Raw genomic sequence first — 49,680 nt, 5'->3', positions numbered from 1 at the left:
CTAACGCTCCTCGCACCTCAGTACCTGCGGCCTGGCGGCCGTCGTGGACCACGAAAGAAACCTCCGCTCCCTGAGGAGGCCGGAGCTTGCGGAGGGCGCCACGAAGACATCCCAGGGGTGCAAGGTGTCAAGCGGCGAGGTTGCTGCGGTGGTGCCAGGCGGTGTGTTCGTTGTAGAGGGTGCGGTGGGCCAGGCAGCCGTGGAGGATGCCGATGAGCCGGTTGGCGACCGCCCGCAAGGCTTGGGTGTGGGATTTCTTCTGATCGCGGAGACTGTCGTAGTAGGCGCGGGCGCCGGGACTGCCGGTCAGCGCGCCTTGGGCCATGCACATGGCGGCGGCGTTGAGGCGGGTGTTGCGGATATGGCGGGCCAACACGACGTGTCCTTTGCCCGAGGCGATGGTGCGTGGTGAGGTGCCGGCGTAGTTTCTGCGAGACTTGGCAGTGGCATAGCGTTCGGGGTCATCCCCGAACTCGCCGAGCATCCGGGCGCCGGTGATGTCACCGACTCCGGGCATGGACAGGTAGATCTCGGCGTCCGGATGCGCGTTAAAAGACTGGGCCATCGTGGTTTCGAGTTGGGTGATCTGGGTGTTGAGAGCGGCCAGCATTTCCACGGTCGCGGTCACGGTCGCGGCATAGGCGGCGGTGAGCGACTCGGGTGCGCTCAGGTGGCCGCTACCACGTAAAGCGTGCTGGATGTCGCGGGCACGGGTGTCGATATTGCGTTGGCGGCCACCCTTTTTCAGAGCCGACCGGATCGCCGCGACCGATAGTGCCGCTCCCTGTCGTGGGGTGGGGGCGCGCCGTAACACCGCCAGGCAGTCTTTGTGGGCGAGGTCGTCGCCGAAGGCATCGACCGCGGCCGGATAGTAGGCGCCGAGTTGGGCGCGCAGCACGTTCTGTTGTGCTGAGCGCGCCCACACCAGGTTCTGGTGGGTGCGGGCCATCACCGTGATCGCCTCGGCGGCGACGGTGTCGGCGGCGACGAGGCGATGGTTGTGCCGGTCGGTGCGTACCAGATCAGCCAGGGTTTTCGCATCGGCCTTATCGGATTTGGTGCCGCCGACATGGTGGCGGTCGCGGTACCGCGACACCGACAACGGGTTGATCGCGAACACCTGATAGCCCGCGGCGACCAGGGCGGTGACCCACATGCCGTGATCGGTTTCGATCCCGACCACCTCGGTGGGATCTTGCACATGCTGGGCGATCAGGTCGTGCATTGCGGTGGCGCCGGCAGCGTTCGCGGGTAGTCGGCGGGTGGCCAGGGTGGTGCCGTGCTCATCCATCACGCACACGTCGTGATGATCTGATGCCCAGTCGTTGCCCACAAAGATCATGACAGTCGTTCACCTCTTCGGTCGTCTGAAACGATTTCGATGTGAACCTTCGTGTGATCACCCTGACGCGGCCTAATGGATCAGTGCTCACCCACAAGGTGCAGGGGGCACGACATCCCAGAAGCGTTCTGACGGGTGATCCTCGCCCGGCCGGGCCACGGTCTTCGTGTAGAAATCCGACACCGTTTCAGGGTCCAGCAGTGGTCACCGACCGGGAAGGCTCACACGACCAGCATCCCCCAAAAGGAAGCCGATCCATCCCCATTAGGGTCCTGGCGAGACGACGTCGCCAACCCTTCGAGGCTCGTCGCTAACGCTCCTCGCACCTCAGGGGGCGGGGGGTGGATCGCTTCGCTCGCTCCTCAGTATCTGCGGCCTCGCGGCCGTCGTGGACAACGAAAGAAACCTCCGCTCCCTGAGGAGGCCGGAGCTTGCGGAGGCCGTCACGAAGGGTCCTGGCGAGACGACGTCGCCAACCCTTCGAGGCTCGTCGCTGGCGCTCCTCGCACCTCAGGGAGCAATGGTTATGTCGTTCTTTCGGATTAGGGAGCAGGGGGTGGCTCGCTTCGCTCGCACCTCGAAGACGTGGGGACGGTCAGTTCGGGATCAGGTCCGGATTGGCGTCGGCGAGCAGCTCGTCACGGTCCTCGGCGAGGACGAATCCGCCGGCGATGGCGGCGTCGGCGGCGTTCCGGTAGTGCTTCTCGTATTCGTCGCGCGTTCCGTACCGGGCCGCCAACGCGTCGGCGGGGACAGGGAAGGTCGTGCCGAACAGCAGGCAGATGCGGGAGACGGGGTCGGCGACGATTCCGCTGAGGACCTGGGTCGGTGCGTCGACGCACGGCGTCCGGACCCCGCCCCGGACGTTGCCGATGTCGTCGAGCTCGAACACGGGTTCGGCGCCGTCGATGTCCCGGAGGGCCAGCGGGTCGGCTGCCGGCGGCGGATCGTCACCGTCGGCCCAGGATCGCAGGTGCCGCAACGCAGCCCGCAGGACGAAACGCTGCTGACCCCGGTTGACGGGGTCGGGGCAGCCGAGGAACTCCTCGAAGTCGCCCACCTGGTGCAGGTCGGCGTGTGCCGTGCCCGCCATCTCCCACACGCGTAACCGGTCGGAATCCGGTTGCCGCGCAGTGTGATAACGGAAGTTGGTCAGGACGTCGGTCTCGGTCTGCACCACGAACACCGGTGCGTCGAGGTCGGTGCGGATCGTGGTGGGCTCGCGCCCGAAGACGGTCGTCACGTCGATGCCCGAACCGACCTCGCCCGCGGGCAACCCGGCGGCCGCGCGGCTGTGGATGAGGTATCCGTCGAACGGCGCCGCACCCGGGCCGATGGTGTTCACGTACGTTGTCAGGGCCATCGCCGACTGTGATTCGCCGATCGCGAGCACGGTGGAGACCGTCAGGCCCGCGAGGGGATGATCGGCCCCGGCGGTGTCCCGGGCGGCGCGTCCGATCGAGCTGAAGACGTCGTAACAGTACGCATCGCCCGGATGGTGAAGTCCGGCATACCGTTCCGGGTCCTTGGCGGCGAGACTCTGCGGTGCACCGGTCGCGACGCCGACCGAGCCCGTGCCGCCCTCCACTCCGACGAACTGGGCCGAGACCCCGATCCAGGCGTGCCCGGAACGGACCAGTTCAGCAGCCACATAGGAGTATTCGGGGGCGGCGTCGGCGCCGCTGCTGACGTTCAGCCACTCGACGACCACGCAGCCGCTGAACGTCGCGGGCTCCGCTGGGCGTCGGACGACGACCCGGGTCGTGAACTCGGCGGCGGGTGCGGGCGGGTCCCCGACGACCGCGTCGGCGATCCCCGACGCCGCGTACTCGACGTCGGTGTACCCGGCCGCGGCGAGGTCGGGGAGGGGAGAGGCGCTGAGCAACGAACACCCGTTGCCGCCCTGTAGGACACGAAACCGCATGGGTCGACTCACTTCTTCTTCCGGTGCTGCTTGATCACCTCACCGAACATGAAGTGCATCTTGGTGCCCTGCGGCCAGCCTACGTAGTAGCAGAGGAAGAGGCTGATCTCCTCGAGCTGCTCTGGGGTGAGCTCTCCGTTCCCGAGTGCGGCACCGGCCTGGATCTCGGCGACGTCGATGTTGTTGCTCGCGGCGAGCGCGCCGAGCAGGAGCAACCGGCGGTCACGGTTGGACAGACCCTCCCGGGCCCACACATTGCCGAACACCTGGTCGGCGGTGTGCGCGAAGTAGTCGCCCGGACCGTCGCTCACCTCCCAGCCGTAGACCTCCGACATCTTGGCGAGGCCGCGCCTGCGCGCCTCGTCGGGTGCGTCGTCAGAGATGTGGGAACGGGTCATGCTGGTTCTCCTTCGAGGTGGGGGACACCGAGCCCGGTGGCCAGGTTCCGCAACGCGAGCTGCCCGAGGGGCAGGTCGACGCCGAGTTCCTCACCGAGTGCGAGTGCGAGCGTCAGGTCCTTCTCGCCCAGCGTACGGACGCCGGTGAGGATTCCGTACCAGGGATCGTCGCGCTCGACGGGAGCGGTGGTGTCGCGCAACATGATCGCCCCGGCCCCGCCGGTCACGGCGTCGGAGTGCCGGACCACCTTGCCGAGCTTGGTGATGTCGATGCCGGCCGCCTCGGCCAGTCGCGCGGCCTCGGTGGTCGCGGTGAACGAGATGAAGTGGAGCAGGTTGCGAGCCAGCTTCATCCGAGTGCCCGCGCCGACCTCGGGACCCGCATGGACGAGCATGTCGGCGGTGAGCGCGAACGGTTCCTTCAGCCTCTCGTACGCGTCCCGCGGTCCGCCGACCATGATGGCGAGGCGACCCGACGCCGCACCCATCGCACCGCCGGAGATCGGTGCGTCGAGCAGTGTCACCTCGCGCGCCGCGCACAGATCCGCCAGTTCGACGGCGGTCTCCGGCGCGATCGTCGAGTGGACGGTGATGACGGTGCCCGGGCGAGCTGCCGACAGCAGGCCGTCCGGACCCGCGACCACGGTTCGGACCTGCGCGTCGTCGAGCACGCAGATGCCGATGATGTCGGCCGACGCGGCGAGATCGGCGAGCGATTCCGCAGCGGTGGCGCCCTTCTCCACGACCTTCGCGACGGCGTCGGACGACAGGTCGAACACCGTCAGCCCACCGGCCCACGCGGCCAGGCTCCTGGCCATCGGCCCACCGATGTTGCCGAGTCCGACATACCCCAGACGGATGGGGGACGACTCGCTCATGAGCGGATGACCTGGCCGCCGTCGACGTTGAAGATCTGCCCGGTGATCCACCCGGCCTCGTCCGACAGCAGGAACAGGCACATCCCGACCAGATCCTCCGGAGTGCCGAAACGCCTCAGCGGCAGCCGGTTCACGATGTCGGCGACCATCTCCTTGGGCGTCGTGCTCCGGGTCGCCTCGGTGTCGATGGGGCCCGGGGCGATCGCGTTGACGCGGATGTTCTGCCCGCCGAGCTCGGTGGCGAGCTGCTGGGTCAGGCCGTTGACGCCGACCTTGGCCAGCCCGTAGAAGCCGCTGTACAGCCATGCGGCGGTCGAGGACTGGTTGACGATGGCGCCGCCGCCGTTGGTCATGTGCGGGTAGACCGCCCGGGTCACGTTGAGTGCACCGTCGAGGTTCACGCTCATGAACTTCTTGTAATAGTCCCAGGGCACGGTGATGAGGAAGTCGAGTTTCATCCCGCCGTAGATCGCGGCGTTGTTCACCAGACCGTCGATCGACCCGTAGGCGTCGACGGTGGCGGCGGCGAGCGCCTTCGCCGAATCCTCGTCCGCGACATCGGTGCTGACGTACAGTCCGCCGATGTCGGCCGCGACCTGCTTGCCCTTCTCGTCGGCGAGGTCGGCGACCACGACGTTCGCGCCCTCCGCGGCGAGGGCGCGCGCATAGGCCTCGCCGATCCCGCCGGCGGCTCCGGTGACGATGATGGTCTTGTTCTCGAAACGCTTGGAACTCATTGTCCTGCTTTCTGTGTGGATGATGTGCTGGCCCTTCGTGGCTCGCTTCGCTCGCACCTCAGGGGGCGGTCAAATCTGCTCCCTGAGGTGCGAGGAGCGATAGCGCGAGGCTTGTGCTCCCTGAGGTGCGAGGAGCGATAGCGACGAGCCTCGAAGGGTCACGCCGGGCGGGCGACGGCCTTGGTCTCCAGGTACTCCTCGAAACCGGCGACACCCATCTCGCGGCCGATGCCCGACTGTTTGAAACCGCCGAACGGGACGTCGGCGGAATACCAGATGCCGCCGTTGACGCCCATCGTCCCGGTGCGAACTCCGTTGACGACCTTGTTGATCCGGTCCTCATCGGTCCCGTAGACCATGCCCGACAACCCGTACGGCGAGTCGTTGGCGATGCGGATCGCGTCGTCGTCGCCGTCGTGGGGGATGATCACGAGCACCGGGCCGAAGATCTCCTCCTGCGCCACCCGCGCCGAGTTGTCCAGACCCGAGATCAGGGTCGGTTCGACGAAGAAGCCGGCGGCCTTGTCGGCGGGACGGCCGCCGCCGATCTCGATGGTGCCGCCCTCACTGGTGGCGAGTTCGATGTAGGACTCGATGCGCTGGCGCTGCCGGGCCGAGATGACCGGTCCGCAGATGGTGCCGCCGTCGGTCGGGTCCCCGGCGGGCAGGCCCGCCATCGCGTCGCGGGTGGCCGTGATCGCCTCTTCGAGGCTGCCGCGCGGAACCACGAGACGCGTCGTGATCGCGCACCCCTGGCCGGCATGGGTGACGACGTTGAACGCGGCCATGGCGCAGGCGGATCCGATGTCGGCGTCGTCGAGGACGATGAAGGCCGACTTGCCGCCCAGCTCCAGGAACACCTTCTTCAGCGACTCGGAGGCGGCCGCCATCACCTTCTTGCCGGTCGCGGTGGAGCCGGTGAACGAGACCAGGTCGACGCGCGGATCGGTGCTGAGCTGGGCGCCGAGCTGATGGTCGGTCGAGGTGACGATGTTGAGGACGCCCGGCGGAAAGTCCGTCTCCTCGGCGACCACCTTGCCGACGAGCGCCGCGCACCACGGGGTGTCGGGCGCGGGCTTGAGCACCACCGTGCACCCGGCGGCGAGAGCGGGTCCGATCTTGGCGAAGTTGATCTGGTGCGGGAAGTTCCACGGGGTGATCGCGCCGACGACGCCGACCGCCTCCGAGCGCAGCTCGCGGTGGTTCTTCAGTCCCATGGGCTTCGCGGTACCGAGGTCGCGGGTCCACTCATAGCTCTCGGCGAGGTCGGCGAAGTAGCCGAGATCGGTGACGGGTCCCTCGAACTGCGGGCCGTGGGTGAGGAACGACGGGCATCCCACCTCGGCGATGGTGAGCTCGCGGAGCTCGTCGCCGTGGGCGAGCAGTGCGTCGCGCAGCTGACGCAGGCAGCGAGCGCGGAAGGCATGATCACGCGACCAGTCGGTGGTGTCGAAGGCGGTGCGCGCGGCCGCGATGGCGGCATCCATGTCGGCCGCGGTGGCGTCGGCCGCCTGCCCGATGACCTCCTCGGTCGCGGGATTGACGACGTCGAAGACGCCACCGCTCCCGGGGGTGAGCTTGCCGTCGATCAACAGATCCGACGCGGATTCGGGGCGAAGAGGCATGAGCTGGAACTCCATCTGGACAGGTGTCTGGACTCGCGTTCAAACCTAGTGTAGCGTGGCTCACATGTCCAGCCCCGTGTCCCAGGAATCCACTCGTCGCAGGCTGACCCGGCAGCAGGCGGAGACGGTCACCCGCCTCACCGATGCCGCGGTCGACGTGCTGAACGCCGAGGGTTTCGACGGTCTGACCGTGCGGTCGGTGGCCAAGATCGCCGGGGTCGCGCCGGCCACCGCCTACACCTACTTCTCGTCGAAGAGTCACCTCGTCGCGGAGGTGTTCTGGCGTCGCCTCTCGGCCGGGGTGCTGGAACCGGATCCCGGTGCGCCGCGGAGCGAGCGTGTCGCCCAGGTACTCCGCGAGGTCGCGCTGGTCGTGGCCGGCGAGGGGCAGCTGGGTGGTGCGGTCACGGTGGCCCTGCTGGGCAGCGACCCCGACGTCGAACACCTGCGCGTGCGGATCGGCGCATTCATCCGGCGTCGTCTCGCCGCCGCCCTCGAAGAGGACCCGGAGAACCCGGGCCCGCTGCTCGACGCCCTGGAGATGATCTACTCCGGCGGCCTGGTCTACGCCGGTATGGGGCACATGACCTACGAGCAGACCTCCGAACGTCTTGTCGCAGCCGCACATCTACTGATGGAGAAGTGATGACCGAAACGACGGCGGTGTCGGGGATGGAGCACGAGCTCCCCTTCGATCCGTATGCCTATGGTTTCCACGAGGATCCCTACCCGACCTATTCCCGTCTCCGCGCGGAGGCGCCGGTCTACTACCACGGCGGGATGAACTTCTGGGCGCTCGCCGGGCACGCCGACGTCCGTGCCGCATTCCGTGACACACAACGACTCTCGAACAGCTGGGGCGTGTCGATGGACCCCTCGGCGTACGGTCCCGACGCGCACAAGTCGATGTCGTTCCTCGCCATGGACGACCCCAAGCACATGCGTATCCGCAAACTGGTCTCCAAGGGCTTCACGCCTCGCCGCGTCAACGAACTGACCGGCCGGATCACCGCTCTCACCCATCAGCATTGGAGCAGATGTCTCGACAAGGGCGAGTTCGACTTCGTCCACGACTTCGCCGCCCTGCTCCCGATGGACGTCGTGTCCGAACTGCTGGGTGTGCCCGAAGCCGATCGCACCCGGCTCCGCCACCAGTCCGACCTGCTGTTGCATCGCGAGGACGGCGACCTCGACCTCCCCGAGGCGGCGGTGTACGCGTACATCGAACTGCACAAGTACTATTCGGAGCTCATCGCCGACCGCCGCAAGAACCCCGGTGAGGACCTGGTCTCGGCCCTCATCGCGGCCGAGATCGACGACGACGAGACCGGTGAGAAGACGAAGCTCACCGAGGACGAGATCGTCGGGTTCATGGTCCTGATGGTGGTGGCGGGTAACGAGACCACCACCAAACTGCTGGCCAACGCCCTGTATTGGGGCTGGCGCAATCCGGACGAGCTCGCCAAGGTCTTCGTCGACCCGGAAGTCGTCGTCCCGGACTGGACCGAGGAGACGCTGCGCTACGACAACTCGACGCAGATCGTCGTGCGGCGGGTGATCGAGGATGCCCCCTACGGCGACTTCGTGATCCCGGCGGGCGACCGCGTACTCCTGCTCGTCGGTTCGGCGAACCGCGACGTCGAGGTGTTCGGCGCCGACGCCGACCGGTACGAGATCGGCCGCGACTGCGCCCAGTCCCTGATGAGTTTCGGCCTGGGCGCCCACTTCTGCCTCGGGGCGCACCTCGCGCGCCTCGAGGCCAACATCGGGCTGACCGAGGTGATCAAGTCGATCCGGGCAGTGGAGATCGATGCCGACAAGGCGGTACGGGTCCACTCGGTGAACGTGCGCGGCTTCGCCGAGCTCCCGGTGAAGGTGACGGTGCGCTGATGGCTTTCCGTCCCCATCCTGAGCGCCGACCGGTCCTCGTCGCGGGCGCGTCGTCGGGAATCGGCGCCGCCACGGCCGAATTCCTCTCCGCCGCAGGCCATCCCGTCGCCCTCGCCGCCCGCCGGGTGGAGAAGCTACAGGAACTCGCCGACCAGATCACGGCCGCCGGCGGCGAAGCCGTCGCGGTCCCGTTGGACGTCACCGACGAGCAATCGGTGGTGGATTGCGTCGCGAAGGCCGAGGCGGCGCTGGGGCCGCTGGAGATCGTCGTCGCCGGCGCCGGTGATCTCGCAGTCGGTCTCTCCTACGAGACCGGCACCGATCATTTCGCCGATCAGATCAACATCCACCTCACCGGCGCGTACCGTATCTACCGCGCCGTGATCGGCGGCATGATCGACCGTGCGCGAGGGGATTTCGTGTTCATCGGGTCCGATGTCGCCATCCACCCCCGGCCGTGGTCGTCGGCCTACGTCGCCGCGAAGTCCGGTATCGACGGACTGGTCGCGACCATCCAGCTCGAACTCGAGGGGACCGGTGTGCGGGCCGGGGTCGTCCGTCCCGGACAGACTCTCACGGGCATGGGGATGAACCTCGATCCGAAGACGACCGAGAACATGCTCAACGACTGGATCACACACGGTCTGGCCCGCCACGGCAATTTCCTCTCGCCCGAACACATCGCGCAGGCCGTCGCGGCCATGGTGACCATGCCGCGCGGAGCGCACATGCGGTCGGTCGAGGTGGAGGCCGAAGGCGCGGTCAGCGACAAGAAACGACAGGCAGTACAGGAGAAGGGGACGGATGGATGACCGCCATCACCGAATCAGGCCTGAAACAACCGAATCGCGTCTCGGGTGGCGAGGGCGAACACGGACATCTCGACGAACTCGCCACCGACCCGATCTCGCTGTTCTGGCGCGTCCGTGAGGAATGCGGTGACGTCGGCATGTTCCAGCTCGCCGACCGCGAGGTGGTGCTCGTCTCGGGATCGGCGGCGAGCGAGGAGTTCTTCCGGGCGCCCGAAGAGGACCTGGACCAGGCGGCCGCATACCCGTTCATGACACCGGTGTTCGGTGAGGGCGTCGTGTTCGACACGAGTCCCGAGGAACGGTCGAAGGCGATCCACAACTCGGCGCTCAAGGGCGCGCACATGAAGCAGCACGCGGTGACCATCCCCAACGAGGTCGAGCGGATCATCGCCGACTGGGGGGACGAGGGGGAGATCGACCTCCTCGACTTCTTCGCCGAGCTGACCCTCTACACGTCGTCATCATGTCTCATCGGACGGAAGTTCCGGGAACGGCTCAGCGGACACATCGCCCATCTCTTCCACGACCTGGAAAAGGGCACGGACCCGATCGCCTACGTGGATTACAAGGCCGACATCGAGAGCTTCCGCAAGCGTGACGAGGCACGGGCAGAACTGGTCGAGTTCATCCAGGGCGTGATGGACGAGCGGATCGCGAACCCGACCGAGGACAGGGAAGATCGCGACCTGATGGACGTCCTCGTCCAGGTCGGCTTCGACGCCAACACCATCACCGGCATGTTCATCTCGATGATGTTCGCGGGCCACCACACGACATCGGGCACCGCGGCATGGACCCTCATCGAACTGTTGCGCAATCCCGACTACATGCGACGCGTGTACGAGGAGCTCGACGAGATCTACGGCGAGACCCCGCCCGGCGAGCGCCCGGAATACACCTTTGCGCACACCCGTCAGATGCCGCAGCTCGAGAACGCGCTCAAGGAAGCGCTGCGGCTGCACCCGCCGCTCATCATCCTCATGCGCGTGGTGCAGAACGACTTCCACGTCGAGGACTTCGAGGTGAAGGCCGGGCAGTCGATCGCCGTCTCGCCGGCGATCTCCAACCGGCTGCCCGAGGACTTCCCCGAGGCGGACACCTTCGACCCCGACCGTTACGACAAACCGCGGCAGGAGGATCTGGTCAATCGCTGGACCTGGATCCCCTTCGGCGCCGGTCGTCACCGTTGCGTCGGTGCGCAATTCGCGATCATGCAACTGAAGGCCATCTTCTCGGTGCTCTTCCAGAACTACGAGTTCGAGATGTTGCAGCCGCCCGAGAGCTACCGCAACGACCACTCGAAGATGGTGGTCCAGCTGCAGCAACCCTGCCGCGTCGCCTACCGCAAGCGTCAGGACGCGTGATGCGCGTCGAGGTGGACCTGGACCTCTGCCAGGGACATGGGATGTGTGAGCTCGAGGCGCCCGAGGTCTTCGCCGCGCACACCGATCATGTGGAGATCCTCGACGCGACCCCCGACGAATCCCAGCGCGCCGAGGTCGAGGCCGGCGTGCACTACTGCCCGACTCAGGCCCTTCGGATCATCGAGGACTGAGCTCCGACCACGTCGCCCACGCAAGACCCGAACGATCGAATGAAGGTGGAACACATGTCTTTTGACCGTGCCGAACTCGACGAGATGAAGGAGCGGTGGCTCGCCGCCAACATCGAGGCCGAAAAGGCGGGGGACTGGAAGCCCCTGGCCGACTTCTACACCGAGGATGCCACCTACGGGTGGAACTACGGCCCCAACAAGGATTTCATGGCCGTCGGCCGCGAGGAGATCCGCGAGCTCGCCCTCGGACAGGAGATGGAGGGTCTGCAGGGGTGGGAGTACCCGTACCAGGCCTGGGTCATCGATGACCAGACCGGCGACATGATCGGACTGTGGAAGCAGATCTACGAGGGCACACGCGACGACGGCAGCCACTACGCCCTCGAGGGCATCCAGGGTAGCTGGTTCAAGTACGGAGGAAACTTCCAGTTCCGCTGGCAGCGTGACTTCTTCGACTACGGCAACGTCTCGGCTCTCTTCATCGAGATGATGAAGAACAACGCGATGAGTGAGCCGATGCTCAAGCGTGTGGAGAAGTCGGCGCCGGGTAATCTGCCGGGTTGGTACGACTTCGGCAAGGCCCCGGTCGCGTTCTGGTGAACTGACATGACTTCCACAGCCCCGACCTACCAAGGTCTGAGTCAGGATCAGCTCGCCGTACTCGTACCGGAACTGCTGCTGTCGGGTCAGATGATCGACCGCAGCGGCATGGCGCATCTCATCAGCGCCTTCGGCCGGGACGTGATGGGCAAGGTCGCCATCGAGGAGTGGATGGCCGCGAGTCCGGTCTACACGCATCGCATGCGCACGGCCCTGGGTATCGACGGCGACGGTGTCGAGGACATGTTCAAGTGTCTGCAACTCGACATCGGTGCGCCACCCCAGTTCATGGACTTCCGATACCGCATCGACGACGAGTACCACGGGTCGTTCGTGCTCGATCACTGCGGCGCGCTGCTCGACGTCGAACCCCTCGGCGACGACTACGTGACCACCATGTGCCACGACATCGAGGACCCCACCTTCGATGCGACGGCGATCGCGACCAACCGGCGCGCACGAATCCGTCCGGTTCATCGCCCCCCGCGTCGACCGGTCGATCGCACGCCGCACTGTGAGTGGACGGTCACGATCGAACCGGATCGAGACGAGCTGCCGCTCCCACCGGATTCGGTCGACATGTTCGAGACGAGGGCCGGTCAACTCGTCCTGTCGGCCATCGACACCACGGAGACCGACGGCTGGGTCGACTACCGCGGCCCGCTCGTCGAGGATCTGCAGTTCGCGGAGTGGTCGGCGTCGGCTCTGGTGCGGGTCGCCGAAGAGGTTGCGCTGCAACACCAGTTGCTGTCGCTGGGCTTCCTCGTCAGCCTGCGCAGGTATGCCGAGAGCGAGGCGCAGACCACCGAGATCTTCCGCAAGCAGCTGATCGGCATCGCCGGACTCGCTGCCGACCGGATTCGCGTCGCGCTCGATCTGTCCGCCGACGCCGCAGGTCTCGCCGAGGTGCTCGCCCTGCATCCGTGTTTCGGTCCGACCCAGTACACGGGACTCACCGCAGAGGCCGACGGGGACACGGTCACCGTCCGAATCCCTCGGGAGTCCGATGCGATGACCGACGGCGGTTGGACGTCGATCCTCGATGCCGACCACGTCGAACCGTTGCAGGCGGCGGCGACCGCCGTCGATCCGTATCTCGTCGTCGCGGACGCGACCGAGGCCGACGGCGATCTCGTCGTCCGGATCACCACGGCGGACACGCCGCAGAAGGAGTACGGCGAGGTGGCCGTCGCACGCTTCAGCGGGGGTGCGAGTTTCGAATTCGTCGACCGCGGGCGGTCGATCCCGATCACGCCGGTGGGCAGCTCGGCGTGACGTCGGGCGGCGGCTGGTCACCCGGCGGCTCGGGACTGGGGGGCCGGGTCGCCGTGGTCGCGGGCGCGACCCGCGGTATCGGACTGGCCGTCTCGTATGCGCTGGCCGGACAGGGGGTCTCGGTCGTCGTCAACGGTCGCGACGGACAGGCCGTCGACGACACCGTCGCCGAGATCCGCGGCGGCGGCGGATATGCCGTGGGCGTTCGCGGGTCCGCGGGCGACGACGGGGTGGCGCAGGCGATGGTCGAGGCGGCGCTGGCGGAGTTCGGTGCCCTCGACATCGCCATCAATTGCGCCGGCATCGCCGAACCTCCCGGTTCGACGGTGTTGACGATCGCTTCCGGCGAGTTCCGCGACCAGATCGACGCCCACCTGATGAGCGCCTTCCATCTCGTCCAGGCCGCGGGGAGGGTGTTCGTCGAACAGGGGTCGGGGTCGGTCGTGCTCACGGGTTCGGCCGCCTCGCTCGGAATGTTCGGTGGCAGCGGCTATCCCGCGGCGAAGGGCGGCGTCAACGCACTTGCCCTCGCCGCGGCCGCGGACCTCCGGGATCATCACGTACGCGTCAATGTGGTGATGCCGGGCGCGAAGTCGAGGCTGTCCTCCGGTGACGACTACGTCGCCCACATCGAAGGACTCCATCGTCGCGGAATCCTCGACGACCCCACCCGCGACGCGGCGCTCGATCCCGCCCCGCCCGAATACGTCGCCCCGCTGTACGTGTTCCTGGCCAGTGACGCCGCCGAGCACATCACCGGCGAGATCTTCAGCGCTGCCGGAGGATTCATCGGCCGGTTCGAGTCGCAGCAGGCGAGTTTCATCGCATACCGCGACCACAAGGGCACCTCGCCCTACAGTCTCGACGAACTCGCCGGCATCCTGGCCGGGCCGGCGGCTCCCTGAGGAGCGCCCGGAGCTCGCGGAGGGCGCGTTCTCCCGCTCCCTGAGGAGCGTCCGGAGCTTGCGGAGGGCGCGTCACGAAGGGTCTTCGCAACCCGACTCACCAAGACCCTTCGTGACGCTCGCAAGCTCGCTCCTCAGGGAGCAGGAGGTTACGCTCGCAAGCTCGCTCCTCAGGGAGCAGGAGGTTACGCTCGCAAGCTCGCTCCTCAGGGAGCAGGAGGTTACGCTCGCAAGTTAGCTCCTCAGGGAGCAGGAGGTTACGCTCGCAAGTTAGCTCCTCAGGGAGCAGGAGGTTACGCTCGCAAGCTCGCTCCTCAGGGAGCAGGAGGTTACGCTCGCAAGCTCGCTGCTCAGGGACCAGTGGTTTTGCGGTTCCTTCGGATCAGGGGCGGCGGACGGCGCGTCGTTCGAGCCAGAAGCGGGCACCGTCGGCGACGGCCTCGGTCACCGGGCGCGGATGCCATCCGAGGTCGCGTTCGGCCTTGCCGTGGTCCATCTCGGACATGAAGTGCATCAACCGGACCGAGGGGATCGTCAACTGCACCGGCTTGCGCGTCAGCGTCGCTCGGGCGGAACCCACCGCCCCGAAGGTGTACAGCGCAGCGCGGTTGAGAACGACGCGCGGGGGCTGACGATCCGCGGTCGCGGCGGCGATGGCCACGATCTCACCGGTGTCGATGGACCGCTCGGAGACGATGTAGCGTTCGCCGACCTCGCCGCGGTCCGCCGCGAGGAGCAGCGCCTGCGCGGCGTCGTCGATGCCGACCGACTCGGCGCGACAGCCGCGGACGGTGAACGGTAACTTGCCCAGCGCCGCACCGGCAACGAATGCGCCGTGGGGAGTTGGTTGCCAGTCGCCGGGTCCGTAGGTGTTGGCGACGCACATCGCGAGGGCGGGTACCGCGTCGTCCTGCGCTCGACGCAGCACCAGGTCCTCGGCGGCCACGCGACTGCGCACATAGGCGGGAGCCCGCGCGGCCCAGTTGAACACATCGTCCTCCGCCGCCCGACGGCCGTTCACCCGCCCGATGGTCGCCGCGGTGCTGGTGAACACGAACTTCCGCAGTGGCATCCGGGCTGCGACGTCGAGCACCGAACGCAGGGCCTCGACGTTCGTCCGGTACAGCGGTGCCGGATCGCGCAACCAGGCGCGCGTGTCGACCGCGCAGTGGAACACCACGTCGCAACCGGTCATCGCCCGCGCGACGGCGTCGGCGTCGAAGAGATCGCCCGTCACGTGATCGACGCCGAGACCGGCCAGGGTCCGGAGGTCACTCGTGGGCCGGGTGAACACCCGCACCTCCTCGCCCGCGTCCACGAGCTGCCGAACGAGATGAGAACCGAGAAACCCGTTGCCCCCGATGACCAGTGACGGCACGGTTCACAGCCCTCCGGGTGCGAGATCGTCGATCGCGGCTGCGCTGCGGGACAGCATCGCATCGAACATCGCATTGCCGCGCTCGGTGGGTTGTGCAGCAGCGGAGCCGAACACGATGATCAGCGGCGCCTGGATCAGGTTGCCGACGTAGTCGTCCCAGCAGTCGTCGAGCGTGTAGTCGCCGACGCCCGCGGTGACCAGCGCCCGATGGTACGAGGCGACGATGCCGCGCTCGTGCCGGCGCCGGTCGTCGGTGGTCAGACTGGTACTCAGCAGGAAGGCGATGTCGCGCAGCGGGTTACCGGTGGTGATCGTCTGCCAGTCGATCACCGTGACCTCACCGGACGGGCCGAACAGGACGTTGTCGACCCGGAGGTCGCCGTGGATCAGGGTGGCATTGTCCAGCGGGGCGACCAGCCACTGGCCGGCCTCACGGACGAGCCAATCGACCGCTGCCGATGACGGACCGATAGGGGAGAAGCGCTCGCGATAGACCTCGGCCATCGGCGCGAGGATCGACTCCATCACTTCCCGGTCGGCGTCGGTGGGCAACGGCATCTCGGCCAGCAGGGTCGGATCGTTCCACCGGGGAGCGTGCAGACCGGCGGCCGCGACGGCGATCGATTCGGCCTGTGCGGCTGTGCAGCCGGCGATCTGGTCGCCCTGCACGGCAGCACCCATGTCCTCCAGCAGGAGTACGAACTCGGTGCCGCGGTCGGAGATGGTCGCGGCGAAGCAGGCGGGGATCGGCACCGTGAACGATGCGGCGAGATCGCGGTAGAACCGCACCTCGTTGCGGAACACCCCCGAGCCGAACTCGCGCTGGTCCGGTGACCCGGTGGCGAGCTTCGCGATCATGGTGTCGGGCAGCGTCGCTGGGCTGTCGTGCCCGAGATGGAGACGATAGGAACCGGCCATCTGACCGGTTCCCACCGGTTCGGCCTCCACCGACTCGACGTTGACGTCGTGACCGTGGGAAGTGAGGAATGCGGTCAGCCACGTCGGGGTGAGTTCGTCAATGCAGGTCGGGATTCCGACGGTGTCCGGCACGGGCACGCCCTTTCGATCGAGCTGCGTGGGTCGGGCCGATGTGACCGGGCTCACCCAGCCCGCTGATCGGACACTACCGAGGAAATGGACTGGTGTCCAGGGAACCGACGCGGCGGTGTGCAGCGGTGCGGGTCCGGCCGCGCAGGGCGACCTCGCGATCAGCAAATCCATTCCGCCACATGAAGGATGGCCGTCGGTTAGGCTGCGCGGACATACGGCGACCCGATTCGCGGTCGCCGGGACGAGGAGAGCGCGAGTGAGTACCAGACTCGACGGGAAGGTCGCCCTCGTGACGGGCGCGGCACGGGGTCAGGGGCGCAGCCACGCGGTGCGGATGGCCGAGCAGGGCGCCGACATCATCGCCATCGACATCTGCGATCAGATCACGACGGTCAATTACGCCATGAGCACGCCGGACGACCTGCAGCAGACCGCGAAGATGGTCGACGCGACGGACAGTCGGGTGATCGCGAAGATCGCCGACGTCCGAAGCCGGGACGCCCTGCAGGCCGCGATCGACGACGCGGTGGCGCAGTTCGGCAGACTCGACATCGTCGTGGCCAACGCCGGTATCAGCCCGCTCGGGCCCGAGAGTCCTTCGGTCACCTGGCTGAACACGGTGTCGGTGAACCTCGGTGGGGTGATCAACACGCTCGAGTTGTCCCTGCCGCACCTCGAAGCCGGCGCGTCGATCGTCTGCATCGGTTCGATGGCCGCGTTCATGCCGTCGTTCGAGTCCGCGCAGGCCGGGCCGGGTGCAGGCGGTTACGGCCATTCGAAACGAGCGGTGGCGCGACTCGTCAACGACCTCGCCCGGCACCTGGCGCCGAAAGGTATTCGCGTCAACGCGATTCATCCCGGCAATGTCGACACCGCGATGGTGCATCACGACGAGATCTACCGGCTGTTCCGGCCCGATCTCGAGAAACCGGTCTACGACGACGTCAAGGACGTCTTCGCGTCGTTGCACGCGATGCCGGTGGACCTGCTCGCGCCCGAGGACGTCACCGAGGCGGTCCTCTACCTGGTGTCCGATGCTGCCCGGTACGTGACCGGTCAACAGCTCCGGGTCGAGGCGGGCGCGTTGCTGAACTCGGTGCCACCCGGCGTGCCCGACTGACGGTCACTGAACCGGTGGTCCCGCAACCGAACCCGGGTTCACTGGCAGAGCCGGCAAGGCGGGTCGTATCGACCGGTACGCCGTCAGCACCGACAACAGTTCCGACGGCGCGGCGCCGTGCATGATGACCGAGTCGACTCCCAGGTCGAACTGGCGCGCTACGGCGGCCGCGCACTGTTCGGCACTGCCGACCGCGCTGTCGGCGACCCACGACGCCGGGATGACCTCGGCGAGCCGGGCGAGTTCGTCGGCGGTGGCGGTGGCGTCGATCGGCCCGCGGGCGCCGGCGAAAGCCGGACTCTCCCTGATCCGTTCGAGATCCTCCCCACGCCATCCGTTGGCCCGCATCAGGACATCCGGATATCCCTGGAGATAGGTCGCGAGCCGGCCGTACAGACGGCGCAGCCGGTCGTCTTCGTCGAGTTGGTCGGGCACGGTGGCCAGTACCGACCAGATGCGAACCGAAGCGGGGTCCCGGCCGGCCTCGTCGGCCGCCGCCCGGACGGCCTCGACCGCGGCGATGGTGGCCGCGTCGGAGAAGAAGGTGTGCAGGACGACACCGTCGGCGATGCGCCCGGCAAGACGTAAGGTGTTGGGCGACATCGTCACGAGCAGGATGGGAACCGGTGGAACCGCGTCACCGAGGTTGAGGTAGTCGTAGGTGCCGAGCGGGCCGTCGTGGCCCAGGATCATCTCGCCGCGCCAGAGGGTGCGCAATACCGAGGCGGCGTCGGTGAGCTGCGCGCTCGTGACATCGGGAACCCCGAGAACTTGCCACTGTGCGGCGAATCCACGGCCGAGGCCGAGCGCGAAGCGACCACCCGTCATGGTCGACAACGTGGCGGCCATGGACGCGGTGATGATGGGGTGACGGGTGTTGTGGTTGGTCGCGGCCGTGGCGACGCCCATGCGGCGGCTCGCCGCCGCGAGACCGCCCGCGAGCACGGCCGCGTCCTTCACGTTGAACCGCTCGGAGACGAAGGCGGCACCGAAGCCCGCGCTGTCGGCGAGCCGCGCCTCGTCGGCGAGTTCGGCGGGATCGACCGGATGACGCGAGAGGGCGTAGTAGCCGATCTCCGCAAGCGTCTGCTGTGGTGTCGATTCCGGTGTCGGTGTGGTGGCCGCGGTCGAGGTCATGCCTGTGCGGCGACGGCTTGTCGATATACGCGGGACCGGGGTTCGCGCACCCAGAGTGTGCCCGTGCCGGGGACGGCGCCCTCGGATTTCAGGGTGCGCTTGAGGATCTTGTTCGTCGCGGTGGTGGGCAGGTCGTCCTCGATCCGAACATACGTCGGCCACGCCTTCGGCGACAGGTCGGCCTGTGCGGCAAGCTGTTCGGCAAAAGATTCCGCGGTCAGCTCGACCCCGTCCTGCAGGACGACGGCGGCCATCACCGCATCGCCGACGTGTTCGTCGGGAACGGCGTACACCGCAACGCGATTGATTTCCGGAACGCGCAACAGCACCCGTTCGATCGGTCCCGCGGCGAGGTTCTCGCCGTCGACGCGCATCCAGTCACCGGTCCGGCCGGCGAGGTAGATCCAGTCGTCGGCGTCCTTGTACGCCAGGTCCCCCGACCAGTACATGCCGTGGCGGAGACGCTCGCTGGTGGCGTCGGAGTCGTTGTAGTAGCCCATGAACATGCCGCCGCCCTCGATGTTCACCAGCTCGCCGATCGCCTCGTCGGCGTTGAGAAGCGCACCATTGGCGTCGAATTCGGCTCGCGGACACTCGGTCAGCGTCGTCGAGTTGTAGACGGCGACGTTCGGGAAGCCCTTGCCGATCGAACCGTGCGGCGTGCCGGGCTCGCGCGTGATGATGATCGCCAGCTCGGTGGAACCGAAGCCGTCCCAGACGGTGCAACCGAACCGGCGGGAGAAATCGTCGATGTCGCGGTCGGTGGCCTCGTTACCGAACGCCACCCGGAGCGGATTGTCGGCGTCGTCGGGCCTCTCCTCGGTGGCCAGGATGTAGGCGAGCGGCTTGCCGACGTAGTTCATGTACGTCGCGTTGTAGCGACGGATGTCGGCCAGGAAGGTCGACGCGGAGAACTTGGCGGGCGCGATCGCGGCACCGCCGCACAGTGCGACGCAGTAACCCCCCATGAGCGCGGCGCTGTGGAACAGGGGCATCGACAGGTAGCAGACGTCGCCGGGGCCGATGTCGTATTTGTCGGCGAGCACCGGACCCGCAAACGGCATCATCATGTGCGCGAACTGGACCGGTTTGGGGTTCCCGCTGGTCCCCGAGGTGAAGATCAGCATGAACGTGTCCATCGCCCCGGGTACCGAATGCGGGGTCAACTCCGCGGCGCCGGAGAGCATCTCGGCCCACTGCGGAGTGGAGGTGTCCAGCACCGTCACATCGGTCAGCTCGAGGCCGTCGAGGAGTGGCCGGTGTTCCGCGTCGGTGAGAAGGATCTGACAGTCCGCGCGCAGGATGTCGGCAGCGAGGCCCTCACCGCGGCGAGTGTTGTTGATCCCTGCCGTCACATAACCGCCCAGCGCGCCGGCGGCCAGGGCGATCAGCATGTCCGGGGTGTTCCCGAGCAGCACGCCCACATGCAGCGGACGCTCGGTGTCGGCGATGCCGAGGATCGCCGACGCGGCCTGTTCGGCGTCGCGAATGTACTCGCGCCACGTCCATTGCCGACCCTCGTAGGTGATCGCGAGGTTGTCGTCGTCGGCGCGTGCCTGCAGGAGCTGGGTGACTGTCTCGGCCATGCGGCAAATCTAGAACGTGTTCACCGCACGTGTATACAGATTTGCAGAATTGTCTACTGCGGTTTCAGAGGGGGTCGCCGTGACCTTTGAAAGAACACTCGTGAGCGTCTGATCTCCATGCTCCCTGAGGTGCGAGCGAAGCGAGCCACGAAGGGTGTAACAACGTGTCTCGCCAGCCCTTCGAGGCTCGTCGCTTGCGCTCCTCACACCTCAGGGAGCAGGGGTTATGGGCTTCTTTCAGATCAGGGAGCAGGGTGGGTGGCTCGCGCCCTCCCGCACCTCAGCGTTGAGTGGGTTGTGGTCGGCTCGGCGTCAGCGCGTGAACGATCCGCTGCCCGGGACGACCGTGAAGGTCTGGTCGCCCTGGCCGAGGATCGTCGTGGTGAACTCGACCGATCCCGCTCCGGTCGCAACGGCGACCCCGTCGGACGGACGCCCGTCCGCACATGCGGCGAAGACCTCGTCGCCGGATGCGCCGGTCGAGGTGTTCTTCCAGGTGATCCCGACGCGCGCATCCTTCAGGTTGGTGGCGCAGGACTCGGTGGGCGTCGTGTTGAGCGTGATCAGCGTGACCCCGGGTTCGGTGGCCGAGGCGAGGATGCTCGCCACGAAACCGCCCGTGATGCCGTTGGCGCCGACGGTGACTCCGGCGTTGGGGACCTGCTCCACGCTGAGGGGTCGTTCCGCGGGTGCGGCGAAGGCGGTGCCTGCTCCTACGCCGAACGCTCCCACTGCCGCAATCGCCCCGATCGTCGCCACAGTTGTGCGTCGCATCTGTATCTCCCGTCACTTTGGACACGTACGGAGCCAGACTACGGGAGTGAGATTGGACTCTCCAATGCGAGATCGGCGGTACATCGCTGATAGAAGGGATTTCATGAGCCAGCTGCACGATCCCCTGTCCGCGTTCCACCTCGGCGACATCTCGGTGTCGGAGTCGGGGGTGCGGGCCTCGCAGCGGCTGTGCGCGCGGTTCGCCGACCATCGCGGCGTGATCGAGTTGCCGGCGCTCGCCGTGCTGTTCGATCACTGCGGTGGTATCCCGTTCCATCGCATCCACGACGACCCCGCCGCGGCGACCCTCCAGGCACGCCTGACGATGTCCACGCACGGCCGCGCAGAAGTGGGCGACCTGGTTGCCGCACGGGCCGAGGTGGTCATGCACGACGACGACTGGGGCTCGACGTCGGTCGAGATCCGCACCGGTACCGGGGACCTGTGCTGCGTCGGGACCGCGCGCAACGTCCGTGTCGGACGTGCCCCGACCGGCGCCACCCCGTCCGCCGAGATCGGCCACGCGACACCGCAATGCAGCGACGATGGCGGGTCCGTCCTGCCCGAGCCCATACCCGCCGTGCTGTCCGGGCGGGCCGTGGTCGAGGAGATCGCGTCGAAGATGCGGGAACCCGGCCCGCTCACCGACATGCTCAACGGCCGCGTCGAGGTGATCGACGGCACCACCGACCGTGAGTCCGGCATCCGCTTTCGCAGCGCCACCGGACCGTGGATGGGCAACATGTTCGGCACCATGCACGGCGGCGTCATCGCCACCATCGCCGGCCAGGCGGCATCGTTCGCCGGGCATCTGCATGCCGGTGCCGGGCAGGAGTACTCGATCGGGGACATGGCGATCGGTTTCTACCGTTCACCTGCTGTCGACGGCAGTGAAGTGGTGGTCGAGGTGACGCCGATCAAACTCGGCCGCCGCATCTCGTCCTTCGAGGCGACGATGACCTCCTACGACGACGTCCTGCTGAGCCGAGCCACGGTCGACATTCACTACCGCTGATCGCAGTTGGGTCGTCGACCGGCCGAGCAGCGTCTATCGGGCGTGGCGAGGTTGCCGCGTCCGTCGAGGTCACCTCTTGTGCTCGGGTCGCCGAGTGGCTTCGACTCGGCGCCTCGCTCCGCTCGGTGCCGGCTCAACCAGCGGGGGCGCGGGTTGCCGAGTGGCTTCGACTCGGCGCCTCGCTCCGCTCGGTGCCGGCTCAACCAGCGGTGGGGGCGCGGGTTGTCGAGTGGCTTCGACTCGGCGCCTCGACCTCGACGCGCTCCTTCGTCGCTTGCTCGGCCCGGCGGCTCCGCTCGGTGCCGGCTCAACCAGTAGCGCTACCTGCGAGAAAAACAATCAAGCGCGCTTGATTCTTCTGAGGCCGTGTGTGAGGGTGATCGCATGCCTGAGGGACAAGCAGCCGTGATCGGCGTCGTCGCCGACCTCGAAGCCGAATCCGCGCAGCTCGACACGCTCGTCGCGGGTCTCGACGATGCGGGCTGGGCCACCCCGACGCCGGCGCCGGGCTGGACGATCGCGCACCAGATCGCGCATCTGGCGTGGACCGACGAGGTGGCGGCGATCGCGGCCACCGACCCGGACCGGTTCGGCGCCTTGCTCTCCGAGGCGGCGAGCGGTGCGGCGACCTATGTCGACGACGCCGCCGAAGCGGGGGCCGCCGCGCCGGCCGACGAGATCCTGGCCGGGTGGCGGGCGGCGCGCGACCGTCTCGCCGACGCGCTGCGCGAGGTACCGGCCGGCGTCAAGATCCCGTGGTTCGGACCACCGATGTCCGCGGCGTCGATGGCGACCGCGCGCCTGATGGAGACATGGGCACACGGCCTCGATGTCGCCGACGCCCTCGGTGTTCCCGTCGTGCCGACCGATCGGATCCGCAGCGTCGTCCACATCGGTGTCCGCACACGCGACTTCGCCTACATCGTCAACGGCCGTACGCCGCCGGCCGAGCCGTTCCACTACGCGCTCACCGCGCCGTCGGGCGAGATCTGGACCTGGGGCCCGGACGACGCGTCGAACAGCGTGCGCGGGCCGGCCCTCGACTTCTGCTTCCTGGTGACCCAGCGACGCGCACTCACCGACCTCGACCTCGAGCTCATCGGACCCGACGCGGTCGAATGGTCGGGGATCGCACAGTGTTTCGCAGGTCCGCCCGGGCCGGGTCGCGAACCGCGGGCGAGCTGAGACGCCCGTCGTCGTCACCGTCCGCCGCTGACGTCCACCGCCCCCCAGACGCCGCCGAATCGTCCGATCACAGCAGCACGCAGTCGCACGCAGTCCGACAGGAGAACACGATGCCCATCGCCAGTCCGATCTGGGAGACACCCGAACGCCTCGAATTGCGTTCCACCGTGCGCCGATTCGTCGACAAGCACATCCTCCCGTTCCAGGACGACTGGGAGCGCGAGGGTGCCATCCCCCGTGAACTGCACATCGAGGCGGCCAAACTGGGTCTGTTCGGGCTCGGGGTCCCCGAGGAAGTGGGTGGCTCCGGCGGTGATCTGATCGACAGCACGATCCTCGGCGAGGAACTCCACTACGCCGGCGCGGCCGGTGGCGTCTTCGCGTCGCTGTTCACCCACGGCATCGCCCTGCCGCACCTGATCGCCGCCGGCGACCCCGACCAGATCGACCGGTGGGTGCGGCCCACGCTCGCGGGCGAGAAGATCGGAAGTCTGGCGATCACCGAACCCGGCGGCGGAAGCGACGTCGGCCACCTGACGACGAAGGCCGAGCGCGACGGGGACCACTACGTCGTCAACGGTTCCAAGACCTACATCACCTCCGCGGTCCGCGCCGACTTCGTCGTCGTCGCCGTCCGCACCGGAGGGCCGGGAGCCGCGGGCGTCTCACTGCTCGTCGTCGAAAAGGGCACACCCGGTTTCGAGGTCACCCGGAAACTGGACAAGATGGGGTGGCGCAGTTCCGACACCGCGGAACTGTCCTTCGTGGATGCGCGGGTGCCGGTCACCAACCTGGTCGGACCCGAGAACTCCGGATTCGCGCAGATAGCAACCGCTTTCGTCACCGAACGGTCCGGTCTGGCGGTGCAGGCGTACGCCAGTGCGCAACGCTGCCTCGACCTCACCCTGCAGTGGGCGCGTGACCGTGAGACCTTCGGCAAACCGATCATCGCGCGGCAGTCGGTGCAGGACACGCTGATCGAGATGGCACGCCGCATCGACGTCGCCCGCACCTACACGCGGGCCCTCGTCGAACGGAAGGTCAGCTCCACCGACGACCTCATCGCCGAGGTGTGCTTCGCCAAGAACACCGCGGTCGAGGCGGGGGAGTGGGTGGCCAACAAAGCCGTTCAGCTGCACGGCGGTCTCGGTTACATGACCGGCACCGAGGTCGAACGGCAATACCGCGACATGCGCATCATCGGGATCGGTGGCGGCACCACCGAGATCCTCAACGGACTGGCCGCCAAACGGCTCGGTTACCAGGCCTGACCGGCCGCCGAAATCGTACGCCGCCGAACCACATCGAAGACCGAGACAGGGAGCATCGACATGACCGTGGACACCAATCCGTTCGTGGAGACCACCGAGCGCGCCGAACTGCGCGCGGCGGTCGCCGGACTGGCCGCGAAGTACGGCCAGGAGTACTTCCGCGAGTGCGCACGCACCGGCCACAAGACCGACGAGTTGTGGGCCGAGGCGGGCAAGCTCGGGTTCATCGGGGTCAATCTCCCCGAACAGTATGGCGGTGGCGGTGCCGGTATGTATGAGCTCGCCATCGTGATGGAGGAGATCGCCGCGTCGGGCACCGGACTGCTGATGCTCGTCGTCTCACCGGCCATCTGCGGCAACGTCATCGCGCGTTTCGGCACCGACGAGCAGAAGCAGCGGTGGCTGCCGGGTCTCGCCGACGGGTCGATCACGATGGCGTTCGGTATCACCGAACCCGATGCCGGCTCCAATTCCCACCAGATCACCACCACGGCCCGTCGGGACGGCTCGGACTGGTTGCTCACCGGCCAGAAGGTCTACATCTCCGGTGTCGACCAGGCGCAGGCCGTGTTGATCGTCGCCCGCACCGAAGACGCGAAGACCGGCAACCTCAAGCCCGCGCTCTTCATCGTCCCCACCGACTCCGAGAACTTCTCGTACACGATGATCGACATGGAACTGCAGAACCCAGAGAAGCAGTTCCAGCTCTTCCTCGACGATGTGCGATTGCCCGCCGACGCGCTCGTCGGCTCCGAGGACGCTGCCCTGAGTCAACTGTTCGCCGGGCTCAATCCGGAACGCATCATGGCCGCGGCGTCGGCCGTCGGGATGGGCCGGTTCGCGCTCGACAAGGCGGTGTCGTACGTGAAGGAGCGCACGGTGTGGAAGACGCCGATCGGTGCGCACCAGGCGATCGCGCACCCGCTCGCCCAGGGCAAGGTCGAGCTCGAGATGGCCAAGCTGATGATGCAGAAGGCCGCGACCCTCTACGACGCCGGCGACGACTGGGGCGCCGCGGAGCCGGCCAACATGGCGAAGTACGCGGCCGCCGAGGCCTGTGTGAAGGTCGTCGACCAGGCCGTGCACTCCCTGGGCGGCAACGGTCTGACCACCGAGTACGGACTGGCGCCGATGCTGAGCCTCGCCCGGATCGCCCGCATCGCCCCGGTGAGCCGGGAGATGATCCTCAACTTCGTCGCGCAGACCAGCCTCGGGCTGCCGAAGTCCTACTGAGGTCAGCGGTGACCACGTCGTCGGCGAACACCCGCTCGCCGCAACAGGAACGCTCACGGTTGACCCGCGAGCGCCTGTTGCGGTCGACGGTCGACGCGCTGGCCGCGGACGGCTGGGCCGCCGCGACCGTGGCCGCGGTCGCCGAACGTGCCGGCGTGTCCCGCGGTGCGGCGCAACATCACTTCCCGACGCGCGAAGCCCTCATCACCGCGGCACTCGAGCAGGTCTTCGAGGACATGACCCGCGCTGCCGTCGGGGATCCGCACGCATCGCCGGAGGCGGCCGACGAAGTGACCCCGGACCGGGTCATCCGCGCCGTCCAGCGGGCCGTCGACGTCTACACCGGCACCGAATTCAAGGCAGCACTCCAGGTCTGGGCCGCCGCCGCGTCCGACCCGGCGCTGCGGCGGCTCATCCTGCCTCTCGAAGCGAAGTTCGCCCGCGCGGCCCATCAGCGGACGATGGCCGCGATGGGGGTGGCCCCGGACGACGAGACCGGTTACCGGCTGGTGCAGGCGACTCTGGACATGGCGCGCGGACTCGGCCTGGCGGACACGCTGTCCGATGACTCCGCCCGGCGTGCGCTGGTCGTCGACACCTGGTCGGCGCAGCTCGTCGCGGCGTTCGGGAGCGCGCCCGCGGACCGGCTGGGCGCGGACTAGCGGCGTTCGGGGGGGGGCGGGGTGTCCGGGCTCTGGCGCATCGGGTCGCCGGCGACGTGGGTGGCCGGTTCGCCCGAGGGAGACGGCACCTCGGGCGAACCGACCGGGTCTTCACTCCGCGTGGATGATGACCCCGCGGATGTTCTTGCCGTCCCGCAGATCCTGGTACCCGTCGTTGACCTGGTCGAGGGTGTAGGTCTGCGTGACCAGTTCGTCGAGCTTGAGCTGCCCGGCGTCGTACAGGCGCAGCAGTTTGACGATGTCGTACTGCGGATTGGCCGAGCCGAACAGACTGCCCTTGATGGTTTTCTGGTTCAGGGTCAGATCGGTTCCGGAGACCTGCACGGTCAGCTTCGTCGGATCGGCGAGACCGGTGATGACGACCGTCCCGCCCTTGCCCACGACGGCGGTCGCGTTGGCCACGACCTCCGCGTCGACCGTGCCGACGAGGATGAGGGCCTGGTCGGCACCCTGCCCCCAGGTCAGTTCGTTGACCTTCTCCGCGGCCTCGGCGGCGTCGGCGAAGGCATGTGTGGCACCGAATTTGAGCGCCGTGTCGCGCTTGAGCGCGACCGGGTCGACGACCACGACGTATTTGGCCCCGGCCGACACCGCGCCCTGGACCGCGTTGATGCCCAGGCCGCCGATGCCGTAGATCACCACGGTGTCGCCGGCACGCACGCCGCCCGCGTACACCGAGGTGCCCCAGCCCGAGGGCACGCCGCAACCGACGAGCACTGCCTTGTCGAGCGGCAACCACTCGTCGACCTTGACGACCGAGTGCTGCGAGATCGTCGCGCGTTCGGCGAAGGTGCCGAGCATGCACATGGCTCCGAAATCGTCACCGCCACCGTGGAATCGGAATGTGCCATCGGGCATCGAGCCCTCGAGGATGGTGGCGCCCATGTCGCAGAGGTTCTGCCGGCCGGTGGAGCAGTAGCGGCAGGTGCCGCAGTTCGGGATGAAGCTGCAGACCACGTGGTCGCCGGGCTTGACCTTGGTGACGCCCGGGCCGACCGCCTCGATGATCCCCGAACCCTCGTGGCCGCCCACGATCGGATAGCGGGGCGGGAGGTCGCCGTCGGTCAGGTGAAGGTCGGAGTGGCACAGGCCGGCCGCGGTGTACTTGATCAGCACCTCGCCTTCGCGGGGCTCGTCGAGGTCGAGTTCGACGATCTCGAACGGCTTTCCGGGTCCGGTGAGGACGGCTGCCTTGGTGGTGAGAGACATGAATCGTGCTCCTTGGGTGTACTCGAGGGCGGATGGGGGGTCAGAGCGAGATGTTGACGGCCTTGGTCTGGGTGTAGAGCTCGATGGCCGACGAGCCGAGTTCGCGCCCCCAGCCCGACTGCTTGTAACCGCCGAACGGCATCGCGGTGTCGAAGCCGTTGTACTGGTTCACCCAGACCGAACCGGCCTTGATCTGGCGAGCGGTCCGGTGTGCCTTGGACAGATCCGTGGTCCAGATGCCTGCTGCGAGACCATAGATGGAGTCGTTGGCCGCGGCCGCGACCCCGGTGTCGGCATCGAAGGGCATGGCGGCGACGACGGGACCGAAGATCTCCTCCTGCACGATCGAGAAACTCGGGTCGACGTCGACGAAGACGGTCGGCTCGATGAAGAATCCTTCGTCGCCCCAACGCTTTCCGCCCGTCAACGCCCGTGCGCCGTCGGCGAGGCCCGCCGACAGGTATCCCGAGACGCGATCGAACTGCTCTTGACTGACCAACGGTCCGAGTTCGGTCGACGGGTCGAGGCCGGGTCCGATCTTGGCCTGCGAAGCCGCCTCGGCGACGGCCGCGGTGAAGTCGTCGAAGATCGGCCGCTCGACGAAGAGACGTGTTCCGGCGACACAGCACTGTCCGTGGTTGAACATCCAGGCCGCGACCGACCCGGCGACCGCCTTCTCGAAGTCGGCGTCGGCGAACACGATGTTGGGGCTCTTGCCGCCGAGTTCCAGCGACACCTTCTTGAGGTTGCCCTTCGCGGCGTCGACGATCTTCTTGCCGACCTCCGTCGAGCCGGTGAACGCGATCTTGTCGACGTCGTCGTGCGCGGCGAGCGCCGCGCCGGCCTCGCCGTAACCGGTGACGATGTTGACCACGCCCGGCGGGAAGCCGGCCTCTTGGAACACCTCGCCGAGGAGCAGGGCCGTCAGCGGGGTCTGCTCGGCCGGTTTGAGGATGACGGTGTTGCCGGCCGCCAATGCCGGGGCCAGCTTGAACGCGGCCATCAGGAGCGGGAAGTTCCACGGCACGATCAGGCCGCAGACTCCGACCGGCTCGCGCAGGGTGTACGCGTGGAACTCGCCGCCGGGCACGAACGGCATCGATACATCGACCGTCGAGCCGGTGATCTTGGTGGCGAGGCCCGCGTTGTAGCGGAAGATGTCGGCCGACCAGTTGGTGTCGACCGCGGCGGCGATGGTGGCCGCCTTGCCGTTGTCGAGCGCCTCCAACTGGCCGAACTCCTCGGTGCGTTCGGTGAGGATGTCGCCGACCCGCCAGAGCAGGCGTTCGCGCTCGTTGGGCTTCATCCGGGTCCACGGGCCGTCGTCGAAGGCCTGGCGCGCGGCACGGACCGCGCGGTCGATGTCGGTCGCGTCGCCGTGGGCGACCGAGGTGAGCGGACGCGCCGTCGCGGGATCGATGGTCTCGAAGGTGCGGCCCGAGGCCGACCACACCCACTCACCGCCGATCAGCATCGGACGGTCTGCGGAGATGAAATCGCGAACGCGCTCATGCAGGACGGTGTCGGGAACGACGGCGGTCATGTGGCCTCCTGGTCGGCGTGGTGCCGGCGGTGATGTGGTCTGTGGAGTGATCTCGGTCATATTCGACCTGACTTATTTCTCTCACCGTTCCGACATGTCGCCGTGTCCAGAAACTGAACACCTGGGCTGTACAGGGTCGCGAGCGTCGCGGTTCTCCGCTGACCAGGTGAGGAGGGCAGCCGTCGGTCCGAGCGGGCGACGAAGAAGCGCGTCGAGGTCGAGGAGCCGCGTCGAAGCCAGTGGTCGGGTCTGCGGGGTCGGTCGCCAGGTGGCCTCGACGGGCACGGCGTCCTCGCTGCGCTCGGTCGACGCTGCTCGACCAGCGGGGGCTTGATCATCGCGGCGCTCGCACGGCAGACGCTGCGGGACTCGATGCCCCGCACCACGGTGCCGGAGTAGCCGGCGCGCTCAGATGTCCAGTGCGCGCATCCGCGAGTACAGCGTGGTCCGGCTGATGCCGAGATCCCTTGCGGCATGCACCTTGTTGCCGCGGGCACGGTCCAGCGCCTCGACGATCGCGGTGCGCTCGGCCTGCTCCCGGCCGGACAGGTGCGCGGCCCGGCTGGTCGTCCGATAGGCGGGTGGCAGGTCGGCGGGTTCGACGACCCGCGCGGCGCGCGCTCGGCACGTCAAGGCGGCCTGCCGGAGCACCGAGTTGAGCTCGGTGAGGTTGCCCGGCCAGTCGTCGCAGAGCAGCGCGTCCGTCGCCAGTCCGGACAACGTGAGCTCCGGGTCGATGTCGGTCAGTGCGCTGCTCGCGATCGACGCGAGCTCCGAGGTCCGATGACGCAGCGGGGCGAGATCGACCCGCGTCGCACATCGCGCGACGAGCGCGGCCACCCCCGGACTCGCCTGGTCCCGGGGTCCGCCGACGACGATCAGCGGGGACTCCGGCGAGCTCGACACCGCCACGCGTCCGAGTAGGGCGACCGCCTGCGTGTCGAGCAAGTCGACGCCGTCGATCACCAGGGTCGTGCGCATCGACCGGGCGCGTCCGACGAACGCGGGGATGTCGGGGCGACGACCGCTGATGATCTCGTCGGCGACATCGACGACCACCGGCGGCGAGTCGGCGTCGGCGGCGAGCGCAGCGGCGTGGGTGCTGCGTCCGGTGCCCGGTTCGCCGGTGATCGCGACGCTCGTGCGGGACGGGGCGGTCGGTGGCGCGGACCGCCTCGGCGGCGGCTCGCTGACCGGCCGGAAACGGAACAGGGCCGCGCCGCAGGCACCCGGTACGGGTTCGACCGCGACCTCGACCTCGGCGCCCGACACCAGCGTCAGCGGCAGCACCGTCGCGCGCAGTGCGGGGTCGGTCGCGACGATCCGCATCGCGCCGATGTCGGTGGGGGAGAGCAGTTCGGCGGCAAGGGCATTCGTGAGCTGGAGGTCGTCGCCGATGGCCGCGACGGCGAGGTCGCGACGCGGTGCGGCGCGCTGGAACGCGTCGAGGACGCATCGCTGGTGCGCTCGCGACCGGTCCAGCAGGCGGTCGGCGATGTCGGCGACGATCCCGTTGACGACCGGGATCGCCAGGGGATTGATGCGATCGGCGATCTCGGACATGCAGATGATCCCGGCCAGCCTGCGGGTCGCGGGATGGATGATCGGCTGTCCGAAGCAACTGATCGACTTGAACTGGTCCAGGTAGTGCTCGGAGCTGTTCACGACGATCCCGCCCCGGGTCTCCGCCGGGGTACCGAGGGCTGTCGTCCCGACGACGTCCTCGCCGAACGGCACGCCCGGCGAGGCGCCGATCGCGTCGAGACGGCGCTCCACGGTCGTGCCGAACGCCACCCGCGTCACCATCCGGCACTCGTGGTCGACGAGCAGCAGCGAGACATCGGTGTCGGCGAGTCGGGCGGCGGCGTCGTCGAGGACCGGGCGGGCGGCGTCCAGCAGCGGGTCGGCGGCAGCGATGTCCTGGACCTGCGTCGGCGTCCGGTCCCCGGGGCGGACCCCGGACAGCTCCGAACGACGCCACGACGACTCGATGACGGGCCGTCGGGGCGACGAATCGGAGGTGCGGTGCAACGTGTCGATACCCACCAACGTGACACACGTCACCGTGGAACGAAAGGCCGGGTCCGCGATCGGCGGTGGCCGGGCCCCGATCGCGGGGTACTACCGTGGTCGCATGCGCGTGGCGACCTGGAACGTGAACTCCGTGAAGCAGCGCATCCCGCGCCTGTTGCCCTGGCTCGACGAGCGCCGACCCGACGTGGTGTGCCTGCAGGAGACCAAACTCTCCGACGCCGCGTTCGACGAGTCGCTCGGCACCGATCTCGCCGACCGCGGATACGAGGTCGCGCACGCCGGACAGGGGCAGTGGAACGGGGTGGCGCTGTTGTCGCGGGTCGGACTCGACGACGTCCGGATCGGATTCGACGGCATGCCCGGTTACCCCGACCCGTCGACTCTCGAGGCGCGGGCGGTGTCGGCGGTGTGCGGCGGACTCCGCATCCACTCGCTGTACGTGCCCAACGGCCGGACCCCGGACTCGGAGCATTACACCTACAAACTCGAATGGCTCGCGGCGCTGGCCCGCGCCGTGGAGGACCCGGCCACGACACTCCTGTGCGGCGACATGAACATCGCGCCGGCCGACGCCGACCTGTTCGACCCCGCCGCGTATGTGGGACACACCCACGTCACCCCGGCGGAACGGGCCGCGCTGGCGACCTTCGCATCAATGGGCCTGCGCGACGTCGTCCGGGACCGGTGGCCGGGCGAGCGTGTGTTCAGCTACTGGGACTACCGCGCCGGCATGTTCCACAAAGACCTCGGGATGCGCATCGACCTGATCCTCGCCGGAGCGTCCGCTGCCGATCGCGTCGCGGCCGCCTGGATCGACCGGAAAGCACGCAAGGGCAGCAAGCCGAGTGACCACGCGCCGGTCGTCGTCGACCTCGACGAGGCTCCCGATGGCGACGTCGGACCGGTGGTCCCGCCGCCGTCGAATCCGGCGAAACCCGGTGCGACGAAGGTGAAACTGCCGCAGACGCCGGAATGATGCCCCGCCCGGCGTCCACGACGCGCCTGCGCCGTTCGGTCATCGCGGCCGCCCGGGCCTACGGGCGCCTGCTCGGCACGGTGCTCTCCGTCGCCCGCCGACTCGGGGCGGGACGACTCGGCGACGCCCCGGCGGCCACGGCAGGTGTGCTCCTCGCGGTGCACCTGGCGCCGGTGACGATCTGGCTCGGCCCGCTCGGGTTCGTCGTCGTGCTGGGCGCGGGCCTCGTCACGTCGAACGTCATCCGCCGCCGCGTGCGTCATCGCGGGTTGACCCCGGCCGAGCGAAGCGTGGCCGTGGCGGTCTTCGGGGACGCGGCGTGGCTCGATGACGTCGTCCTCACCGATCTCGCCGGTCGTGGCGGGCGCGCATTCACGGTGCCCGCGGTCGACGGACGCATCCTCTGCAACCTCGGGTCGCAGCTCGACGCGACCCTGGGGCAGGGGACCAGGGCATACCCGGTGCCGGGCCAGCTGCTCATCCACGAACTGGTCCACGCCTGGCAGATCGCCGCTGCCCGGTCGCCTGCCGGGTTCCTCGCCGAGGCGTTGGCCGACCAGGCCCGGTACGAACTGGGCGAGGACGTGTACGGCGTGCGCGATGCCGGTGAGAACCACCACATGCCGCGCCGGGGCGAGGTGGAACGGCAGGCGACGATCGTCGACCGGTGGTTCGGCGGTCAGTCCTCGCCGACGCGTCGACCGTGCGACCCCGACAGCCCGTCCGCACCCGTGATCGAGCAGCTCAGGCGACCCGTGCAGCGCGGGTGACGGAATGGTCGCACCCGGGTTCGCGCCCTCGACGCATGCGGTTTCACGGTGTAGAAGTGGGAGGGTCACGCCGAGCACGAGCGTGGCCCCTGAGCCGATCGCACACGACCCGTTCACCTGCCGGTTGCGTGCAGGATCCGTTTTTTGACCTGTGTAAACCCGATCGGTAGAGTGGATCGTCGGTGCCCGGCCCATGCTGGGCCAGTCCGCATGCCTGCCCTACGGCTCTCGAGCCGCCGAGCATCTCGGGGTACGGCCGGCAGAGGGACTGACAGGCGAATCCGCTGTCGAGTGTATGACACGCCCGACCTCGGGGTAGCGAAAATGTACTGACCAGCACATACGTGCTGGTGGGGCGAGTTGTGGAAGCCGCGAAAACAGGCCTGCGAGCCCATTTCGTGCTTGCCCGGAGCACCAACCACAACCGATGACAAAGAGGAACGAACACCTAGTGCCAACCATCAATCAGCTGGTCCGCAAGGGCCGTCACGACAAGGCTGCCAAGACCAAGACCGCGGCCCTCAAGGGAAGCCCGCAGCGTCGTGGCGTGTGCACCCGCGTCTACACCACCACCCCCAAGAAGCCGAACTCGGCGCTGCGCAAGGTCGCCCGTGTGCGCCTGACCAGCTCGGTCGAGGTCACCGCCTACATCCCCGGCGAAGGCCACAACCTGCAGGAGCACTCGATGGTGCTCGTCCGTGGCGGTCGTGTGAAGGACCTCCCGGGTGTGCGCTACAAGATCATCCGCGGCTCGCTCGACACCCAGGGTGTCAAGGACCGCAAGCAGGCTCGCAGCCGCTACGGCGCCAAGAAGGGGAACTGATAAGTCATGCCACGTAAAGGACCCGCTCCCAAGCGTCCCCTCATCAACGATCCCGTCTACGGTTCGCCGCTGGTCACCCAGCTGGTCAACAAGATCCTGCTGGACGGCAAGAAGTCGACCGCCGAGCGCATCGTCTACGGCGCCCTCGAGCAGGCTCGCGACAAGACCGGCACCGATCCGGTCGTCACCCTCAAGCGCGCTCTCGACAACGTGAAGCCCACCCTCGAGGTGAAGAGCCGCCGCGTCGGTGGTGCCACCTACCAGGTGCCGATCGAGGTCAAGCCGAACCGCGCCAACACCCTTGCGCTCCGCTGGCTCGTCAGCTTCAGCCGTCAGCGTCGTGAGAAGACCATGGTCGAGCGTCTCGCCAACGAGCTGCTGGACGCGTCCAACGGTCTCGGTGCTTCGGTGAAGCGCCGCGAGGACACCCACAAGATGGCCGAGGCCAACCGGGCGTTCGCGCACTACCGCTGGTGACACCAACCGTCCGCGGCGTCGGGGAACACGACGCCGCGGACGGTTCCACCTCAGACCCAACACCTCTAGCGAAAATGCGAGGCGATTAAGTGGCACAGGAAGTGCTCAGCGACCTGAACAAGGTTCGCAACATCGGCATCATGGCCCACATCGATGCCGGCAAGACCACCGCCACCGAGCGAATCCTCTTCTACACCGGTGTGAACTACAAGATCGGTGAAACCCACGACGGTGCCTCGACCACCGACTGGATGGAGCAGGAGAAGGAGCGGGGGATCACCATCACCTCCGCGGCGGTGACGTGTTTCTGGAACAAGAACCAGATCAACATCATCGACACCCCCGGCCACGTCGACTTCACCGTCGAGGTGGAGCGCAGCCTCCGCGTGCTCGACGGCGCGGTCGCGGTGTTCGACGGCAAGGAAGGCGTCGAGCCGCAGTCCGAGCAGGTCTGGCGTCAGGCGGAGAAGTACGACGTCCCGCGTATCTGCTTCGTCAACAAGATGGACAAGCTCGGAGCGGACTTCTTCTTCACCGTGCGCACCATCGAGGAGCGCCTCGGCGCCAAGCCGCTGGTCCTGCAGCTGCCGATCGGTGCCGAGGACAACTTCGACGGCGTCGTCGACCTCATCGAGCAGAAGGCCATCACCTGGCGCGGAACCGTCGAGATCGGCGCCGCGCCGACCATCGAGGAGATCCCCGCCGATCTGGTCGACCAGGCTGCGGAGTACCGCGAGAAGCTCCTCGAGACGGTCGCCGAGACCGACGAGGCCCTGCTCGAGAAGTACTTCGGCGGCGAAGAGCTGACCACCGAGGAGATCAAGGGCGCGATCCGCAAGCTCACGATCGCCCGTGAGTTCTACCCGGTGATCTGTGGCTCGGCGTTCAAGAACAAGGGCGTGCAGCCCATGCTCGACGCGATCATCGACTACCTGCCGTCCCCGCTGGACGTGCCGTCGGTCGAGGGTCACGCCGTGGGCGACGAGGAGGAGATCCTCTCGCGCAAGCCGTCCGCGGACGAGCCGTTCTCGGCTCTCGCGTTCAAGATCGCGGCTCACCCGTTCTTCGGCAAGCTCACCTTCGTGCGCGTGTACTCCGGCAAGATCAACGCCGGCACCCAGGTGCTCAACGCCACCAAGGGCAAGAAAGAGCGCGTCGGCAAGCTCTTCCAGATGCATGCCAACAAGGAGAATCCGGTCGAGGACGCCACCGCGGGCCACATCTACGCGATGATCGGTCTCAAGGACACCACCACCGGAGACACCCTGTGCGATTCGGCGTCGCCGATCGTGCTCGAGTCCATGAGCTTCCCGGACCCGGTCATCAACGTCTCGATCGAGCCGAAGACCAAGTCCGACCAGGAGAAGCTGGGCACCGCGATCCAGAAGCTCGCCGAAGAGGACCCGACCTTCTCGGTCCAGCTCGACGAGGAGACCGGCCAGACCGTCATCGGCGGTATGGGCGAGCTCCACCTCGACATCCTCGTCGACCGCATGAAGCGCGAGTTCAAGGTCGAGGCCAACGTCGGCAAGCCGCAGGTGGCCTACCGCGAGACCATCCGCAAGACGGTCGAGAAGCACGAGTTCACCCACAAGAAGCAGACCGGTGGATCGGGCCAGTTCGCGAAGGTCATCATCAAGCTCGAGCCCCTGGTGGACGCCGAGGACGGTGCGACCTACGAGTTCGCCAACGCCGTCACCGGTGGCCGCGTCCCGCGCGAGTACATCCCGTCGGTGGACGCCGGTGCCCAGGACGCCATGCAGTACGGTGTCCTCGCCGGATACCCGCTGGTGAACCTGAAGGTCACCCTGCTCGACGGTCAGTACCACGACGTCGACTCCTCGGAGATGGCGTTCAAGATCGCCGGCTCGCAGGCCCTGAAGGAAGCTGCGCGGATGGCCGGTCCGGTCATCCTCGAGCCCCTGATGGCCGTCGAGGTCACGACTCCCGAGGACTACATGGGTGACGTGATCGGCGACCTGAACTCCCGCCGTGGCCAGATCCAGGCCATGGAGGAGCGCAGTGGTGCGCGTGTCGTGAAGGCACAGGTGCCGCTGTCGGAGATGTTCGGCTACATCGGAGACCTCCGGTCGAAGACCCAGGGCCGGGCAAACTACTCCATGGTGTTCGATTCGTACGCGGAGGTTCCCGCGAACGTGTCGAAGGAAATCATCGCGAAGGCCACCGGCGAGTAAATCCGGTCCTAGCGACATGCGCCGACCAGTTCTGCGCACCAACGTAAGAAGAAAACCCCTGCTGGGATCCGCCCAGTAGAGCAACAAGTCCAGGAGGACAATCAAGTGGCGAAGGCGAAGTTCGAGCGGACCAAGCCGCACGTGAACATCGGCACCATCGGTCACGTCGACCACGGCAAGACCACGCTGACCGCGGCCATCACCAAGGTGCTGCACGACAAGTACCCGGACCTCAACAAGAGCTTCGCGTTCGATCAGATCGACAAGGCTCCCGAGGAAAAAGCTCGCGGTATCACGATCAACATCTCGCACGTCGAGTACGAGACCGAGAAGCGTCACTACGCCCACGTCGACGCCCCCGGTCACGCCGACTACATCAAGAACATGATCACCGGTGCTGCCCAGATGGACGGCGCTATCCTCGTGGTCGCCGCCACCGACGGCCCGATGCCGCAGACCCGCGAGCACGTGCTGCTGGCCCGCCAGGTCGGTGTGCCCTACATCCTGGTCGCGCTGAACAAGGCCGACATGGTCGACGACGACGAGATCATCGAGCTCGTCGAGATGGAGGTCCGCGAACTGCTGGCCGCCCAGGAGTTCGACGAGGAAGCCCCGGTCGTCAAGGTCTCGGCTCTCAAGGCCCTCGAGGGTGACCCCGAGTGGACCAAGTCGGTCGAAGAGCTCATGGCTGCCGTCGACGAGTCGATCCCGGACCCGGTCCGAGAGACCGAGAAGCCGTTCCTCATGCCCGTCGAGGACGTCTTCACCATCACCGGCCGCGGCACCGTGGTCACCGGTCGTGTGGAGCGCGGCGAGGTCAACGTGAACGAGGAAGTCGAGATCGTCGGCATCCGCGAGAAGAGCACCAAGACCACCGTCACCGGTATCGAGATGTTCCACAAGCTCCTCGATTCGGCACAGGCAGGCGACAACGCCGGTCTGCTGCTCCGCGGCCTCAAGCGCGAGGACGTCGAGCGCGGTCAGGTCATCGTGAAGCCGGGCACCACGACCCCGCACACCGAGTTCGAGGGCCAGGCGTACATCCTGTCCAAGGACGAGGGCGGCCGTCACACCCCGTTCTTCAACAACTACCGTCCGCAGTTCTACTTCCGTACCACGGACGTGACCGGCGTCGTGACCCTCCCCGAGGGCACCGAGATGGTCATGCCGGGCGACAACACCGAGATGAGCGTCAAGCTCATCCAGCCGGTCGCCATGGACGAGGGCCTGCGTTTCGCCATCCGCGAGGGTGGCCGCACCGTCGGTGCGGGTCGAGTCACCAAGATCACCAAGTGATTCACTGACTCACCACTGACTCTTTGAGTCGAGAAGGCGCCCGGTCACGAAAGTGGCCGGGCGCCTTTGTCGTCGGTTGGGGCGGGTCGTTCCATGGTCGTACGCAGCAGCGTTGCGCTTCCCCCCGCGGTGCCCCGCGAATAGAGTTCGCGCATGACCATGTTCGGAGAGTCGGGGACCGGGCCACGTGTTCCTGCCCATGTGTGGAGTGCCGTGGGCACTTTCGCCTTTGTCATGCTGTGCGGGATCGTCGGTCCGATCTTCCTCGTCGCCTACTTCGTGATCGACGCACCCGACACGGAGTGGATGCTGTGGACCGGGATCGGCATCACCGTGCTCGATGTTGTTCTCGGCGTTGCGATCGCGTGGTTCAACTACCGGGGTGGCGCGAAGCTGGAACGCCTCCGGGCCGCTGGGGTGTTCGGCATCGCCGACATCACCTCGATCGGTCAGACGAATGTCGAGATCAACGACCAGCCGCTGATGAAGCTCGGGCTGCGGATCCACGCCGAGGGACTCGCCCCGTTCGAGGTGTCGACGAGGAAGGTCGTGCCGCATTACCAGCAGCCGCTGCTGCACGCCCGCCGGTTGGCCGTGATGGTCGATCCCGAGTCCCAGGACTTCGAGATCGACTGGCAGGCAACCGCTTTGCTCGCCGGTTCGGTGCCGGCCAGGTTCACCTCCGAAGAGGACGGCCGGACCTACGATCTCACCGGCCAGGCGGAACCGTTGGGGGAGATCTTGCAGATCCTCGGACGTCACGGGGTGGCGGGCAGTGGCGTGATCGATCTGCGGTCCAATTCCGCGGCCCGAGCGGAGGTCATGGAGGTCGTGCGCGGCTGGGCGGGAGTCCGGGCGGATTCGGCGAGCTCGTCTCGGATGGACCCCCCGTCGTTCACCAAGGCCGGTGGCGGGTCGGACCAAGGTGCTGACCCGGGCCGTTCGCCCGCGGAACGGCTCGCCTCGCTGGACGAACTGCGCCGCACCGGCGCGGTCACCGAGGCGGAGTACGCGCGGGCGCGTCAGCGCATCGTCGACGATCTCTGACTGGTGCGTGGATCGTCTGTAGCACGGTGAATCCCCTGCCACATACGCCACTTGATTCACTGTGGTCACTCTGGTCACCAGTCGATATCGATGTCGATGCCCTAGGGTCACAGCCGTGGCATTGCTGATCGTCGTCGAATTACAGTTCGTCGGTGCAGCTTTCACTACGGCCACGTCGGCTTGCCCGCCGACGTCGAGCCCTCGCGTTCACCCTCGCGCTTCTCGCGGTGGTCGGCGTCATCACCATCGGGTCGGGTAACGCGTCCGCGTCGGCGGCATTCGGCAGGTTCCACGTGTCCGGCTGCGGCATGCCGAGCACCCCGGTCGACACCTGGACCCGATGGGGCAACACCAAAACCGTCATCGCTCTCGACGGTCTTCGCGCGACCGGTGACATCAGTGGCTGGCGTCGCGACACGCGTGTCCACCGCATCGCCGACTCCGGCGTCAACGTGATCCAGCCGGTCGGAGGTCTCGCGAGCTTCTACACCGATTGGGAAGCGGCGAGCCCGGCCAACAAGGTCGGATACCGCTATCGGTGGACGTGCCGACTCGACACCATCGTGCGCGAACTCGACGCGCGCGGACTAGCCGTCGGCCCGCTGGGCAAATACGCGATCATGGGCATCTCCATGGGCGGTAACGCGGCGATGATCTACGGGGCGTATCACCGCAAACGCATCTCGCACGTCTTCTCCATGTCCGGCTATTTGAACCTGTCCGCACCCACGATGCGGGAGGCCGTTCGGCTCGCGTTGATCGACGCCGGTGTCGGGGCGGGGGTCGGTCCGTTCAGCGCGGACGCGATGTGGGGACCGCCCTGGAGTGACCGGTGGACGCGCAACGATGCACTCGTCCAGCTGCCGCGGATGCGCGGGATGAAGATCCGCATCGGGTCGGGTTCGGCGACATGGGGTCCGCACAACGCCGACGCCGTCGCCTCGGTCAAGGGCACACCGCTGGAGGTGGTGTCGCTCGCGCAGACCCGGTCGTTCGAAGTCGCGGCCGCCCTGCAGGGCATCCCGGTCACGACGGACTTCCCGTCCGTCGGGACACACGCCTGGGGGTACTGGGAGGACATGGTGTGGCGCGCCAAGAACAGCGGATGGTTCCGCGACCGGTGAGCAGCGGTCCGGGTGAGGTGCGGACGGCCGGGTGGAGTGTGACGGCGCCCGCACGGCCGACGTTCGTAAGCTGACGGTCATGCGTGTTCTGCGTCGAAGCGGCGACCCCGACCTCGCGGTCCGGATCGCGGGGGAGGCCGACCGGGGCGTACCGGTCGTCCTCGTGCACGGGATGGCATCGGACCATTCGACCTGGCGCCGGCTCGCGACGGCACTCCGCGCCCGCGGGCGTGCGGTGATCAGCGTGGACCTCCGTGGACACGGGCGCAGCGGCCGGGCCCGTGAGATCTACCGGCTCGACGACTTCCGCGACGACCTGGCCTATGTCCTCGACACCCTCGGGATCGCGGTCGCCGACGTGGTCGGCCATTCGCTCGGTGCCCACACCGCGCTGCGATTGGCCATGCGTGAGCCGACGAGGATCCGACGCCTGGTGCTCGAAGAGGTGCCGCCGATGCCCCGCGACGAGGCCGATCTGTCCGAGGGCATCGCCATGCGCGCCACCCTGGGCGAGCAGATCCGTGGGCTGATCGCGCTCGCGCGCAACCCCTTTCCGGTCATCCGCTACGACGGCCGGATGGGTGACCAGATCGTCGCCGAATTCGACGTCTGCGCGCCGCACTGGTGGTCGGAGCTACCGGATGTGCAGGCCGCCGCCATGGTCATCTCGGGTGGCGAGAAGAGCTTCCTGCCCCCGCGCCACCTGCAGACCCTCAGCGACGCCCTGCCGAACTCGCGGTTCGTCACCATCGAGGCGGGGCACAGCGTTCACCGCGACCGCGCCGAGGAGTTCGTCACCCACGTCGACGGGTTCCTGGGGCACTGACGCCTGCCGGCGTCATCTCCGGTTCGGAACCAGCGAGCCAGCGTCAACTCTGCTTCCTGATCCGAGAGAACCGCGAAACCACTGGCCCACCACTGCTCCCTGAGGAGCGCCCGGAGCTTGCGGAGGGCGCGTCACGAAGGGTCTGCCACGCATGTCACCAAGACCCTTCGTGACGCTCGCAAGCTCGCTCCTCAGGGAGCGGGGGATGGCGCTCGTCCGGGGCGGGATGGTGCTCCTCAGGGAGCGGGGGATGGCGCTCGTCCGGGGCGGGATGGTGCTCCTCAGGGAGCGGGGGATGGAGCTCGTCCGGGGCGGGATGGTGCTCCTCACCTCAGAGAGCAAAGCGGGTCAGGCGGGCTTGTTGTGCAGCGGTCGCGGGTCGATCCCGACCTTGCGCCACGCCTCGTAGGCCCAGGGGACATAGAGGTACTTGAGCGGCAGGCGGTTGATCAGCGGGTTGGCAGCCCGCATGAGGGCGGCGAAACGCTGGAAGTTCTTCTCGCGCCGGTCGTTCCACTCGAGGCCGCACACGTCACGCATCTGCTGGGGCAGCGTTCCGACGACAACGGTGCGGATGAAGGCGTTCAACGGCAGCGACAGGATCTTCCACACGGGTGCGGGGATCTTCTTGGGGCGGGGGAGTCCCTGCCGGATGTAACCGGTCGCGTAGACGATCGTCTTGTGCGGCACGAACCGGTCGAGCATGTCGTCCCAGTACTGGACGAACTCCTCGTAGGTCTGGGGCTGCCCGCGGTCGCTGACCCCGTAGAGCTGATACCAGACCTTGCTCTCCTCGAAGATCTGGACCTTCTCGGCGTAGCTCAGGCGACGGATGAAGGTGTCGGTGATGTAGAGGACCTGGTCGACGAACGTCGCGTGCGCCCAGTAGAACAACTCCGGATTGAGTGCGTGGTACCGCGATCCGTCGCTGATGGTGCCCTTGATGTCGCGGTGGAAGTCGCGCACCGTGCGCCCCCACTTCTCCGGCTCGGTGCTGTACACGGTCCGCATGACCGGGGGGCCGGTCCGCTTGGCCCGGCCGAGGAAGTCGCTGAAGATGACCGAGTGGTCGAGCACGGCCTGGCCGAGTTGTTCGATGCAGTTCTCGGTGCCGGCCAGACGCTGGAAGCCCAGCAGTCCGCGGTTGTCGCCGTAGAACTTCCACACGAGCGAGTCGGCGCCCAGACGTGGCGAGGCGATCTCGCCCGCGGTGTCCGGAGTGTCGTCGACGATCATCGGCTCTGCCTCGCGGATACCGGTGTCGAATCCCTGGTTGACTGACATGGCGGCGAGAATATCGCACTTGGAACAAACTTGGAAGGTTGTTTCAACGACGTGGGGCGATCTGTATGCGGAGAGGAAAGACGGATGATGCGGGGCAGGCAACCGGACTGGGTCCTTCCCGACGTCGAGGACGTCCTCGCATCCGCGGTCGCGGTTCGGCTGCCGATGCGTACGAGATTCCGCGGCCTGACCACGCGCGAGACGATGGTTTTCGCGGGGCCGTCGGGCTGGGGGGAGTTCGGTCCGTTCGTCGAGTACGACGACCCGGAGGCGGCCTCGTGGCTGCGGGCCGGCATCGAGGCCGCCTGGGTCGGTCCGCCCACCGCGGTCCGCGACACCGTCCCGGTCAACGCGACCGTGCCCGCCATCCCCGCCGACGAGGTCGGCGCATTGCTGCAGCGATACCCCGGCGCGGGAACCGCGAAGGTCAAAGTCGCCGAACCGGGGCAGACCCTCGGCGACGACGTCGCCCGGGTCGCGGCGACGCGGGAGCTCATCGGCAGGGTGCGCATCGATGCGAACGGCGGCTGGACCGTCGACGAGGCCATCACCGCCCTGCGCGCCATCGGTGAGGTCGAGTACGCGGAACAACCCTGTCGCACAGTCGAAGAACTGGCGGCCGTGCGTCGGGCGGTCGAGGTGCCGATCGCCGCCGACGAATCCATCAGGAAGGTCGAGGACCCGTACCGTGTGGTCGCGGCCGACGCCGCTGACGTGGCGGTGGTCAAGGTCGCGCCGCTCGGCGGCATGCGCGCAACCCTCCAACTCGCCGAGAACCTGGGACTCGACATCGTGGTCTCGAGTGCCCTCGACAGCGCGATCGGGATGGCCGCCGGCGTGGCTGCCGCGGCCGCGCTACCGCGCCTGGAGCTCGCGTGCGGGCTGGGCACCGGTTCGTTGCTCGCCGCGGATGTCGCCGCGTCGTTCCAGATGGTCGACGGCGCGGTGGGAACGCGATGGTTCGGCCCTGACGCCTCGGTCGACGTGCGGGAACTCGCGGTCGGAGAAGAACGTCAGCACTGGTGGCGCGAGCGTCTGCGGCGGTGTCATCGCCTGCTGACGATGGACGGGGCGCCCGCGGGTCGCGGCCGAGGATAGGAACGCATTTTCCGATCTGTCTCAACGTGGTCTATCATGCGATGTGGGTCACATGCCGACCGTCCGTACCCGGGGCGGCCTCGCTGCAGGAGGGAGACGATCATGGCCTCGGTTCTGGCGACGCTGCCGGCAACCGGCGATTCGGTCGGCGTCCCGTCTTCCGACCGCAACGGAACCCTGTTGAACGTCGGCCGGGCGCGCGGTGTCCGCGGACGCCGGACCGCCGGGTTGTATTTTGACCAGATGGAGATCACGGAGATCAGACATCGCCGGCTGCACGAAAACCACTGGTCGGCACCCGAGGACTCGCTGCCCGCCACCCGCCGGCGGCGATGACCGTGGCAGGCACCGGAACCAAAGCCGACAGCAGGAACCGGACCTCGACGCGTAAGGTCCGCAACACCGCCAGCCCGGCCGACCAGGAAGCCGCGATCCTTGCGGCCGCCGGGGCGGAGTTCGCCGAGGTCGGTGTCCGCCGCGCGAACATCGACGAGGTCGCCGCGCGGGCTGGAGTGAGCCGCAGCACCTTGTACCGGCGCTTCCCGAACAAGGATGCGCTGCTCTACGCGGTGGCCAACGACGCCTACGAGACGGGCATGCAGAAACTCGAGGCCTCGGTGAAGGGGCTCGGACCCAAGGCCGCACTGGTGGAGGCGTTCGCCGTCGGCGCCGAGTGGGTCAACTCCGATCCGTTGCTGAGCCGGATCGTCCTCACCGACTCCGAGATCAAGAGCGTCACGGCGACGATGACGTCGTTGTTCATCGACATGGTCACCGACCGGGTCGCGGCCACACTCCGCGACGAGGGTGCGCAGATGCCCGTCGAGGATCTGCTGGAAGCCGTCGAGATCCATGTGCGACTGGTGATCTCACTGCTGGAGACGCCGCCGTCGGACCCTGCTCGCAACGAACCCCAGCGCGTCCGCGATTTCGCCGCCAAGTTCCTCGCACCGATGATCTGGTGAAACCCCACCGGACATGACGGGCCACGTGCCCGTTCCTCTCGTCTGAAATCCGCATCCATTGAAGGAGATCCAATGAGTCTGCGTGGCAAGCTGTCCCGCACACCCGACCACGACGCGATCCGCGCCGCGCTACGGGACAAGGTCGTGGTCATCACCGGCGGTGCGCGCGGAATCGGATTCGAGACCGCGACCCAGCTGTCCGAGGCGGGGGCCAGGGTCGCGATCGGTGATGTGGATTCCGAGGCGGTGGGCAAGGCCGCCGCCGACCTCGGCTGCGAGGGCATCGAGGTGGACGTGACCAAGCGCGAGTCCTTCGATGCGTTCCTGACCGCGGTCGAAACCCGGCTCGGACCGATCGACGTGCTCGTCAACAACGCCGGGATCATGCCGGTCGGACCGTTCCTCTCCTACGACGACACGATCATCCGCCGGACCTACGAGATCGACGTCCTGGGCGTGATCATCGGATGCCAGGAGGCGGCCCGCCGGATGGCGCCCCGCCGGACCGGTCACATCGTCAACATCGCGTCGACGGCCGGGCGCATACCCACCCCCGGCCTCACCATCTACAACGGCGCCAAGGCAGCCGTCATCGAGTTCTCCGAGGCGCTGGGCGCGGAGCTGGCGCCGCAGGGCGTCGCCGTCAGCGCGGTACTCCCCACGTTCACCCGAACCGCCCTGATCTCCGGCTTGCAGACCAACAAGTTCATCCAGACCGTCGAGCCCGGCGAGGTGGCCTCGATCGTCGTGCAGACGATCGCGCGGCCGGTGGTCCGCGTCTACGCGCCCCGGTCGATGCGGTGGGCGGAGTCGGGCGCGTTGTTCCCGCAGGCGATGAAGCGGTGGTCGCGCAGGCTGACCAAGCTGGACTCGATCTTCCTGAGCCCCGACCAGCAGGCGCGCGCGGCCTATTCCAGCCGGATCCGCGGTGAGAAGGTCGACACCCGGGCGCCGGGCGACAATCTGACGCAGCCCCAGGAGAGCACGCCCCTGTCGTCGTGAAGAGGGATGGCGCGGGTGCTCGGTCGGGGGTGCGGGAGGTGTCTGCCGACCGGGTGGCGAGGCGCGAGTTGCGGGAGGCACTGGACGATCTGCACACCCTCGAGGTCGAGGCCGGACTCCGTCGGCGCCTGTCGCGGCGCCGGTGGGTCGTCGCGGTCGTGGTCCTCGTCGTCGCGCTCGTGCTCGCGGGGGTGGCGGTGACCGCGTGGCAGCGAGACCGTGAGCGGTACTCCGATGCCGAACTCCAGTCCGCGGCGGCCCACCGGGTTGCGGTGCTCATCGCCCCGAACAGCCGAGACGATCGGCGCGCCCAGCGCATCCTGGCCGGCGCCACCGGCGCCTTCTACGACGAGTTCGCCCAATCCGCCGACAGTTACACCGAATTCATCCGGGCCAACGGCACCGTCGCGCAGTCCTCCGTCGACGGCACGGGGATCTCTGTCCGGACCGGTGACACCGCCTCGGTCCTCGTTGCGGCCACCGTCGTCTTCACCGGTGGGGCGGCGCCGGCCGAGACCGGCGACCAGGCGCGCAGATTCCGGTTGCGGGTGCTCATCACACCGGCCGACGACACGTTGAAACTGAGTGCGGTGCAGTACCTTCCATGACGCCACCGACTCACACCCCGGGCGTCGAGCCGGTCCCGGGACACGTAGCGACCCGGCCCATCGGGGTGCGAGGCGCCGCCATCCGCCTCGCGATCGCGGCGGTTGTCCTGGTCGCGACGCTCGTCGTGGTGCTCGCCCTGTGGAATGCGCACCGTACCGGCTCCGACGTCGCGGAGAGCCGAGACCAGTTGCGAGCACAGGCGGGAACGATCGTCGCGGACGTCTTCTCGGTCGATGCGGACCGCTGGCAGCAGGACCGGACGCGGGCGCGGGCGCGGGTCGCCGACGAGTTCACCGACAGCTACGGGGCCCAGCTCGATCGGCCCCCGCCCGAGGGGACGTCGTCGGTGACCTGGCGCCCCGAGGTCGTCAGCATCGTTGCGGTCGACGCCGCGGAGGGGGAGGCGCTGCTGCGGGTCGCGGTGACAGTACGTCCGGCCGCCGGGCCGGCGACGACCGTCCAACGCACGGTCCTCGCCCGCTACGAGCGGTCGGACGACACATGGCTCCTCGCGGCGGCGGACGTGATCGGATGATCGTCCATCGGAATCCGCGGGTGTGGCGATGACCGAGAACATCACCACGCGAATCGAACTCGCCCGCGCCCGGGTCGATGCGGCGACCCGACGGGCGCGCACCGCCCGGATCGTCGCCGCGCCGGCGCTCCGGGCGCGTGCGGCACGCCGGACACAGACGTTGCGCCGGACTCTCGTCGGAGCCGCGATCGCGGTGGTCGTGCTCGTTGCCGTCGCCGGTTTGCTTGCCTGGCAGATCCGCGGACAGCAGGCGGCGACCGAGTTGCAGGACGACGTGCTCGCATCCGCCCGCGGCGCCGTCACCGTCATGCTGACCGCCGACCCGGCCGACCCCGAAGGCTACGTGGCACGCGTGGCGGAGGTGAGCACCGGACCGCAGCTGAGACGGATCGACGCCGCCCGGGAGGCACTGGTGACCGAGGTGGTCGAGCAACGGGGTTCGAGTGTCGGGCAAGTGGTCTCGGCTGGGTTCGTCACTGATCCGTCGTCCGACGACATCGGTGGAAGCGTCGACGTGCTCGTCGTCGCCGACGCGACGAACCCCGCGCTCCTGGGCGGGTCGGGGTACGGTTCGGCGATCGACACCACCGGGGAGCGGATCACGGTGCTGATCACCATGATGCGCACAGACGACGGCTGGAAGATCGCCGAGGCGAGGCGTCCATGACCGCCGCCGACGTCCGGGTCCTGCTACCGGCACAGCCGAGTCGAACCCAACGCATCCGCATGCGACTTCTCATCGCCGCCTCAACGGTACTGCTGGTGGTCGCGGTGATCGCGGGCGCCGCGACCCTGCGCCCCGATCCCGACCCGACCGAGGCGCAACGCAGCGAGATCCTCAGCGCGGCTGCGGCTGCCGTGAGTGCGCTCCTGACGTACTCGCCCGACGACCCCGCCGACCGGCGGCAGGCGACCGACGCGTTGCTGACCGACCCGCTACGCCTGGAGTACCGGAACCGCGGCACCGACGTCGTGGTTCCGGGCGTGCGTGCGTCAGCGTTGTCGGTGACCGGCGAGGTCGTCGGTGCCGGACTGCAGGAGGGCGACTCGGAACGCGCGCGGGTGCTCGTCTTCGCCGACCAGCGGGTGACAGCCGGGTCCGGTTCAGCGGTCCCGGGTGCCGCGGGCCGTGCACCGGCCGAAACGACCTCTATCGCCCGGTGGGCACTTATGCGTAAGGTCGACGGGAATTGGCTGCTGTCCGACCTGCAACCGGTCGGCGACGTGACCCGTTGAGACACGAGATGCCCGGTCCCGGGCGGTCCGCGCGACCGCCGGCGCAGACGGGTGCTCGCGGGGTGGGATGACGAAAAGGGGACGAGAGATGAGTGCATCGAGCGCGGGTGTGGTGATCGTCGGTGCCGGACTCGGCGGGATCCGGGTAGCGGAGAATCTGCGGAACAACGGCTTCACCGATCCGGTCACCCTCGTCGGAGCCGAAGCGCATCCGCCGTACGACCGTCCGCCGCTGTCGAAGTCGGTGCTGCTGGGCAAGGACGACCGCGTCGATCTGAAACCCGCGGAGTTCTACGAGGATTCCGACATCACGCTGCGACTCGGTGAAGCGGTGACCGCGGTGTCACCGACGGACCGGACGATCACGCTGGCCTCCGGCGCCACCGTCGCCTACGACACCCTCGTACTGGCGACCGGGCTCGATCCACGGCCGTTTCCCGGCCTCACGGAAAACGTCCGAGGCGCGCACGTGCTCCGCACCTACGACGACGCGGTGGCGCTGCGTGGCGAGATCGATTCCGCGAGCACCTCAGTCGTCATCGGCGCCGGCTTCATCGGATGCGAGGTGGCGGCCGGCCTCTCGGCCCGCGGACTGGCGGTCAGCCTCGTCGAACCGGCTCCGACGCCGCTCGCCGTGGCGCTGGGCGAGCAGATCGGCGCCCTGGTGTCGCGGTTGCACGTGGCCAACGGCATCGATCTGCGGACCGGGGTCGGGGTCGCGAAGATCAACGTGTCCGACGGGCGGGTCAGCGCGGCCGAACTCACCGACGGCACCACCCTGCCCGCCGACATCGTCGTCGTCGGTATCGGGTCGACCCCGGTGACCGGGTACCTGGACGGTTCGGGTATCGAGCTCGCCGCACGTGAGGTCGGGGGCGGAATCGCTTGTGATGCAACCGGACACACCAGCGCTGAGAGCGTCTTCGCCCTCGGTGACGTGGCGAACTGGCTCGACGAGGACGGGAGGCCGAAACGCGTCGAGCACTGGAACCACACAGTCGAGCAGGCCTCGGTCGTCGCGCACCAGATCACCGGTGGCGACGCGGTCACCGCGTCGGTCGCCTATTTCTGGAGCGACCAGTTCGACGTCAAGATCCAGGTACTCGGTTCCCCGCGCGCCGATGACGAGGTCCACGTCGTCGACGACGACGGGAAGAAGTTCGTCGCCTACTACAGCCGGGACGGCGTGCTCACCGGCGTGGTGGGCGCCGGCAAGGTGGGTGCCGTGATGAAGACCCGGCCGAAGCTGCAGACCCCCACGCCCGTCGCAGATCTGCTGTGACGACGCATGTCGGACGCGCCCACCGCCGCGCAGGTGCGTGATGCGGCAGCCGAGGTGGCCGACCCGCAGCTCGCGCTCGGTCAGGCCGCGTTCTTCCAGGCCCGACCGGGGGGATACGGGGAGGGCGACGAATTCCTCGGAATCCGTGTACCCGTGCAACGAAAGCTCGCGAAGGGGTTCCGCGGCATCGCGCCGGATGAGGTCGTCGACTTGCTCGATTCACCGATCCACGAGCATCGCCTGATCGCATTGTTCCTCCTCCGTGAGGAGTTCGAACGCGAGCTACGCCGCGGCGGCGACGGCAGGGGCTGGGTCGACCTCTACCTCGACGCCGTGCGCCGCGGCCGGGTGAACAACTGGGATCTCGTCGACTCGTCCGCCGATCCCGTCCTCGGCGAATACTGCCGGCGCAGCGGCCAACTCGATCTCGTCCTGCAACACGTACGGGACGATGATCTGTGGCGGCGCCGGGTGGGGGTGATCGCGACCTTCGCCTTCATCAAGCACGGCGACGCGGCGGCACTGCTCGCGGTGGCGCCGCTCGTCCGCGACGACCGACGGGATCTCATCCAGAAGGCATTCGGCTGGATGCTGCGGGAGGTCGGCAAACGAGTCGACGAGACCGTCCTGCTCGGTTACCTGGACGACAACGCTGCCCGGATGGGCCGCACCGCACTGTCATACGCGCTCGAACACCGGACGCCGGAGGAGCGCGCGCACTATCGCTCGCTCCGGATCACGTAGCGAAAGACGGTCAACAGCCTGCACTTTCGCTACATTGCGTTCTGCTCCCTAATCCGCAAGAACCACAAAGCCGCTGGTCTGTTGGGGAAGCGATGCCCTCCCTCTGCTCCCTAATCCGAAAGAACGCCGTGCCCCTGCTCCCTGAGGAGCGCCCGGAGCTTGCGGAGGGCGCGTCACGAAGGGTCTTCGCAACCCGACTCACCAGGACCCTTCGTGACGGCCTCCGCAAGCT

At 67.8% G+C, this 49,680-nt stretch carries 48 protein-coding genes; 33 read left to right on the top strand and 15 right to left on the bottom strand.

The window, feature by feature from the left end; translation table 11 throughout:
- Positions 1-127: 127 nt before the first annotated feature.
- The 6 genes from ACFVHY_RS23450 to ACFVHY_RS23425 all read right to left on the bottom strand — a co-directional run bounded on the left by ACFVHY_RS23450 (position 128) and on the right by ACFVHY_RS23425 (position 6,904).
- Complete coding sequence (locus tag ACFVHY_RS23450) at positions 128-1,342, bottom strand: IS110 family transposase (RefSeq protein ID WP_390275766.1); 1,215 nt, start codon at positions 1,340-1,342, stop codon at positions 128-130.
- Between the two features lie 595 nt (positions 1,343-1,937).
- Positions 1,938-3,266 carry an alpha/beta hydrolase domain-containing protein gene (locus ACFVHY_RS23445; RefSeq protein WP_390275765.1) on the bottom strand — a complete coding sequence of 443 codons (1,329 nt, stop codon included), beginning with the start codon at positions 3,264-3,266 and terminating at the stop codon, positions 1,938-1,940.
- An 8-nt stretch (positions 3,267-3,274) separates the two neighbouring features.
- Positions 3,275-3,664: a carboxymuconolactone decarboxylase family protein gene (locus ACFVHY_RS23440; RefSeq protein ID WP_068972526.1), complete on the bottom strand. Its 390-nt coding sequence runs from the start codon at positions 3,662-3,664 to the stop codon at positions 3,275-3,277.
- On the bottom strand, positions 3,661-4,542 hold the full coding sequence (locus ACFVHY_RS23435) for an NAD(P)-dependent oxidoreductase (protein WP_390275764.1): 882 nt from the start codon (positions 4,540-4,542) through the stop codon (positions 3,661-3,663). Before ACFVHY_RS23435 ends, ACFVHY_RS23440 begins: the two co-directional genes overlap by 4 nt.
- Positions 4,539-5,279 (bottom strand): SDR family oxidoreductase, encoded by a 741-nt coding sequence (locus tag ACFVHY_RS23430; RefSeq protein ID WP_390275763.1) that lies wholly within the window; start codon positions 5,277-5,279, stop codon positions 4,539-4,541. The genes ACFVHY_RS23435 and ACFVHY_RS23430 overlap by 4 nt, the downstream gene beginning before the upstream one ends.
- Before the next feature lie 158 nt (positions 5,280-5,437).
- Positions 5,438-6,904, bottom strand: coding sequence for an aldehyde dehydrogenase (locus ACFVHY_RS23425; protein WP_390275762.1), 1,467 nt, complete (start codon positions 6,902-6,904; stop codon positions 5,438-5,440).
- A 64-nt stretch (positions 6,905-6,968) separates the two neighbouring features.
- Here ACFVHY_RS23425 and ACFVHY_RS23420 point away from each other — a divergent pair, with 64 nt between their 5' ends.
- The 8 genes from ACFVHY_RS23420 to ACFVHY_RS23385 are packed head-to-tail and all read left to right on the top strand — an operon-like array spanning position 6,969 to position 13,941.
- Positions 6,969-7,550, top strand: coding sequence for a TetR/AcrR family transcriptional regulator (locus tag ACFVHY_RS23420; RefSeq protein WP_390275761.1), 582 nt, complete (start codon positions 6,969-6,971; stop codon positions 7,548-7,550).
- Positions 7,550-8,794, top strand: a complete 1,245-nt coding sequence (locus ACFVHY_RS23415) for a cytochrome P450 (protein WP_390275760.1) — start codon at positions 7,550-7,552, stop codon at positions 8,792-8,794. Before ACFVHY_RS23420 ends, ACFVHY_RS23415 begins: the two co-directional genes overlap by 1 nt.
- On the top strand, positions 8,794-9,606 hold the full coding sequence (locus ACFVHY_RS23410) for an SDR family oxidoreductase (protein ID WP_390275759.1): 813 nt from the start codon (positions 8,794-8,796) through the stop codon (positions 9,604-9,606). Before ACFVHY_RS23415 ends, ACFVHY_RS23410 begins: the two co-directional genes overlap by 1 nt.
- Positions 9,603-10,970, top strand: coding sequence for a cytochrome P450 (locus ACFVHY_RS23405; RefSeq protein ID WP_390275758.1), 1,368 nt, complete (start codon positions 9,603-9,605; stop codon positions 10,968-10,970). Before ACFVHY_RS23410 ends, ACFVHY_RS23405 begins: the two co-directional genes overlap by 4 nt.
- On the top strand, positions 10,970-11,161 hold the full coding sequence (locus ACFVHY_RS23400) for a ferredoxin (protein WP_058252397.1): 192 nt from the start codon (positions 10,970-10,972) through the stop codon (positions 11,159-11,161). The genes ACFVHY_RS23405 and ACFVHY_RS23400 overlap by 1 nt, the downstream gene beginning before the upstream one ends.
- A 54-nt stretch (positions 11,162-11,215) precedes the next feature.
- On the top strand, positions 11,216-11,761 hold the full coding sequence (locus ACFVHY_RS23395; protein WP_078114131.1) for a hypothetical protein: 546 nt from the start codon (positions 11,216-11,218) through the stop codon (positions 11,759-11,761).
- A 6-nt stretch (positions 11,762-11,767) separates the two neighbouring features.
- Entirely contained in the window at positions 11,768-13,036 is a 1,269-nt protein-coding gene (locus ACFVHY_RS23390; protein WP_390275757.1) for a hypothetical protein, read from the top strand.
- A complete protein-coding gene (locus ACFVHY_RS23385; RefSeq protein ID WP_390275755.1) occupies positions 13,033-13,941 on the top strand; it encodes an SDR family NAD(P)-dependent oxidoreductase in 909 nt (302 codons plus the stop codon). Before ACFVHY_RS23390 ends, ACFVHY_RS23385 begins: the two co-directional genes overlap by 4 nt.
- A gap of 382 nt (positions 13,942-14,323) precedes the next feature.
- Here the strand turns inward: ACFVHY_RS23385 and ACFVHY_RS23380 are convergent, their stop codons facing one another.
- Both ACFVHY_RS23380 and ACFVHY_RS23375 read right to left on the bottom strand, forming a co-directional pair.
- Positions 14,324-15,319: an NAD-dependent epimerase/dehydratase family protein gene (locus ACFVHY_RS23380; protein ID WP_390275754.1), complete on the bottom strand. Its 996-nt coding sequence runs from the start codon at positions 15,317-15,319 to the stop codon at positions 14,324-14,326.
- Between the two features lie 3 nt (positions 15,320-15,322).
- On the bottom strand, positions 15,323-16,375 hold the full coding sequence (locus ACFVHY_RS23375; protein WP_390275753.1) for a phosphotransferase family protein: 1,053 nt from the start codon (positions 16,373-16,375) through the stop codon (positions 15,323-15,325).
- 250 nt (positions 16,376-16,625) lie between these two features.
- Here ACFVHY_RS23375 and ACFVHY_RS23370 point away from each other — a divergent pair, with 250 nt between their 5' ends.
- Positions 16,626-17,489: a mycofactocin-coupled SDR family oxidoreductase gene (locus ACFVHY_RS23370; protein WP_068971220.1), complete on the top strand. Its 864-nt coding sequence runs from the start codon at positions 16,626-16,628 to the stop codon at positions 17,487-17,489.
- Between the two features lie 3 nt (positions 17,490-17,492).
- On the opposite strand, the gene ACFVHY_RS23365 is transcribed toward ACFVHY_RS23370, so the two are convergent.
- From ACFVHY_RS23365 to ACFVHY_RS23355, 3 genes are all read right to left on the bottom strand, one after another.
- Positions 17,493-18,626 carry a TIGR03857 family LLM class F420-dependent oxidoreductase gene (locus tag ACFVHY_RS23365; protein WP_390275752.1) on the bottom strand — a complete coding sequence of 378 codons (1,134 nt, stop codon included), beginning with the start codon at positions 18,624-18,626 and terminating at the stop codon, positions 17,493-17,495.
- A complete protein-coding gene (gene fadD1 / locus ACFVHY_RS23360) occupies positions 18,623-20,212 on the bottom strand; it encodes a fatty-acid--CoA ligase FadD1 (protein ID WP_390275751.1) in 1,590 nt (529 codons plus the stop codon). The genes ACFVHY_RS23365 and fadD1 overlap by 4 nt, the downstream gene beginning before the upstream one ends.
- A 312-nt stretch (positions 20,213-20,524) precedes the next feature.
- The gene (locus ACFVHY_RS23355) at positions 20,525-20,986 is read right to left on the bottom strand and encodes a hypothetical protein (protein ID WP_065629678.1); all 462 of its coding nucleotides are present in this window, start codon (positions 20,984-20,986) and stop codon (positions 20,525-20,527) included.
- 103 nt (positions 20,987-21,089) lie between these two features.
- Here ACFVHY_RS23355 and ACFVHY_RS23350 point away from each other — a divergent pair, with 103 nt between their 5' ends.
- The 5 genes from ACFVHY_RS23350 to ACFVHY_RS23330 all read left to right on the top strand — a co-directional run bounded on the left by ACFVHY_RS23350 (position 21,090) and on the right by ACFVHY_RS23330 (position 26,352).
- Positions 21,090-22,001, top strand: a complete 912-nt coding sequence (locus tag ACFVHY_RS23350; protein WP_390275750.1) for a PaaI family thioesterase — start codon at positions 21,090-21,092, stop codon at positions 21,999-22,001.
- A 384-nt stretch (positions 22,002-22,385) separates the two neighbouring features.
- Positions 22,386-23,186, top strand: a complete 801-nt coding sequence (locus tag ACFVHY_RS23345) for a TIGR03084 family metal-binding protein (protein ID WP_390275749.1) — start codon at positions 22,386-22,388, stop codon at positions 23,184-23,186.
- A gap of 110 nt (positions 23,187-23,296) precedes the next feature.
- The gene (locus ACFVHY_RS23340) at positions 23,297-24,457 is read left to right on the top strand and encodes an acyl-CoA dehydrogenase family protein (protein WP_259937664.1); all 1,161 of its coding nucleotides are present in this window, start codon (positions 23,297-23,299) and stop codon (positions 24,455-24,457) included.
- 60 nt (positions 24,458-24,517) lie between these two features.
- Entirely contained in the window at positions 24,518-25,690 is a 1,173-nt protein-coding gene (locus ACFVHY_RS23335) for an acyl-CoA dehydrogenase family protein (RefSeq protein WP_390275747.1), read from the top strand.
- Between the two features lie 8 nt (positions 25,691-25,698).
- Positions 25,699-26,352, top strand: a complete 654-nt coding sequence (locus tag ACFVHY_RS23330) for a TetR/AcrR family transcriptional regulator (protein WP_288812559.1) — start codon at positions 25,699-25,701, stop codon at positions 26,350-26,352.
- Positions 26,353-26,463: 111 nt separating this feature from the next.
- Here ACFVHY_RS23330 and ACFVHY_RS23325 read toward each other — a convergent pair whose 3' ends face one another.
- The 3 genes from ACFVHY_RS23325 to ACFVHY_RS23315 form a co-directional block, all read right to left on the bottom strand.
- Positions 26,464-27,582 carry an NDMA-dependent alcohol dehydrogenase gene (locus ACFVHY_RS23325; RefSeq protein ID WP_064571951.1) on the bottom strand — a complete coding sequence of 373 codons (1,119 nt, stop codon included), beginning with the start codon at positions 27,580-27,582 and terminating at the stop codon, positions 26,464-26,466.
- Between the two features lie 40 nt (positions 27,583-27,622).
- Positions 27,623-29,125, bottom strand: a complete 1,503-nt coding sequence (locus ACFVHY_RS23320; protein ID WP_390275746.1) for an aldehyde dehydrogenase family protein — start codon at positions 29,123-29,125, stop codon at positions 27,623-27,625.
- Positions 29,126-29,533: 408 nt separating this feature from the next.
- Positions 29,534-30,931, bottom strand: a complete 1,398-nt coding sequence (locus ACFVHY_RS23315; RefSeq protein WP_390275769.1) for a helix-turn-helix domain-containing protein — start codon at positions 30,929-30,931, stop codon at positions 29,534-29,536.
- Between the two features lie 328 nt (positions 30,932-31,259).
- Here ACFVHY_RS23315 and ACFVHY_RS23310 point away from each other — a divergent pair, with 328 nt between their 5' ends.
- The 9 genes from ACFVHY_RS23310 to ACFVHY_RS23270 all read left to right on the top strand — a co-directional run bounded on the left by ACFVHY_RS23310 (position 31,260) and on the right by ACFVHY_RS23270 (position 40,693).
- On the top strand, positions 31,260-32,135 hold the full coding sequence (locus tag ACFVHY_RS23310; RefSeq protein WP_390275768.1) for an exodeoxyribonuclease III: 876 nt from the start codon (positions 31,260-31,262) through the stop codon (positions 32,133-32,135).
- A complete protein-coding gene (locus ACFVHY_RS23305) occupies positions 32,132-32,905 on the top strand; it encodes a hypothetical protein (RefSeq protein WP_390275745.1) in 774 nt (257 codons plus the stop codon). The genes ACFVHY_RS23310 and ACFVHY_RS23305 overlap by 4 nt, the downstream gene beginning before the upstream one ends.
- A gap of 451 nt (positions 32,906-33,356) precedes the next feature.
- On the top strand, positions 33,357-33,728 hold the full coding sequence (gene rpsL, locus ACFVHY_RS23300; RefSeq protein ID WP_004020596.1) for a 30S ribosomal protein S12: 372 nt from the start codon (positions 33,357-33,359) through the stop codon (positions 33,726-33,728).
- A gap of 6 nt (positions 33,729-33,734) precedes the next feature.
- Positions 33,735-34,205, top strand: a complete 471-nt coding sequence (rpsG, locus tag ACFVHY_RS23295; RefSeq protein WP_004020595.1) for a 30S ribosomal protein S7 — start codon at positions 33,735-33,737, stop codon at positions 34,203-34,205.
- 89 nt (positions 34,206-34,294) lie between these two features.
- Positions 34,295-36,400, top strand: coding sequence for an elongation factor G (gene fusA, locus ACFVHY_RS23290; protein ID WP_065629671.1), 2,106 nt, complete (start codon positions 34,295-34,297; stop codon positions 36,398-36,400).
- Between the two features lie 105 nt (positions 36,401-36,505).
- Positions 36,506-37,696, top strand: a complete 1,191-nt coding sequence (gene tuf / locus ACFVHY_RS23285) for an elongation factor Tu (protein ID WP_004020593.1) — start codon at positions 36,506-36,508, stop codon at positions 37,694-37,696.
- Positions 37,697-37,849: 153 nt separating this feature from the next.
- Positions 37,850-38,743 carry an SHOCT domain-containing protein gene (locus tag ACFVHY_RS23280; protein WP_390275744.1) on the top strand — a complete coding sequence of 298 codons (894 nt, stop codon included), beginning with the start codon at positions 37,850-37,852 and terminating at the stop codon, positions 38,741-38,743.
- 152 nt (positions 38,744-38,895) lie between these two features.
- Positions 38,896-39,867 (top strand): alpha/beta hydrolase, encoded by a 972-nt coding sequence (locus ACFVHY_RS23275; RefSeq protein ID WP_390275743.1) that lies wholly within the window; start codon positions 38,896-38,898, stop codon positions 39,865-39,867.
- A gap of 79 nt (positions 39,868-39,946) precedes the next feature.
- Positions 39,947-40,693: an alpha/beta fold hydrolase gene (locus ACFVHY_RS23270; protein WP_390275742.1), complete on the top strand. Its 747-nt coding sequence runs from the start codon at positions 39,947-39,949 to the stop codon at positions 40,691-40,693.
- Between the two features lie 348 nt (positions 40,694-41,041).
- Here the strand turns inward: ACFVHY_RS23270 and ACFVHY_RS23265 are convergent, their stop codons facing one another.
- On the bottom strand, positions 41,042-41,977 hold the full coding sequence (locus ACFVHY_RS23265; protein ID WP_390275741.1) for an oxygenase MpaB family protein: 936 nt from the start codon (positions 41,975-41,977) through the stop codon (positions 41,042-41,044).
- Between the two features lie 84 nt (positions 41,978-42,061).
- On the opposite strand from ACFVHY_RS23265, the gene ACFVHY_RS23260 reads away from it, so the two are divergent.
- The 10 genes from ACFVHY_RS23260 to ACFVHY_RS23215 all read left to right on the top strand — a co-directional run bounded on the left by ACFVHY_RS23260 (position 42,062) and on the right by ACFVHY_RS23215 (position 49,448).
- Positions 42,062-43,075 carry an o-succinylbenzoate synthase gene (locus ACFVHY_RS23260; protein ID WP_390275740.1) on the top strand — a complete coding sequence of 338 codons (1,014 nt, stop codon included), beginning with the start codon at positions 42,062-42,064 and terminating at the stop codon, positions 43,073-43,075.
- A 102-nt stretch (positions 43,076-43,177) separates the two neighbouring features.
- Positions 43,178-43,411, top strand: a complete 234-nt coding sequence (locus ACFVHY_RS23255; protein ID WP_390275739.1) for a hypothetical protein — start codon at positions 43,178-43,180, stop codon at positions 43,409-43,411.
- Positions 43,408-44,040, top strand: coding sequence for a TetR/AcrR family transcriptional regulator (locus ACFVHY_RS23250; protein WP_065629665.1), 633 nt, complete (start codon positions 43,408-43,410; stop codon positions 44,038-44,040). The genes ACFVHY_RS23255 and ACFVHY_RS23250 overlap by 4 nt, the downstream gene beginning before the upstream one ends.
- Before the next feature lie 72 nt (positions 44,041-44,112).
- Positions 44,113-45,042, top strand: a complete 930-nt coding sequence (locus tag ACFVHY_RS23245) for an SDR family oxidoreductase (protein ID WP_390275738.1) — start codon at positions 44,113-44,115, stop codon at positions 45,040-45,042.
- 38 nt (positions 45,043-45,080) lie between these two features.
- Positions 45,081-45,650: a hypothetical protein gene (locus tag ACFVHY_RS23240; RefSeq protein WP_390275737.1), complete on the top strand. Its 570-nt coding sequence runs from the start codon at positions 45,081-45,083 to the stop codon at positions 45,648-45,650.
- On the top strand, positions 45,647-46,186 hold the full coding sequence (locus tag ACFVHY_RS23235) for a hypothetical protein (protein WP_390275736.1): 540 nt from the start codon (positions 45,647-45,649) through the stop codon (positions 46,184-46,186). The genes ACFVHY_RS23240 and ACFVHY_RS23235 overlap by 4 nt, the downstream gene beginning before the upstream one ends.
- Before the next feature lie 28 nt (positions 46,187-46,214).
- Entirely contained in the window at positions 46,215-46,853 is a 639-nt protein-coding gene (locus ACFVHY_RS23230) for a hypothetical protein (RefSeq protein ID WP_390275735.1), read from the top strand.
- Positions 46,850-47,422 (top strand): hypothetical protein, encoded by a 573-nt coding sequence (locus ACFVHY_RS23225; protein ID WP_390275734.1) that lies wholly within the window; start codon positions 46,850-46,852, stop codon positions 47,420-47,422. Before ACFVHY_RS23230 ends, ACFVHY_RS23225 begins: the two co-directional genes overlap by 4 nt.
- An 88-nt stretch (positions 47,423-47,510) precedes the next feature.
- The gene (locus ACFVHY_RS23220) at positions 47,511-48,704 is read left to right on the top strand and encodes an NAD(P)/FAD-dependent oxidoreductase (RefSeq protein ID WP_390275732.1); all 1,194 of its coding nucleotides are present in this window, start codon (positions 47,511-47,513) and stop codon (positions 48,702-48,704) included.
- A 6-nt stretch (positions 48,705-48,710) separates the two neighbouring features.
- Positions 48,711-49,448: a DNA alkylation repair protein gene (locus ACFVHY_RS23215; protein ID WP_390275730.1), complete on the top strand. Its 738-nt coding sequence runs from the start codon at positions 48,711-48,713 to the stop codon at positions 49,446-49,448.
- Positions 49,449-49,680: the final 232 nt, after the last annotated feature.

This window comes from Gordonia sp. NPDC127522 (assembly GCF_042672305.1).
Taxonomy (GTDB): Bacteria; Actinomycetota; Actinomycetes; order Mycobacteriales; family Mycobacteriaceae; genus Gordonia; species Gordonia hongkongensis.
The sequence above is the reverse complement of the archived record's forward strand: the minus strand, read 5'-3'. Positions and strand labels throughout refer to the sequence as shown.

Coding starts and splice junctions, on each gene's coding strand:
- ACFVHY_RS23230 (WP_390275735.1), top strand. CDS start 46,215: ATGACCGAGAACATCACCACGCGAATCGAACTCGCCCGCGCCCGGGTC.
- ACFVHY_RS23280 (WP_390275744.1), top strand. CDS start 37,850: ATGACCATGTTCGGAGAGTCGGGGACCGGGCCACGTGTTCCTGCCCAT.
- ACFVHY_RS23340 (WP_259937664.1), top strand. CDS start 23,297: ATGCCCATCGCCAGTCCGATCTGGGAGACACCCGAACGCCTCGAATTG.
- ACFVHY_RS23440 (WP_068972526.1), bottom strand. CDS start 3,664: ATGACCCGTTCCCACATCTCTGACGACGCACCCGACGAGGCGCGCAGG.
- ACFVHY_RS23355 (WP_065629678.1), bottom strand. CDS start 20,986: ATGCGACGCACAACTGTGGCGACGATCGGGGCGATTGCGGCAGTGGGA.
- ACFVHY_RS23325 (WP_064571951.1), bottom strand. CDS start 27,582: ATGTCTCTCACCACCAAGGCAGCCGTCCTCACCGGACCCGGAAAGCCG.
- fadD1 (WP_390275751.1), bottom strand. CDS start 20,212: ATGGCCGAGACAGTCACCCAGCTCCTGCAGGCACGCGCCGACGACGAC.
- ACFVHY_RS23410 (WP_390275759.1), top strand. CDS start 8,794: ATGGCTTTCCGTCCCCATCCTGAGCGCCGACCGGTCCTCGTCGCGGGC.
- ACFVHY_RS23320 (WP_390275746.1), bottom strand. CDS start 29,125: ATGACCGCCGTCGTTCCCGACACCGTCCTGCATGAGCGCGTTCGCGAT.
- ACFVHY_RS23350 (WP_390275750.1), top strand. CDS start 21,090: ATGAGCCAGCTGCACGATCCCCTGTCCGCGTTCCACCTCGGCGACATC.
- ACFVHY_RS23250 (WP_065629665.1), top strand. CDS start 43,408: ATGACCGTGGCAGGCACCGGAACCAAAGCCGACAGCAGGAACCGGACC.
- ACFVHY_RS23445 (WP_390275765.1), bottom strand. CDS start 3,266: ATGCGGTTTCGTGTCCTACAGGGCGGCAACGGGTGTTCGTTGCTCAGC.
- ACFVHY_RS23310 (WP_390275768.1), top strand. CDS start 31,260: ATGCGCGTGGCGACCTGGAACGTGAACTCCGTGAAGCAGCGCATCCCG.
- ACFVHY_RS23415 (WP_390275760.1), top strand. CDS start 7,550: ATGACCGAAACGACGGCGGTGTCGGGGATGGAGCACGAGCTCCCCTTC.
- ACFVHY_RS23395 (WP_078114131.1), top strand. CDS start 11,216: ATGTCTTTTGACCGTGCCGAACTCGACGAGATGAAGGAGCGGTGGCTC.
- ACFVHY_RS23390 (WP_390275757.1), top strand. CDS start 11,768: ATGACTTCCACAGCCCCGACCTACCAAGGTCTGAGTCAGGATCAGCTC.
- ACFVHY_RS23245 (WP_390275738.1), top strand. CDS start 44,113: ATGAGTCTGCGTGGCAAGCTGTCCCGCACACCCGACCACGACGCGATC.
- ACFVHY_RS23345 (WP_390275749.1), top strand. CDS start 22,386: ATGCCTGAGGGACAAGCAGCCGTGATCGGCGTCGTCGCCGACCTCGAA.
- ACFVHY_RS23450 (WP_390275766.1), bottom strand. CDS start 1,342: ATGATCTTTGTGGGCAACGACTGGGCATCAGATCATCACGACGTGTGC.
- ACFVHY_RS23315 (WP_390275769.1), bottom strand. CDS start 30,931: ATGGTGACGCGGGTGGCGTTCGGCACGACCGTGGAGCGCCGTCTCGAC.
- ACFVHY_RS23430 (WP_390275763.1), bottom strand. CDS start 5,279: ATGAGTTCCAAGCGTTTCGAGAACAAGACCATCATCGTCACCGGAGCC.
- ACFVHY_RS23400 (WP_058252397.1), top strand. CDS start 10,970: ATGCGCGTCGAGGTGGACCTGGACCTCTGCCAGGGACATGGGATGTGT.
- ACFVHY_RS23425 (WP_390275762.1), bottom strand. CDS start 6,904: ATGCCTCTTCGCCCCGAATCCGCGTCGGATCTGTTGATCGACGGCAAG.
- ACFVHY_RS23365 (WP_390275752.1), bottom strand. CDS start 18,626: ATGACCTCGACCGCGGCCACCACACCGACACCGGAATCGACACCACAG.
- ACFVHY_RS23265 (WP_390275741.1), bottom strand. CDS start 41,977: ATGTCAGTCAACCAGGGATTCGACACCGGTATCCGCGAGGCAGAGCCG.
- ACFVHY_RS23220 (WP_390275732.1), top strand. CDS start 47,511: ATGAGTGCATCGAGCGCGGGTGTGGTGATCGTCGGTGCCGGACTCGGC.
- ACFVHY_RS23405 (WP_390275758.1), top strand. CDS start 9,603: ATGACCGCCATCACCGAATCAGGCCTGAAACAACCGAATCGCGTCTCG.
- ACFVHY_RS23215 (WP_390275730.1), top strand. CDS start 48,711: ATGTCGGACGCGCCCACCGCCGCGCAGGTGCGTGATGCGGCAGCCGAG.
- ACFVHY_RS23225 (WP_390275734.1), top strand. CDS start 46,850: ATGACCGCCGCCGACGTCCGGGTCCTGCTACCGGCACAGCCGAGTCGA.
- ACFVHY_RS23435 (WP_390275764.1), bottom strand. CDS start 4,542: ATGAGCGAGTCGTCCCCCATCCGTCTGGGGTATGTCGGACTCGGCAAC.
- ACFVHY_RS23335 (WP_390275747.1), top strand. CDS start 24,518: ATGACCGTGGACACCAATCCGTTCGTGGAGACCACCGAGCGCGCCGAA.
- ACFVHY_RS23270 (WP_390275742.1), top strand. CDS start 39,947: ATGCGTGTTCTGCGTCGAAGCGGCGACCCCGACCTCGCGGTCCGGATC.
- ACFVHY_RS23260 (WP_390275740.1), top strand. CDS start 42,062: ATGATGCGGGGCAGGCAACCGGACTGGGTCCTTCCCGACGTCGAGGAC.
- ACFVHY_RS23255 (WP_390275739.1), top strand. CDS start 43,178: ATGGCCTCGGTTCTGGCGACGCTGCCGGCAACCGGCGATTCGGTCGGC.
- ACFVHY_RS23305 (WP_390275745.1), top strand. CDS start 32,132: ATGATGCCCCGCCCGGCGTCCACGACGCGCCTGCGCCGTTCGGTCATC.
- ACFVHY_RS23235 (WP_390275736.1), top strand. CDS start 45,647: ATGACGCCACCGACTCACACCCCGGGCGTCGAGCCGGTCCCGGGACAC.
- rpsG (WP_004020595.1), top strand. CDS start 33,735: ATGCCACGTAAAGGACCCGCTCCCAAGCGTCCCCTCATCAACGATCCC.
- ACFVHY_RS23420 (WP_390275761.1), top strand. CDS start 6,969: ATGTCCAGCCCCGTGTCCCAGGAATCCACTCGTCGCAGGCTGACCCGG.